Source organism: Allobosea sp. Leaf344 (genome assembly GCF_001426225.1).
In the GTDB taxonomy this organism is placed as follows: domain Bacteria; phylum Pseudomonadota; class Alphaproteobacteria; order Rhizobiales; family Beijerinckiaceae; genus Allobosea.
Genome location: NZ_LMRT01000009.1, coordinates 114,012 through 169,814, shown reverse-complemented (window position 1 = coordinate 169,814; position 55,803 = coordinate 114,012). Strand labels below are relative to the sequence as shown.

General features: G+C 68.9%; 54 protein-coding genes and 1 tRNA gene (2 of these 55 running past the window's edge). 30 read left to right on the top strand and 25 right to left on the bottom strand.

The window, feature by feature from the left end; all coding sequences use genetic code 11:
* On the top strand, nt 1-139 hold the end of the coding sequence (locus ASG72_RS06840; RefSeq protein WP_056710439.1) for a hypothetical protein. The gene continues 881 nt to the left of window position 1, outside the view; 139 of the gene's 1,020 nt are visible here — the last part of the coding sequence; its start codon lies beyond the left edge, outside the window; its stop codon occupies nt 137-139.
* Here ASG72_RS06840 and ASG72_RS06835 read toward each other — a convergent pair.
* The 5 genes from ASG72_RS06835 to ASG72_RS06815 all read right to left on the bottom strand — a co-directional run bounded on the left by ASG72_RS06835 (nt 136) and on the right by ASG72_RS06815 (nt 4,634).
* The gene (locus tag ASG72_RS06835; RefSeq protein WP_056710438.1) at nt 136-516 is read right to left on the bottom strand and encodes a nitrile hydratase accessory protein; all 381 of its coding nucleotides are present in this window, start codon (nt 514-516) and stop codon (nt 136-138) included. The genes ASG72_RS06840 and ASG72_RS06835 overlap by 4 nt on opposite strands.
* Nucleotides 503-1,162: a nitrile hydratase subunit beta gene (gene nthB / locus ASG72_RS06830; RefSeq protein ID WP_056710436.1), complete on the bottom strand. Its 660-nt coding sequence runs from the start codon at nt 1,160-1,162 to the stop codon at nt 503-505. The genes ASG72_RS06835 and nthB overlap by 14 nt, the downstream gene beginning before the upstream one ends.
* On the bottom strand, nt 1,159-1,782 hold the full coding sequence (nthA, locus tag ASG72_RS06825; RefSeq protein ID WP_056710435.1) for a nitrile hydratase subunit alpha: 624 nt from the start codon (nt 1,780-1,782) through the stop codon (nt 1,159-1,161). Before nthA ends, nthB begins: the two co-directional genes overlap by 4 nt.
* Before the next feature lie 61 nt (nt 1,783-1,843).
* Complete coding sequence (locus ASG72_RS06820) at nt 1,844-3,040, bottom strand: amidase (RefSeq protein ID WP_056710434.1); 1,197 nt, start codon at nt 3,038-3,040, stop codon at nt 1,844-1,846.
* Between the two features lie 4 nt (nt 3,041-3,044).
* Nucleotides 3,045-4,634, bottom strand: coding sequence for a gamma-glutamyltransferase (locus ASG72_RS06815; RefSeq protein WP_056710433.1), 1,590 nt, complete (start codon nt 4,632-4,634; stop codon nt 3,045-3,047).
* 158 nt (nt 4,635-4,792) lie between these two features.
* Between ASG72_RS06815 and ASG72_RS06810 the strand changes: the two genes are divergently transcribed.
* Nucleotides 4,793-5,032, top strand: coding sequence for a hypothetical protein (locus ASG72_RS06810; RefSeq protein ID WP_056710431.1), 240 nt, complete (start codon nt 4,793-4,795; stop codon nt 5,030-5,032).
* Between the two features lie 2 nt (nt 5,033-5,034).
* Here the strand turns inward: ASG72_RS06810 and ASG72_RS06805 are convergent, their stop codons facing one another.
* The 3 genes from ASG72_RS06805 to ASG72_RS06795 form a co-directional block, all read right to left on the bottom strand.
* Nucleotides 5,035-5,400: a DUF1850 domain-containing protein gene (locus ASG72_RS06805; protein WP_056710429.1), complete on the bottom strand. Its 366-nt coding sequence runs from the start codon at nt 5,398-5,400 to the stop codon at nt 5,035-5,037.
* The gene (locus tag ASG72_RS06800) at nt 5,397-7,715 is read right to left on the bottom strand and encodes a TRAP transporter permease (RefSeq protein ID WP_082540151.1); all 2,319 of its coding nucleotides are present in this window, start codon (nt 7,713-7,715) and stop codon (nt 5,397-5,399) included. The genes ASG72_RS06805 and ASG72_RS06800 overlap by 4 nt, the downstream gene beginning before the upstream one ends.
* A 162-nt stretch (nt 7,716-7,877) precedes the next feature.
* The gene (locus ASG72_RS06795; RefSeq protein ID WP_056710427.1) at nt 7,878-8,846 is read right to left on the bottom strand and encodes a TAXI family TRAP transporter solute-binding subunit; all 969 of its coding nucleotides are present in this window, start codon (nt 8,844-8,846) and stop codon (nt 7,878-7,880) included.
* A 220-nt stretch (nt 8,847-9,066) separates the two neighbouring features.
* Here ASG72_RS06795 and ASG72_RS06790 point away from each other — a divergent pair, with 220 nt between their 5' ends.
* From ASG72_RS06790 to ASG72_RS06755, 9 genes are all read left to right on the top strand, one after another.
* On the top strand, nt 9,067-10,686 hold the full coding sequence (locus ASG72_RS06790; RefSeq protein ID WP_200939907.1) for a glucan biosynthesis protein D: 1,620 nt from the start codon (nt 9,067-9,069) through the stop codon (nt 10,684-10,686).
* Between the two features lie 98 nt (nt 10,687-10,784).
* Nucleotides 10,785-10,943 (top strand): hypothetical protein, encoded by a 159-nt coding sequence (locus ASG72_RS20640; RefSeq protein ID WP_156395840.1) that lies wholly within the window; start codon nt 10,785-10,787, stop codon nt 10,941-10,943.
* 29 nt (nt 10,944-10,972) lie between these two features.
* The gene (gene aztA / locus ASG72_RS06785) at nt 10,973-11,710 is read left to right on the top strand and encodes a zinc ABC transporter ATP-binding protein AztA (RefSeq protein ID WP_056710421.1); all 738 of its coding nucleotides are present in this window, start codon (nt 10,973-10,975) and stop codon (nt 11,708-11,710) included.
* Between the two features lie 19 nt (nt 11,711-11,729).
* Nucleotides 11,730-12,605: a metal ABC transporter permease gene (locus tag ASG72_RS06780; protein ID WP_056710419.1), complete on the top strand. Its 876-nt coding sequence runs from the start codon at nt 11,730-11,732 to the stop codon at nt 12,603-12,605.
* Nucleotides 12,606-12,640: 35 nt separating this feature from the next.
* On the top strand, nt 12,641-13,576 hold the full coding sequence (locus ASG72_RS06775; RefSeq protein WP_056710417.1) for a metal ABC transporter substrate-binding protein: 936 nt from the start codon (nt 12,641-12,643) through the stop codon (nt 13,574-13,576).
* 129 nt (nt 13,577-13,705) lie between these two features.
* Nucleotides 13,706-14,668: a GTP-binding protein gene (locus ASG72_RS06770; protein WP_056710415.1), complete on the top strand. Its 963-nt coding sequence runs from the start codon at nt 13,706-13,708 to the stop codon at nt 14,666-14,668.
* Between the two features lie 14 nt (nt 14,669-14,682).
* The gene (locus ASG72_RS06765; protein ID WP_056710414.1) at nt 14,683-15,693 is read left to right on the top strand and encodes a hypothetical protein; all 1,011 of its coding nucleotides are present in this window, start codon (nt 14,683-14,685) and stop codon (nt 15,691-15,693) included.
* Nucleotides 15,694-15,695: 2 nt separating this feature from the next.
* Entirely contained in the window at nt 15,696-15,983 is a 288-nt protein-coding gene (locus ASG72_RS06760; RefSeq protein WP_056710412.1) for a hypothetical protein, read from the top strand.
* An 83-nt stretch (nt 15,984-16,066) separates the two neighbouring features.
* Entirely contained in the window at nt 16,067-17,263 is a 1,197-nt protein-coding gene (locus ASG72_RS06755) for a crosslink repair DNA glycosylase YcaQ family protein (protein WP_056710409.1), read from the top strand.
* Between the two features lie 4 nt (nt 17,264-17,267).
* On the opposite strand, the gene ASG72_RS06750 is transcribed toward ASG72_RS06755, so the two are convergent.
* From ASG72_RS06750 to ASG72_RS06730, 5 genes are all read right to left on the bottom strand, one after another.
* Nucleotides 17,268-17,681, bottom strand: coding sequence for a (deoxy)nucleoside triphosphate pyrophosphohydrolase (locus tag ASG72_RS06750; RefSeq protein WP_156395839.1), 414 nt, complete (start codon nt 17,679-17,681; stop codon nt 17,268-17,270).
* Nucleotides 17,678-18,136 (bottom strand): hypothetical protein, encoded by a 459-nt coding sequence (locus ASG72_RS06745; RefSeq protein WP_056710405.1) that lies wholly within the window; start codon nt 18,134-18,136, stop codon nt 17,678-17,680. The genes ASG72_RS06750 and ASG72_RS06745 overlap by 4 nt, the downstream gene beginning before the upstream one ends.
* A gap of 44 nt (nt 18,137-18,180) precedes the next feature.
* Nucleotides 18,181-19,080: a DMT family transporter gene (locus tag ASG72_RS06740; RefSeq protein ID WP_056710404.1), complete on the bottom strand. Its 900-nt coding sequence runs from the start codon at nt 19,078-19,080 to the stop codon at nt 18,181-18,183.
* Between the two features lie 36 nt (nt 19,081-19,116).
* Nucleotides 19,117-20,367, bottom strand: coding sequence for a bifunctional glutamate N-acetyltransferase/amino-acid acetyltransferase ArgJ (gene argJ, locus ASG72_RS06735; RefSeq protein WP_056710403.1), 1,251 nt, complete (start codon nt 20,365-20,367; stop codon nt 19,117-19,119).
* Between the two features lie 132 nt (nt 20,368-20,499).
* Nucleotides 20,500-21,351: a peptidylprolyl isomerase gene (locus ASG72_RS06730; RefSeq protein WP_056710402.1), complete on the bottom strand. Its 852-nt coding sequence runs from the start codon at nt 21,349-21,351 to the stop codon at nt 20,500-20,502.
* A 335-nt stretch (nt 21,352-21,686) separates the two neighbouring features.
* Between ASG72_RS06730 and secA the strand changes: the two genes are divergently transcribed.
* The 4 genes from secA to serA all read left to right on the top strand — a co-directional run bounded on the left by secA (nt 21,687) and on the right by serA (nt 27,479).
* The gene (secA, locus tag ASG72_RS06725; RefSeq protein ID WP_056710401.1) at nt 21,687-24,461 is read left to right on the top strand and encodes a preprotein translocase subunit SecA; all 2,775 of its coding nucleotides are present in this window, start codon (nt 21,687-21,689) and stop codon (nt 24,459-24,461) included.
* Between the two features lie 241 nt (nt 24,462-24,702).
* Nucleotides 24,703-25,680, top strand: coding sequence for an SPFH domain-containing protein (locus tag ASG72_RS06720; RefSeq protein WP_056710400.1), 978 nt, complete (start codon nt 24,703-24,705; stop codon nt 25,678-25,680).
* A 5-nt stretch (nt 25,681-25,685) separates the two neighbouring features.
* Nucleotides 25,686-26,132: an NfeD family protein gene (locus ASG72_RS06715; protein ID WP_056710399.1), complete on the top strand. Its 447-nt coding sequence runs from the start codon at nt 25,686-25,688 to the stop codon at nt 26,130-26,132.
* A gap of 90 nt (nt 26,133-26,222) precedes the next feature.
* Nucleotides 26,223-27,479: a phosphoglycerate dehydrogenase gene (serA, locus tag ASG72_RS06710; RefSeq protein WP_056710397.1), complete on the top strand. Its 1,257-nt coding sequence runs from the start codon at nt 26,223-26,225 to the stop codon at nt 27,477-27,479.
* Nucleotides 27,480-27,492: 13 nt separating this feature from the next.
* Here the strand turns inward: serA and ASG72_RS06705 are convergent, their stop codons facing one another.
* Entirely contained in the window at nt 27,493-28,473 is a 981-nt protein-coding gene (locus ASG72_RS06705) for a KpsF/GutQ family sugar-phosphate isomerase (RefSeq protein WP_056710395.1), read from the bottom strand.
* Nucleotides 28,474-28,624: 151 nt separating this feature from the next.
* Here ASG72_RS06705 and ASG72_RS06700 point away from each other — a divergent pair, with 151 nt between their 5' ends.
* Nucleotides 28,625-30,145, top strand: a complete 1,521-nt coding sequence (locus ASG72_RS06700) for an outer membrane beta-barrel protein (protein WP_056710393.1) — start codon at nt 28,625-28,627, stop codon at nt 30,143-30,145.
* An 85-nt stretch (nt 30,146-30,230) separates the two neighbouring features.
* Here the strand turns inward: ASG72_RS06700 and ASG72_RS06695 are convergent, their stop codons facing one another.
* Nucleotides 30,231-32,087 (bottom strand): M3 family oligoendopeptidase, encoded by a 1,857-nt coding sequence (locus ASG72_RS06695; RefSeq protein WP_082540149.1) that lies wholly within the window; start codon nt 32,085-32,087, stop codon nt 30,231-30,233.
* Nucleotides 32,088-32,304: 217 nt separating this feature from the next.
* Between ASG72_RS06695 and ASG72_RS06690 the strand changes: the two genes are divergently transcribed.
* The 3 genes from ASG72_RS06690 (at nt 32,305) to ASG72_RS06680 (ending at nt 37,744) form a co-directional block, all read left to right on the top strand.
* Nucleotides 32,305-33,789, top strand: a complete 1,485-nt coding sequence (locus tag ASG72_RS06690) for a sigma-54 dependent transcriptional regulator (protein WP_056710388.1) — start codon at nt 32,305-32,307, stop codon at nt 33,787-33,789.
* Nucleotides 33,790-33,891: 102 nt separating this feature from the next.
* Nucleotides 33,892-35,805: a L,D-transpeptidase family protein gene (locus ASG72_RS06685; protein ID WP_056710385.1), complete on the top strand. Its 1,914-nt coding sequence runs from the start codon at nt 33,892-33,894 to the stop codon at nt 35,803-35,805.
* A 205-nt stretch (nt 35,806-36,010) separates the two neighbouring features.
* Nucleotides 36,011-37,744 (top strand): DUF882 domain-containing protein, encoded by a 1,734-nt coding sequence (locus ASG72_RS06680; RefSeq protein WP_056710384.1) that lies wholly within the window; start codon nt 36,011-36,013, stop codon nt 37,742-37,744.
* An 18-nt stretch (nt 37,745-37,762) separates the two neighbouring features.
* Here the strand turns inward: ASG72_RS06680 and ASG72_RS06675 are convergent, their stop codons facing one another.
* From ASG72_RS06675 to ASG72_RS06665, 3 genes are all read right to left on the bottom strand, one after another.
* Nucleotides 37,763-38,371 carry a glutathione S-transferase gene (locus ASG72_RS06675; RefSeq protein ID WP_056710382.1) on the bottom strand — a complete coding sequence of 203 codons (609 nt, stop codon included), beginning with the start codon at nt 38,369-38,371 and terminating at the stop codon, nt 37,763-37,765.
* 109 nt (nt 38,372-38,480) lie between these two features.
* Nucleotides 38,481-38,723 carry a DUF2312 domain-containing protein gene (locus ASG72_RS06670; protein ID WP_056710381.1) on the bottom strand — a complete coding sequence of 81 codons (243 nt, stop codon included), beginning with the start codon at nt 38,721-38,723 and terminating at the stop codon, nt 38,481-38,483.
* A gap of 97 nt (nt 38,724-38,820) precedes the next feature.
* Complete coding sequence (locus ASG72_RS06665; RefSeq protein ID WP_056710999.1) at nt 38,821-39,603, bottom strand: N-formylglutamate amidohydrolase; 783 nt, start codon at nt 39,601-39,603, stop codon at nt 38,821-38,823.
* Between the two features lie 128 nt (nt 39,604-39,731).
* Between ASG72_RS06665 and ASG72_RS06660 the strand changes: the two genes are divergently transcribed.
* From ASG72_RS06660 to pyk, 3 genes are read left to right on the top strand one after another with little or no spacing between them, the layout of a single operon-like run.
* Nucleotides 39,732-41,033: a DUF4147 domain-containing protein gene (locus ASG72_RS06660; RefSeq protein ID WP_244488728.1), complete on the top strand. Its 1,302-nt coding sequence runs from the start codon at nt 39,732-39,734 to the stop codon at nt 41,031-41,033.
* Between the two features lie 8 nt (nt 41,034-41,041).
* A complete protein-coding gene (locus ASG72_RS06655; protein ID WP_082540196.1) occupies nt 41,042-41,470 on the top strand; it encodes a DUF1036 domain-containing protein in 429 nt (142 codons plus the stop codon).
* Nucleotides 41,471-41,480: 10 nt separating this feature from the next.
* Entirely contained in the window at nt 41,481-42,920 is a 1,440-nt protein-coding gene (gene pyk, locus ASG72_RS06650) for a pyruvate kinase (RefSeq protein ID WP_056710374.1), read from the top strand.
* 9 nt (nt 42,921-42,929) lie between these two features.
* Here pyk and ASG72_RS06645 read toward each other — a convergent pair whose 3' ends face one another.
* The 3 genes from ASG72_RS06645 to ykgO all read right to left on the bottom strand — a co-directional run bounded on the left by ASG72_RS06645 (nt 42,930) and on the right by ykgO (nt 44,875).
* Nucleotides 42,930-43,895 carry an alpha/beta hydrolase gene (locus tag ASG72_RS06645; RefSeq protein ID WP_056710372.1) on the bottom strand — a complete coding sequence of 322 codons (966 nt, stop codon included), beginning with the start codon at nt 43,893-43,895 and terminating at the stop codon, nt 42,930-42,932.
* A 54-nt stretch (nt 43,896-43,949) separates the two neighbouring features.
* Nucleotides 43,950-44,609: a tetratricopeptide repeat protein gene (locus ASG72_RS06640; protein WP_056710369.1), complete on the bottom strand. Its 660-nt coding sequence runs from the start codon at nt 44,607-44,609 to the stop codon at nt 43,950-43,952.
* Nucleotides 44,610-44,749: 140 nt separating this feature from the next.
* A complete protein-coding gene (gene ykgO, locus ASG72_RS06635) occupies nt 44,750-44,875 on the bottom strand; it encodes a type B 50S ribosomal protein L36 (RefSeq protein WP_038363015.1) in 126 nt (41 codons plus the stop codon).
* Between the two features lie 249 nt (nt 44,876-45,124).
* On the opposite strand from ykgO, the gene ASG72_RS06630 reads away from it, so the two are divergent.
* Complete coding sequence (locus tag ASG72_RS06630) at nt 45,125-45,337, top strand: hypothetical protein (protein ID WP_056710367.1); 213 nt, start codon at nt 45,125-45,127, stop codon at nt 45,335-45,337.
* Here ASG72_RS06630 and ASG72_RS06625 read toward each other — a convergent pair whose 3' ends face one another.
* Complete coding sequence (locus tag ASG72_RS06625; RefSeq protein WP_056710364.1) at nt 45,338-46,666, bottom strand: FAD-binding oxidoreductase; 1,329 nt, start codon at nt 46,664-46,666, stop codon at nt 45,338-45,340.
* A gap of 319 nt (nt 46,667-46,985) precedes the next feature.
* Here ASG72_RS06625 and ASG72_RS06620 point away from each other — a divergent pair, with 319 nt between their 5' ends.
* The 5 genes from ASG72_RS06620 to ASG72_RS06600 all read left to right on the top strand — a co-directional run bounded on the left by ASG72_RS06620 (nt 46,986) and on the right by ASG72_RS06600 (nt 52,998).
* Nucleotides 46,986-47,843 carry a VOC family protein gene (locus tag ASG72_RS06620; RefSeq protein ID WP_056710363.1) on the top strand — a complete coding sequence of 286 codons (858 nt, stop codon included), beginning with the start codon at nt 46,986-46,988 and terminating at the stop codon, nt 47,841-47,843.
* A gap of 28 nt (nt 47,844-47,871) precedes the next feature.
* Nucleotides 47,872-49,476 carry an ABC transporter substrate-binding protein gene (locus ASG72_RS06615; protein ID WP_056710361.1) on the top strand — a complete coding sequence of 535 codons (1,605 nt, stop codon included), beginning with the start codon at nt 47,872-47,874 and terminating at the stop codon, nt 49,474-49,476.
* 79 nt (nt 49,477-49,555) lie between these two features.
* Entirely contained in the window at nt 49,556-50,533 is a 978-nt protein-coding gene (locus tag ASG72_RS06610; RefSeq protein ID WP_056710359.1) for an ABC transporter permease, read from the top strand.
* A 3-nt stretch (nt 50,534-50,536) separates the two neighbouring features.
* Entirely contained in the window at nt 50,537-51,367 is an 831-nt protein-coding gene (locus ASG72_RS06605) for an ABC transporter permease (RefSeq protein WP_056710357.1), read from the top strand.
* Nucleotides 51,364-52,998, top strand: a complete 1,635-nt coding sequence (locus ASG72_RS06600; RefSeq protein WP_056710355.1) for an ABC transporter ATP-binding protein — start codon at nt 51,364-51,366, stop codon at nt 52,996-52,998. Before ASG72_RS06605 ends, ASG72_RS06600 begins: the two co-directional genes overlap by 4 nt.
* Here ASG72_RS06600 and ASG72_RS21100 read toward each other — a convergent pair.
* The 3 genes from ASG72_RS21100 to ASG72_RS06590 form a co-directional block, all read right to left on the bottom strand.
* Nucleotides 52,995-53,312, bottom strand: coding sequence for a hypothetical protein (locus ASG72_RS21100; protein ID WP_200939905.1), 318 nt, complete (start codon nt 53,310-53,312; stop codon nt 52,995-52,997). The two genes, ASG72_RS06600 and ASG72_RS21100, sit on opposite strands and share 4 nt — an antisense overlap.
* 226 nt (nt 53,313-53,538) lie before the next feature.
* Nucleotides 53,539-53,613, bottom strand: a tRNA-Val gene (locus ASG72_RS06595).
* Nucleotides 53,614-53,754: 141 nt separating this feature from the next.
* Entirely contained in the window at nt 53,755-54,114 is a 360-nt protein-coding gene (locus tag ASG72_RS06590) for a response regulator (RefSeq protein WP_038363805.1), read from the bottom strand.
* 341 nt (nt 54,115-54,455) lie between these two features.
* On the opposite strand from ASG72_RS06590, the gene ASG72_RS06585 reads away from it, so the two are divergent.
* On the top strand, nt 54,456-55,304 hold the full coding sequence (locus ASG72_RS06585) for an N-formylglutamate amidohydrolase (RefSeq protein ID WP_244488741.1): 849 nt from the start codon (nt 54,456-54,458) through the stop codon (nt 55,302-55,304).
* A gap of 323 nt (nt 55,305-55,627) precedes the next feature.
* A protein-coding gene (gene hisN, locus ASG72_RS06580) for a histidinol-phosphatase (protein WP_056710352.1) crosses the window boundary here: on the top strand, nt 55,628-55,803 show its 5' end (the start). Its footprint extends 607 nt past the window's final position; the window shows 176 of its 783 coding nt (coding positions 1-176); its start codon is at nt 55,628-55,630; its stop codon lies beyond the right edge, outside the window.

Below are 55,803 nucleotides of genomic sequence, written 5' to 3'. Positions count from 1 at the left end.
CGCGGCGCTGCGCTGGGCCGGCGGCGGCTCGCTGCGGGCGGTGCGGCTGCTCGCCTGGCTCGAAGTGGCGGCCGCCGCCTTCGTCGCGGTGGTCGGCGCGCTGCTGCTGATCGGGCTCTGGGGCGGCGGCGGAAACTAGCCGCGCAGCGGGTCGTTCTCCAGCCGGATCGGCTGGCCATGCGGGGTCGCCTCCGCCGCCCGTGCCCAGGACGCGGCCAGCGCGTCGACGCCGTCATGCGAGGCCAGGCCCTTGGCGATCAGGAGATGCTCCAGCGCCTCGCACCAGCGCTCGTAATAGTCCGAGCCGTCCCGGCAGCCGCCGGCGGCGACCGCCTCGCGGATTTCCGCGCCGAGCGCCTGCGCCCATTCCGCGGCGGTGAAGACGCCCTGCGCCTGCAAGGCGACGACCAGCGCGAAGGCCTGCGCCTGCCAGGGTTCGGCGAAGACCGGTCCATCCGCGTCGCGGGGGATCGGCGTATCCGCCGCCAGCGCGAGGCCGGGGTCAGGCCGGCTCAAGATAGCTCTCCCAGGCTTCGATGCTGACGCTCGCGCCCGGATCGCCGTCGCGGCCCCAGAGTTCCGGCCCGGTGAACACCACCGTGTAGAGCCATTGCGCCGTTTCCGCCGCGCCATGCGCGCCCGTATCGGGAAAGACATGGCAGCCGCTGACGCGCGCGATCACGCCCTGCTTGCCGCGGGCATAGCGGGGCAGGCGCGTATGGTGGCTCGGATGCATGACGATGGTGCGCACCCTGTCGCCGACCGCGAAACGCGCCGGCGCCGTGGCGGGCCGCTCATAGGGGAAGCCGCGGCGCAGCACGGCCGCCACCTCCTCGCCCTTCAGCACGCGCTTCGGCTGCCTGGGGGCGGTGAGAGCCTCGCCCTGCGCCAATTCGTCAGGGGTGACGAAGCCATGGGCGAGCAGCAGCTTCTGCAGGCCGGCCAGCCAGATCTGGTAGTAGCTGAAGGCGAGATAATCGGCGGGCGGAAGGCTTTCCCGCGCATGGCGGCTCTCGTCGATGCTCCATTGGCCCATCGCGCCGGCCGCGACGTTCAGCGCCAGCACGCGCTTCTCCCAATCGGCGTGGAAGATCGGCTCGTCCGGCCCCGGCCTGACCGGGCCGAACCCCATCTGGCCGCCGAGATCCTGCGCGCCGTTCATCGGGCCTCTCCGACCGCGGGCAGCCCGGTGCCGATCATGCTGTCGCGCGTCACGATGGCGGCGAGCCGGTCTTCCGACCAGCCTTCGGTCCCGGCGGGGCGCATGGGAATGACGATGAAACGGGTCTCGGCGGTGGAATCCCAGACCCGGATGCGCTGCCCTTCCGGCAGGGTCAGCCCGAAATCCGCGAGCACGCCGCGCGGATCGATCACAGCCTTGGAGCGATAGGGCGGGGATTTGTACCAGACCGGCGGCAAACCGAGCACCGGCCAGGGATAGCAGGAGCAGAGGGTGCAGACGATCAGATTGTGCTCTTCCGGCGAATTGAAACAGGCGATGATGTGCTCGCCGCCGCGCCCGCCATAGCCGAGCTCGGCCACGGCCGCCGTGCCGTCCTCCCGCAGCCGCGCGGCGAAAGCCTCGTCCGACCAGGCGCGCGCCACCACGCGGGCGCCGTTGCGCGGGCCGATCCTGGTCTCGTAGCTGTCGATGATCGCATCGAGCGCCGCCGGGTCGACATAGCCCTTGGCGACCATCAGCGATTCCAGCGCCTTCACCCGCGCCTCGATCGGCGCGAGGTGATTGTCGTGGTCGTGATCGTGGTGGTGATGTCCGCTCATCGCAGGCTCCCGGGCATGGCTGGATCGGGCTTTTCCATCCTGAAGCCTCGCGCCCCCGCCATCAAGCGATCCGCGCGCGGGCGGCGCGCTCGAAGCGGATGGCGAAGGCGATCAGCGATTTGTCCGAGCCCTTCGGCCCGATCAGCGACAGGCCGAGCGGCGCGCCCTCGCGCTGCGCCACCGGCATCGTCACCTGCGGAAAGCCGGAAAGCCCGGCGAGGCAGAGCAATCTCAGGGCGCGGTTGCGGAAATCATCGAGCTCCGGCTCCTGCGCCGTGACCAGCGGCGCGATATCGGGCACCGTCGGCAGCAGCAGCACGCCGTCGCTGTCGAGCAGGCGCGCCAGCTTGCTGCGAAACACCTTCCGCACCGCGCCGGCCTTCTCGTATTCCTCGTCCGTCACCGATTTGGAGAATGCGAAGCGTTCCGCCACGCCCGGACCGAGCGGCGGAGCGAAACGCTCGATCAATTCCCCGTCCGAGAGCCAGGCCTCGCGCCCCTGGATCCAGCGGAAGGCCCAATACAGCGAATCGAGATCGCGCGCCGCCTTCACCGTCTCGGGCTGGCCCAGCACCGGCACGGCGCGCTGCACGACATTGCGCAGGATCGTCTCGGCATCCGCCACGGCCTGGGCGAACATGTCGCCGGCCAGCAACATGCGCGGCTTGGCGGGCAGGACGGTGCGATCCTTGCCGAAGAGCACCTCGCCGACGCGGGCCAGGGTCTCGCCGTCGCGGGCGAACCAGCCCGGCGTGTCGAGACTCTCTGAGAGCGGCCAGGTCAGCTTCAGGGGCAGCCGGCCATGGGTCGGTCTGATGCCGAAGATCCCGCCATAGCTCGCCGGAGCCCGCACCGAGCCGCCGGTATCGGAGCCCAGCGCGATATCCGCCAGCCGCCCGGCGACCGCCGCCATCGAGCCGGAGGAGGAGCCGCCGGTGATGCGGTCGGGCGCCGCCGGATTGATCGGCGCGCCGAAATGCGCGTTCTTGCCGTTCAGCGAAAAGGCGAGCTCGTCCGTATGCGTCTTGCCGACGAAGCGGGCGCCGGCCTCGAGCAGGGCCTTCACCACCGGCGCGGTCCTGGTCTTGATGCCCGATTGCGCCAGCACCAGCGGCTGCCCGGCCCCGGTGGGATAGCCCTTGACGTCGAACAGGTCCTTGACCGCGAGCGTCAGCCCGGCGAGCGGGCCGGAGCTCGCCTGTTTCACCGGGACGTCGGGATAGGGAACGAAGCAGCGGAAAGGATCGTCGATAGGCATGGTCTCAGAGCCCTCTCGCATCGCCATCCGAGCGGGGGTCGTGAGCCGCCTCGACCCGCCCCTTCGGATGTTTCACCAGCATACCGGCATGGCCGAACTGATCGGAATAGGCCTCGCTGTACTCTTCCACCGGGTGGCCCGCGGCGGTGAGGCGGGCGAGCAGCATCGGGTCGAAGCGGCTCTCCATCTTCAGCGAGGTCGAGCCGGCGCCCCAGGTCTTGCCGAACAGGAAGCGCGGCGCGTCGACCGCCGCCGCCGGATTCCAGCCGAAGCGGTAGCGGCTGAGAAGCTGGGCCTGGAATTGCGGCTGGCCGTCGCCGCCCATGGCGCCATAGCTCATCACCCGGCCGTCGGCGAAGCGCGCCAGCGCCGGGTTCAGCGTATGGAACGGCTTGCGGCCGGGGGTCAGCGGGTTGGTCGCCTGCGGATCGAGCGAGAAGGACACGCCGCGATTCTGCCAGTTGATCCCGGTCTGCGGCAGGATGATGCCCGCGCCATATTCCCAGTAGATCGACTGAATGTAGGAGACGGCGAGGCCGTCGCCGTCGATGGCGCCCATCCAGATGGTGTCGCCCTTGCCGTCCCGCGGCGGCCAGGGGGCGGCGCGCTTCCTGTCGATCGCCGCCGCCTCGCGGGCGAAGACCGCATCGGTGAGGAAGCCGGCCGGGTCGCTCGTCATGAAGGCGGGGTCGGTGACGTGGCGGTCGCGGATCAGGAAAGCGCGCTTCGTCGCCTCGACCAGCCCATGAATATGCTCGAAACTATCGGCGCGCTGCACGCCGAGCTGCTCGAAGATGCCGAGGATGAGCAGCGAGGCGAGGCCCTGCGTCGGGGGCGGGACATTGTAGACGGTGAGGTCGCCGAGGCGGATCGAGAGCGGCTGGACCAGAGCCGCCCGATAGGCCTGCATGTCCTCGCGGGTGACGGGGGCGCCGAGACGGGCGAGGTCGGCGGCGATCTCGCGGCCGATATCGCCACGGTAGAAATCGTCCAGCCCGGCAGCGGCGAGATGGGCGAAGGTGGCGCCGAGCGCTTCGGGCCGGCGCAAGTCGCCCTCTTTAGGGCGCTCGCCACCGGGCCAGAAGAAGCTGGAGAAGCCCGCCGCCTCGCGGGTCGCCTCCAGATCATTGGGCCAAGTCCGGGCCTCGGAGGCGGAGACGGGGTAGCCCTCGCGGCAATGGCGGATGGCGTCGGAGAGGATGTCGGCCAGCGGCATCCGGCCCCCCAGCGAAGCGGAGAGGCCGAGCGCGGCCTGCCAGCCGCCGATCGCGCCGGCCACCGTCACCGCGGCGTCGGCCCCGCGCGATGGGATGCTGTCATGGCCCTTTTCGCGATAGCGGGCGATGGTGGCGAGGCGGCCGGCGGGGCCGCAGGCCTCGATCGCCTGCACCTTGCCCCCGGGCTGGTGCACCAGCCAGAAGCCGTCGCCGCCGATGGCGTTCATATGCGGGTAGACGACGGCGATCGTCGCGGCCATGGCGACCATCGCCTCGATCGCGTTGCCGCCCTCGGCGAGGACGGCGCGCCCGGCTTCGGAGGCGGAATGATGGGGTGCGGCGACGGCGGCGGAGGCGAAGACAGGCGATTCGATCATCAGGGACTTTTCAAGCGGGGATGCAGGGACCATGTGCCGGAAGGCGCGATTTTGTTGCATGACACGCGAGGCTCCGCTAGAGCGGCGGGCCGGCGTGCCACGCATCGTGTGGGCTCAGGCGGCGGCGAAGGCCGGTTCAGACTGCGAGGATCCGAGACATGGCTGACAAGCGCACCAATTGGCGCAACCTGATCCTGGTCGTCTCGCTCGGCGTCCTCGTCGCGGTCGAGCTGTTCGGCGTGGCTCTGGCCTCGGGCTGGGCCCTGGCCGGGCTGTTCGAACTCGGGCCCGTCATCGGTTATGTGCTGATGGCAGCCTTCGCGATCCTGGCGGCCTATGCGCTGCTCAACCTGATGCGCCGCGTCCTCAAGGTCGAGCGGCTGAGCGAGCGCGGCTGAGCTCATCCGCAGGGCCGCAGCGTCACCGGATCGGCCGCCTCCGGCAGGTAATCCCCCATCGGCCGGCATCGGCCTTCGCTGCAGACCCGCCAATCGGCGGTGGCGCCGGAGCGGCGCATCACGATCTCGGCCTGAACCGGCAGACGCAGGGTCCAGCGCCAGAAGCCGTCGCGCAGCACCGCATCCGGCGGCGGGTCCATGCCGGCGCCGGAGCCCTGGATCCGCGCCTCGACCAGCCTGACGCCACCGGGCTCGGCGCGCCAGACCTCCTCCCACAGCGTCTTCTGCACGGAATGGCGCCAGCTCAGCGTGATCTCGCTGGCGCCGAGCGAGACCAGAAGGGCGCCGGCGGCCAGGCACAGGCTCATGCGGCCTGTCGGGCCGCGGCCCTGCTGCGCCAGACATGCTGCGCGACGAACAGAATCGCGAGGGCGAAGCCGAGCTCGTCGGTCAGCGGCACGGCGGCGACGAGCAGGCCGGCGGCGACGATCGCCAGGGCCCGCTCCCATAAGGCCAGCGGTCGCATGCCCTGGCCGACGAAGGCCGCGCCCCACAGCACCATGGCCAGCGTGGCCTTGGTGACGATATAGGCGACGGCGAGCCAATATCCCGCGCCGTCCAGCCCCGCGACCGGCTGCAGCATCAGGGTCGGGTCATAGACCGCCATATAGGGCACGACGAAGCCCGGCAGCGCGATCTTCACCGCCTGGACGCCGATCTTCATGCCGGATTCCTTGGCCATGGGCGCGGCCGCGAAAGCGGCCAGGGCCACGGGCGGGGTCAGATCCGCCATGATGCCGAAATAGAAGACGAACATGTGGCTGACGATCAGCGGCACGTCGAGCTGCAGCAGGATCGGCGCGGCGAGCGAGGAGGTGATGATGTAGTTGGGAATGGTCGGGATGCCCATTCCCAGGATCAGGCTGAAGATCATGGTCAGCACCAGCGCCAGGAACATGCTCTCCTTGCCGATGCCGATCAGCCAGGACCCGAAGATGGTACCGATGCCGGTCAGGGTCATGGTGCCGATCACGATGCCGACCAGGGCACAGGCGAGACCGACCGGCAGCGCCTGGCGCGCGCCATCGGCCAGAGCCTCGACGCAGGAGGTCAGCACCGCCCTGCCGGAGGCGCCGCGCCACATGTTCCAGACGATCAGTCCCAGCACCACCAGCAGCACGGTCGCCATGCTGATCGACATGGAGAAGGCGCTGACCAGCCCGAACCCGATCCAGAAGGCGATGCGCAGCGCCGGCGTGGCGAGCCCGGCCGAGATGGCCAGCGCCAGGATCAGCGCGACGGTGAGCGCGAGGCCGATGGCGCCCGCGAACAGCGGAGTGAAGCCGGCGAAGAGCAGATAGACCAGCACCAGCAGCGGCGCGATCAGATACCAGTTCTTTTTCAGCTCGGCCCGCGCGCTCGGCAGTTCGGATTTCGGCAGGCCCCGGAGCCCGAGCTTCCCGGCCTCGAGATGCACCGCCCAATAGCAGGCGGCGAAATACAGGAGCGCCGGGATGATCGCCGCCTCGACGATCTTCGAATAGGGCACGTCGATGGTCTCGGCCATGATGAAGGCCACCGCGCCCATCACCGGCGGCATGATCTGCCCGCCCATCGAGGAGGTCGCCTCGACGCCGCCGGCGAAGGCGCCGTTGAAGCCCGAGCGCTTCATCAGCGGGATGGTGAACTGGCCGGAGGCGACGACATTGGCGACGCCCGATCCCGAGACCGTGCCCATCAGCGCCGAGGAGGCGACGCAGACCTTGCCCGGCCCGCCCTGCTTGCCGCCGAACAGGGCCATGGAGATGTCGTTGAAGAAATCGATCACCCCCGCCCGCTCCATGAAGGCACCGAACAGGATGAACAGGAAGATGAAGGTGGCCGAGACCGCCGTCGGGGTGGCGTAGAGCCCTTCCGTGCCGAAGGCCATCTGGTCGATGATCTGGTCGAGCCCGTAACCGCGATGATTGAAGGGCGCCGGCAGGAGATTGCCGAAGAAGCAATAGGCCAGGAAGGCGCCGGCCACGAGCGGCAGGGCGATGCCCATGGCGCGCCAGACCAGGAGGAACAGCACGGCGAGCGCCGCGAGGCCGACGGCCATGTCGAGCTCGGTCAACTCCCCGGCGCGGTTCACCAGCTCGGTATAGTTCCACCAGTGATAGAGGCCGATGGCGAAGCCGAGCACGCCGACCGCCCACCAGAACAGGCGCGCGCCCGCCGAGGTGCCCTCGGCATTGGCGAGCAGGCCGCAGGCGGTCAGGCACAGGAACCCGACATGGACGGTGCGCAGCACCTGATTGGGCAGGGTGCCGGTATAGAGCGAGACGAGTTCGAAGGCGGCGAGCAGCATCAGGAAGCCGAGGGCGGCCTCGCCCATCAGCCGTCCGCGGGCGGCGCCGAGGATGATCCAGACGAACCAGACGGCGAAGGCGGCGCGGATCAGCTGGATCGGCGTCAGCCAGGGCAGGGACTGGACCAGGCGCAGATCGAGCGGAATGCCGAAGGCCGTGACGATCTGGAAGGCCGAGAACGCCACCGCGATCCAGAACAGCAGCCGCCCCTTCCAGCCGAGGCCGAAGGTGGCGGGAAGCCCGTGTTCGGGGTCATAGGGGGCGGGGGCGGCGCCATGCGTCGCGCCGGCGATGTCCGGCACGGCCAGGGGGCGCTCATTGGCTTTGGTCATCGGTCGTTCTCGCGGTCACGGCGTCGGGGCAGGGCTTCGGCTGGTCGGCGCGCCGGCTGCGGGGTCCGCTTAGACCGCCGGCGCGCGACCTGCACCGCCGCAAACAGAACCGCCACCGCGGCGCGGTGACGGTTCATCAGGCTTCACTCGGGCGGGGACGGCTCAGGAGCCGACCTTCAGCCCCTTTTCCTTGAGGTAGCGCGCGGCACCGGGATGCAGCGGGATCGGCATGCCCTCCATCGCGCCTTCCAGCTTGATCGACCGGGCGGCGGCATGGGCGGCGCTGAGGTCACCGAGGTTCTCATAGATCGCCTTGGTCATCTCGTAGACCGTCTCCTCCTTCATGCCCTCATGGGTCACGAGGTAGTTGAGCACCGCCGCGGCCGGCACCGGCGCCGTCTGGCCGGTGTAGGTGTTGGCGGGGATGGTCGCCTTGACGAAGGGCGCGCCGGCCTTGTCGACCACGTCGGCGGGCACTTCGACGACGACGATCTCGACCGAGGTGGCGAGGTCGCGCAGCGAGGCGACGCCGAGGCCGGCCGATTGCAGCGTCGCGTCGAGCTGGCGGTTCTTCATCAGTTCGACCGACTCGGCGAAGGGCAGATACTCGACCTTGCTGAGATCCTTGTAGCTCATGCCGGCGGCGGCGAGCACGGCGCGGGCATTGAGTTCGGTGCCGGATTTCGGGGCGCCGACCGAGAGGCGCTTGCCCTTGAGATCGGCGAGCGTCTTGATGCCGCTATCCTTGGAGGCGACGATCTGGATGTAGTTGGGGTAGATGGCGGTGATGCCGCGCAGCTTCTTCAGCGGTGTCTTGAAGCCGGCTTCCTCATCGCCCTTCCAGGCGGCGGCGAGGGAATCGCCGAGGGTGAAGGCGACCTCGCCCTTGGCCTGCTGCAGCAGCTGCAGGTTCTCGACCGAGGCCTTGGTGGCCTGGACGGTGGGACGGGCGTTCTTGACCTTCTCGCCATAGATCTTCGAGAGCGCGACGCCGAGCGGGTAGTAGACGCCCGAGGTGCCGCCCGTCAGCACGTTGATGAAATCCTGGGCGCGGGCGCTGGCCGGCGCGATGGCGACCATCAGCGCGGCGGCGAGGCCGAGAGCGCGCCTGGCGCCGAAAAACCGTGTCATGGAACCTCCCATAGGTCAGTGCAGCACGGATGGCTGCGTTACCCCCGTTCTAGAGCAGGGATCGCCCGCATGGGAAGCCCTGCGCCGCGCGGGGCAAAAAATCGCCCATGGCTTCGCGTGTTTTGGCCATGATTTTGGTGTGGAGCGAAGCGGCAGATTGCCCTTGCCGAATTGACAGGGTAGCCCTGAGTCATCCTCCGTCGCCGAGAACACCGCCGCCATGTCCTCCAGACCGAAGCCCCCGATCCTCGACCGTCGCATGCTGCTCGCCAGCGCGGGCGCGACCGCGACCCTGGCGGCTCTGGGCTTTTCTCCGGAGGCGCTGGCCCAGCAGGGGCTGAAGCTGTCCGGCGCCGAGGCCTTCGATTTCGCGGCGCTGAAGGCGCGCGCCAAGGCGATGGCCGCCGCGCCCTACACGCCGCCGCCGGCCCCGCGGCCGGATATCCTCGAGCGCATCGACTATGACGCGCATGGCAAGATCAGGTTCAAGCCGGAAATGGCGCTCTGGGCCGAGGGGCCTTCGCCCTGGCCCGTGACCTTCTTCCATCTCGGCCGCTATTTCCAGAAGCCGGTGCGCATGCATGTCCTCGCCGGCGGGCAGGCGCGCGAGATCATCTATGACGAGAGCTATTTCGAGATGCCGGCGGATTCCCCGGCGCATGAGCTGCCTTCCGGGGCGGGCTTCGCCGGCTTCCGCTTCCAGGAGAGCCGTTCCGGCCATCCCGGCCGCAAGGGCGAGCGGCTGGACTGGAAGAAGAACGATTGGGTGGCGTTCCTCGGCGCCTCCTATTTCCGGGCGATCGGCGAGCTCTACCAATACGGGCTCTCGGCGCGCGGGCTGGCGATCGACCCGGCCGTGGCCGGCAAGCCGGAGGAGTTCCCCGATTTCACCCATATCTGGCTGGAGACGCCGGAATCAGCCTCAGAATACGTGATCGTCTATGCGCTGCTCTCGGGGCCGAGCGTCGCGGGCGCCTTCCGATTCCGGATGCACCGCGCCAAGGGCGTGACCATGGAGATCGAGCAGGAGATCCACCTGCGCAACGACGTCGCGCGGCTGGGGATCGCGCCTTTGACCTCGATGTACTGGTACTCCGAGACGGTGAAGCCGACCGGGATCGACTGGCGCCCGGAGGTCCATGATTCCGACGGGCTGGCGCTGTGGACCGGCACGGGCGAGCGGGCCTGGCGGCCGCTGAACAACCCGGCGCGCACCGTCGCCTCCGCCTTCATGGACGAGAATCCGCGCGGCTTCGGCCTGATGCAGCGCGACCGCGAGATCGGGCATTATCTCGACGGCGTCTTCTATGAGCGCCGGCCGAGCCTCTGGGTCGAGACGGTCGGGAATTGGGGCAGGGGGGCGGTCCAGCTGATCGAGATCCCCACCGATGACGAGATCCACGACAACATCGTGGCGATGTGGGTGCCCGACGGCCCGGCGAAGGCCGGCGCCTCCTATGCCTTCCGCTACAAGCTGCATTGGCTGGCGGACGAGCCCTTTCCGAGCCCGCTCGGCCGGGTGGTCGGGACGCGGCTGGGCAATGGCGGGCAGCCGGGGACGCCGCGGCCGCGGGGGGTGCGCAAATTCCTGGTCGAGTTCAAGGGCCCGGGGCTGGAATCGATCCCGTTCGGCGTGAAGCCCGAGGTCGTGCTCTCGGCCTCCCGCGGCAGCTTCTCCTATGTCTTCTCGGAAGCCGTGCCCAATGACGTGCCCGGCGATTGGCGGGCGCAGTTCGACCTGACGGCCGAGGGCGCCGAGCCGGTGGAGCTGCGCTGCTTCCTGCGGCTCGGGGAAAGGATCCTGACCGAGACCTGGCTGTATCAGTACCAGCCCTTCTGAGCCGGTCCGGCGGCGGGGAGAGCGCCGGCTGGTTTCATCCACCGTGTCGTCGCGCGGCCGACTTGCCGGCGGCCCGATGTAACACTATATCATAGCCGATGAGCCAGCCGCACGCCCATACCCATGCCCCTGCTCACCGCGCCGTGGCGGTGGAACCGGGCTGGTCGCTGCTGCGGCTCTCGGCCGGGCAGCGTCTCGCCATCGCCGGCGCGATCGCCGGGCTGGTCTGGGCGGCGACGCTGCTGGTGATCTGGTAATCCGCCCGTTTCGGCAGAAAGAATTATTCGTGTCCGCAGCCATCCGCCTCGACGATCTGACGCTCGGCTATGATCGCCACCCGGCGGTGCATCATCTCTCGGGCGAGATCGCCGCTGGCAGCCTGACCGCCATCGTCGGTCCCAACGGCGCCGGGAAATCGACCCTGCTCAAGGGCATCGCGGGAGCGCTCTCCCCGCTCGGCGGCGCGCTGACGCTGGCGCGCGGCAAGCGGCTGGCCTATCTGCCGCAATCGGCCGATCTCGACCGCTCCTTCCCGATCCATGTCTATGATCTCGTCGCGATGGGGCTCTGGGGCTCGGCCGGGATTTTCGGCCGCATCGGCCCGGGAGCGCGGGCCAAGGTCGAGGCCGCCATCGCTGCGGTCGGGCTCACCGGCTTCGAGCGCCGGCCGATCGGCGCCCTGTCGGGCGGGCAGATGCAGCGCGTGCTGTTCGCGCGGCTGCTGCTGCAGGACGCCGACATCATCCTGCTGGACGAGCCCTTCACCGCGATCGATGCCCGCACCACGGCCGATCTGCTGGCGCTGGTGCAGCGCTGGCATGGCGAGGCGCGCACGGTGGTCGCCGTGCTGCACGATATCGAAACCGTGCGCCGCGCCTTCCCGCAGACGCTGCTGCTGGCGCGCGAGACGGTGGCCTGGGGCGCTACGGCGGAGGTTCTGACCCCCGCCAATCTGCTCGCGGCGCGGCGCATGGTCGAGGCTTTCGACAGCCATGCCGGCGCCTGCGAACGCAGCGCCGCCTGACGGGCTCCCGTCCCCGCCGATGCTGTACGATCTGTTCATCGGCCCTTTCGCCGAATTCGAATTCATGCGCCGGGCCCTGGTCGGGATCCTGGCGCTGGCCGTGTCGGGGGCGCCCATAGGCGTCTTCCTGATGCTGCGCCGGATGAGCCTGACGGGCGACGCCATGGCGCATGCGATCCTGCCCGGCGCGGCGATCGGCTATCTCGTGGCGGGCCTCTCGCTGCCGGCGATGACCCTGGGCGGGCTCGTCGCGGGCTTCGCGGTCGCGCTCGCGGCCGGGGCGGTGGCGCGGCTGACGGTGATGAAGGAGGATGCCTCGCTGGCGGCCTTCTACCTGATCTCGCTCGCGCTCGGCGTCACCATCGTCTCGCTGCGCGGCTCGGCCATCGACCTGTTCCACGTATTGTTCGGCAATGTCCTGGCGCTGGACGACGAGGTGCTCCTGCTGCTCGCCAGCGTGGCCAGCGTCACCCTGCTGACGCTCGCCGCGATGTACCGGCCGCTGGTGCTGGAATGCGTCGATCCCGGCTTCCTGCGCTCCGTCAGCCGCTCTGGCGGCTTCGTGCATCTCGGCTTTCTCGGGCTGGTCGTGCTCAACCTCGTCGCGGGCTTCCACGCGCTGGGGACCTTGCTGGCGGTGGGGCTGATGATGCTGCCGGCGGCCGCGGCCCGGTTCTGGACGGCCGACATCACCAGGCTGCTGCTGCTGGCGAGCGGTCTCGGCATGGTCGCCGGCTATGCCGGGCTGGTCCTGTCCTATGCCGGGGGAAGCAGCCTGCCGGCGGGTCCCGCCATCATCCTCTGCGCGGGATGTCTCTATCTCGGCTCGCTGCTGTTCGGCTCGCAGGGCGGCCTCGCGAGACAGCTCTTGCGCAGGCCGCATCTTCAACGGTAGTGATGTTATATCGTTTCATCTCTGCGAGAGCTTCCATGATCGATCGTCGCATTTTTCTGGCCGGAGCCGTCTCCGGCCTGGTCCTGGCCTGGTCGCCGCTCGCCTTCGCGCAGGAGCCGCTCCGGGTGGTCGCCAGCTTTTCCATCCTCGGCGATTTCGTGAAGCAGGTCGGTGGCGAGCGGGTCTCGGTGACGACGCTGGTCGGTGCCGATGGCGACGCCCATGTCTATTCGCCGACCCCGGCCGATGCGAAGGCCATGGCCGGCGCCGGGCTGATCATCATCAACGGGCTGAAATTCGAGGGCTGGATGACCCGGCTCGTCAAATCCTCCGGGGCGAAGGCGCCGGTCGTGGTGGCGACCAAGGGCATCACGCCGCAGACGCTCGCCGAAGACGGCCACGACAAGGACGGCAAGCACGGCCATGACCATGGCCACGAGGATCCGCATGCCTGGCAGAGCGTCGCCAATGCCAGGATCTACGTCGCCAATATCCGGGACGCGCTCAGCCAGGCCGAGCCGGCGAGCCAGGCGCTGTTCACCGCCAATGCCACCGCCTATCTGGCGAAGCTCGATGCGCTGGAGGCCGAGGTCAAGGCGGCGGTGGCGCGGATTCCGGCCGAGCGGCGCAAGGCCATCACCTCGCATGACGCTTTCGGCTATTTCGTGAAGGCCTATGGCGTCGCCTTCATCGCGCCGCAGGGCGTCTCCACCGAGGCCGAGGCCTCGGCAAAGGATGTCGGCCGCATCATCCGCCAGATCAAGGCGCAGAAGATCCCGGCCGTCTTCCTGGAGAACGTCACCAATCCGCGCCTCGTGGAGCAGATCGCCCGCGAGAGCGGCGCCAGGATTGGGGGGCGGCTCTATTCCGACGCGCTCTCCGCCGCCGACGGCCCGGCCGGGACTTACATCGCGATGATGAAACACAATATAAGCCAGATCGAAAAGGCGCTCGGCGCCGGCCCGGCCTGACGCGGCCCGTCGGAACCAACAGCTCCGTCACCGGCGCAGCCCTGGGCTGCTCCGGCTGGCGGAGACGTTGCGTTCCGGCGCCGATCGCGAGACTGCCGGCCGCCGGCCCCTCACCAACCAGGTCGCACCATGCCCGAAAAGATCCCCGTCACCGTGCTCACCGGCTATCTCGGCGCCGGCAAGACCACCCTGCTGAACCGCATCCTCACCGAGGATCACGGCAAGAAATTCGCCGTCATCGTCAATGAGTTCGGCGAGGTCGGCATCGACAACGAACTCGTCGTCGGCGCCGACGAGGAAGTCTTCGAGATGAATAATGGCTGCATCTGCTGCACGGTCCGCGGCGATCTCATCCGCATCCTCGACGGGCTGATGAAGCGCAAGGGCAAGTTCGACGCGATCATCGTCGAGACCACGGGGCTGGCCGATCCCGCTCCGGTGGCGCAGACCTTCTTCGTCGACCAGGATGTCGGCGACGCGACCAAGCTCGACGCCGTGGTCACGGTCACCGACGCAAAATGGCTGCGCGAGCGGCTGAAGGATGCGCCGGAGGCGAAGAACCAGATCGCCTTCGCCGACGTCATCATCCTCAACAAGACCGATCTGGTGACGCCGGAGGAGCTGGCGGAGGTCGAGGCCGCGATCCGCGCCATCAACCCCTATGCCAAGCTGCACAGGACGCAGCGCTGCGACGTGCCGATCTCGGCGCTGCTCGACCGGAACGCCTTCGATCTCGACCGGATCCTCGACATCGAGCCGGACTTCCTGGAGTCAGGGCATCACCACCATCATTCCGATGCCGTCCGCTCGATGTCCTTCACCATCCCGGGGGATGTCGATCCCGAGAAGTTCATGCCCTGGATCAACGACATCAGCCAGGCGCAGGGCCCCAACATCCTGCGCTCCAAGGGCATTCTCGCCTTCAAGGGCGAGCCGCGGCGCTTCGTCTTCCAGGGCGTGCACATGATCCTCGACGGCGATCTGCAGCGCGACTGGCTGCCGGACGAGCAGCGCCAGTCGCGGCTGGTCTTCATCGGGCGCGATCTCGACGAGGCGGAGCTGCGCAAGGGCTTCCTGGCCTGCGCCGCCTGAGCTAGACCGGGCCGATGGACACACCGAGCAAACCCGTCTCGCTGCGCGAGCACGTCACCGCCATCGCGGCCGAAGCCCATGTCGTAGCAGCCCATTGGCTGAAGCAGGGCCTCGTGCTGGCTTTGGCCGATGGCCGGCTGCTGAGCTGGCAGGATGGCGAGACCGGAGAGGTCGCCATGCATGGCGGCGGCCTGCTCTGCGCCTGCAGCGACGGCGCCTCCATCGTGACCGGCGGCGATGACGGCCGCGTCATGTCCTGGTCGGGCAGCGGCGAGCCTCAGGAGATCGCGCGGGATCCGAAGCGGCGCTGGGTGGACAGCGTCACGCTCTCGGCCTCGGGCAGCCTGGCCTGGAACACCGGCCGCAGCGTGCATGCGCGCGACGACAAGGGGCGGGTGAAGTCTCTCGACGTCGCCACCACGCCGCAAGGCCTGGCCTTCGCGCCCAAGGGCTATCGCCTCGCCATCGCCCAGCTCAACCGCGTGGCGCTGTGGTATCCCAACACCGAGGCCAAGCCGGAGCTGCTGGATTGGGCCGGTTCGCATCTCGACGTGGTCTGGTCGCCGGATGGGCGCTTCGTCGTCTCCTCGATGCAGGAGAACGCGCTGCATGGCTGGCGGCTCGGCGACAAGCCGACGCATATGCGGATGACCGGCTATCCGGCGAAGCCGCGGTCGCTGTCCTGGTCGCATGACGGGCTGTGGCTCGCCTCGAGCGGGGCCGATGCGGCGATCGTCTGGCCCTTCCAGGGAGAGGGGCCGAGCGGCAAGGCGCCGCGGGAATGCGGGGCCCGCCATGCCAAGGTGACGCGGGTCGCCTTCCATCCCAAGGCGCTGGTGCTCGCGGTCGGCTTCGACGATGGCTGCATCCTGCTGATCCGGCTGACCGACGCCTCCGAATTGCTGGTGCGGCCGGCGCAGCGCGGCAGCGGCATCACCGCCTTCGCATGGGACCGGCTCGGCAAGCGCCTCGCCTTCGGCTGCGAGGATGGCGCGGCCGGCGTGCTGACCGTGCCGGCCGGCTGAGCATGCGCCTCGGCCTGTTCGGCAAGGGCGGCGGGGCGGAGCGGAAAGCCGCCGCCTCCGCCGATGCGAGCCGGATCAAGGCCGAGGTTCGCGCCCGGCTCGGGCTGCCGGACGAGGCCGCCATCGCCGTCAACGAGATCCTCTGCGCCGACCCCTCCTGTCCCGGGACGGAGACCGTCATCCTGGTGATGAACCCGGGCGCGAAGACGCGCGCCTACAAGGCGCAGATGCCGATGGCCGAGCTCGGCGGGGAGGCCCTGCTGGCGGTGCTGGCGGCGGAACCGAGCTGAGGCGGCGAACTCCCGCCATCCCCTGTCAGCGGTGCCGGCGATCGCAGCTTCCGGCACGCGCCGCCGCGGGCTAGCCTCGGGACATGGCCTCATCCCCCCGCAAGCCGCCGATCCTTTCGCTCCCGCAGGCCCGCCGGATCTGGCTGCGCGCGCAGCGGCTCGATACGGCGGCGCCGTTCGGGTCAGGGGCCGCCGCCGTCGCGGCCGCGATCGCCCATCTCGGCTATGTCCAGATCGACACGATCAACGTCATCGAGCGCTGCCACCACCATATTCTCTACAGCCGCATCCCGGACTATGCCCGCGCCGATCTGCAGCAGGCGCAGTCGCTGGACAAAAGCGTCTTCGAATACTGGACGCATGCGCTCTCCTATGTCGCGATTGACGACATCCGCTATTTCATGGGGGCGATGAAGGCGCATCGGCTGGAGCCAAGGCGCTGGTCGGCGGTCGGCAGCCGCGAGGAGACGCGCAAGCTCCTCGCCCGGATCCGCAGGAACGGCGCGCTCACCATCCGCGACATCGACGATGACGTGCTGACCGAAAAGGCGCATCTCTGGGCCAGCAAGAAACCCTCCAAAGGCCTGCTGGAGCGCGCCTTCTACGATGGCGAGCTGGTGATCTCGGCGCGCTCCGGCATGCTCAAGACCTATGAGCTGATGGACCGGCATTTCGGCTGGGAGAGGCGGCCGGCGCCGGCGAGCGACCGGCAGGTCGTGGCCTATAAGCTCGATCGGGCCCTGCGGGCGCAGGGCGTGGTCAGCCTGGATTCGATCTGCCATCTCGACGCGCCGGCCAAGAAGGCGGTGGCCGAGCTGATCGCGAGACGGGTCAAGCAACGGCTCCTGCGCCAGGTGGCGATCGCGGGGTCGGAGAAGCCGCATTGGGCGAGGCTAGAGACGCTGGACGAAGCCGCCGGCGCTACGTCCCCGGCCGAGACCGGCCTCGTCCATATCCTCTCGCCCTTCGATCCGCTGATCATCCAGCGCCGGCGGCTGAAGCTGTTCTTCGGCTATGATCACGTCTTCGAGGCGTATCTGCCGCGGGAGAAGCGGGTCTTCGGCTATTTCGGCTTGCCGGTCCTGATCGGGGACGAGGTCGTCGCGGTGCTCGACCTCAAGGCCGACCGCGCCGCGGGTCGGCTCCTGATCCAGCAATGGACATGGCTGGAGGGGCAAGACAGGCCGGAGGCGAAGCGGCTGATCGAGGCGGAGCTGGAGCGCTTCGCGCGTTTCCAGCTCGCAGGCGAGGCCGGGCCGGCCGCGGTACCGCCCGGCTGAGCGCTCAGGCGCCGAGCAGATCGATCAGATGCGGGATCAGCGGCTCGTCGGCCGGCGGCATGGCGAGATCGCGCAGCTTCCCGGGACGGAGCCATTTCAGCGCCTGGTTCTCGCGGGCCGTGACCGCGCCCTCCCAGCGCCGGCAGATATAGAGGGGCATCAGCAGGTGGAAGTCCGGATAGGGGAAGCTGGCGAAGGTCAACGGCGCCAGGCAGGCCTCCTTCACCGTGATGCCGAGCTCTTCGCCGAGCTCGCGGATCAGCGCCGGCTCCGGTCGCTCATCCGGCTCGAGCTTGCCGCCCGGGAATTCCCACAGCCCCGCCATCGGCTTGCCCTCCGGCCGCTGCGCCACCAGCACGCGGTTGTCCGGGTCGATCAGGGCGCAGGCGACGACGATCAGCAGCTTCACGGGGGTCAATATCCGGAGAGGATGAGATGGACGGGCTCCGTCTCCTTGCCCGTCACGTCGACCGTGTCATAGACCAGCCCGCCCTCGCGAAACAATGCGTCCTCGTCGCCCCAGACGATCTGCGTGGTGACGATATAGGCGCCCGGCGCGACGTTCCGGAAAACGAACCGCCCATTGGCCTCGGCCCTGGTGGTGCGGGTATGCTCGCCATAGGCGGGATCGGGGTCGTCCTCGCGCGGATAATGCGAATGCGGGAGATAGAAGCCGCTGCCGAACAGCGCTCTGAAGCGCTCGCGGGCGAAGCCGGTGGCGGGGATCAGCCGGACCACCTGGCCGGCGGCATTGACCACGACGCCGCTCGCCTTGGTGCGGAAGGCGTGGCCGGTGATGATGCCGGTCCCGTTCTTCTTGATATAGGCCGCCTCTTCCGCCGAGAAAGGGATGGTCGCGGCTGGTCTGTCCACACAACTACCAAGACATAACGCGAATAAAGCGACCGCCGTAACCTTCATCTCGGGCTCGTTTTGCTGACAGACACCATGAAGACGCCGATCAGGATGATGCATCCGCCGATGATCTGCCGCAACTCCAGAGTTTCCTTGAGGATCAGCACGCCGAGCAGGACGGCGACGGTCGGCACGAGATAGCCGGTCATCGCCGCGCGGGTCGGGCCCGCGGCGCGGATCAGCCGCATGAACAGCGCCATCGGCAGCGCCGTCGCCAGCAGGCCGAGCGCCAGCATCGCCGGAAGATGGTCCTGCACGGGGGCGAGAGCGGCGATCCCCGAGACGGCGAGCGTCAGGGACAGCGCCACGATGCCCGACACCGCCTGCTGCCCCAGGGCCAACCGCGCGGGGTCGCCGGAGGCGGCCGGCACGCTCCGGGCATAGAGATTGCCGATGGTGTAGCCGAGCATGACGCCGACCATGGCGAGGACACCGAGCGCCGTGCCGCCGCCCTCGACCAGGCGCTCGCCGATCAGCAGCGCGACCCCGACCATGCCGAGCAGGATGCCGGCGAGCCGGCGCCCGGTCAGCCGCTCCTCCGCGAAGAGCAGATGCGCGAACAGCGCGGTGAGCAGCGGGCCTGCGGCCTGGATCATCGCCGCCGGGCCCGTGGCGAGATGGACCAGCGCGTAGGCGACGAGGATGTTGGGCACCCAGCCATTGGTGGTGCCGAGCACGAGCCAGTGCCTGATCTCCGCTCGGCTGGGGAGCGGGCTCTGGCGCTTGAGCATCACCCAGATCGCCAGGGTGACGGCCGCGATGCAGCCGCGCCCCGCCGCGACCGCCAGGGGCGCGATCTCGCCGTTCATCAGCTTGATGAACAGGAAGCTGCAGCCCCAGAAGCTCGATGCGAGCAGGAGATGGCCGAGCACGAAGGCCCGGCTGGGGGAGGATGGCGTCATGGCGCGCCGAAGGCCGGCAGTGCGCCCGACCCGGCCTCAGGACCGGTAATCGCCATTGATCTCGACATAGGCCTTGGTGAGGTCGCAGGTCCAGACGGTGGATTGGCCCCGGCCCAGCCCGAGATCGGCGGTGATGACGATGTGCTCGCCCTTCATGTAGTCGGAGACCGCCGCCTCGTCATAGGAGGGGGCGCGGGCGCCCTGGCTGGCCACCGTGATCTCGCCGAAGGAAATGTCGAGCTGGTCGCGATCGGCCGGCTCGCCGGCCTTGCCGACGGCCATGACGATGCGGCCCCAATTGGCGTCCTCGCCGGCGATGGCGGTCTTGACCAGCGGCGAATTCGCGATCGACAGCGCGACGCGCTTGGCGGAGCGCGAGGAGGCCGCGCCTTTGACCCGCACCTCGACGAATTTCCGGGCACCTTCGCCATCCTTGCAGACGAGATGGGCGAGTTCGAGCAGCAGGCTGTTGAGCGCCCGCTTGAAGCCCGAGAGCCGGTTGTCCCCGGGCTCGGTGATGGCGGGGGCGCCGCGCTCGGCCGCCTTGCCGGTGGCGAACAGCATCAGCGTGTCCGAGGTCGAGGTGTCGCTGTCGACGGTGACGGCGTTGAAGGACCCCTTCACCCCCTTGGACAGCAGCGCCTGCAGCACGGGTGCGGCGATCGGTGCGTCGGTGAAGACGAAGGACAGCATCGTCGCCATGTCGGGTGCGATCATCCCCGCGCCCTTGGCGATGCCGGCCAGGACGACCTCGTGCCCGTCGATCTTCGCCTTGCGCGACAGCGCCTTGGGAAAGGTGTCGGTGGTCATGATCGCTTTGGCCGCGTCGAGCCAGGGGCCGTCCGCGGCGCGGGCAGCGCAATCATCGAGCACGCCCTTGAACTTGCCGGCGTCGAGCGGCTCGCCGATCACCCCGGTCGAGGCGATGAAGACCTCCTGCGGCTTGCATCCTGCAGCTGCGGCGGCGATCTCTGCCGTCAGTTTGACGGAGTCGCGGCCCTTCTGGCCGGTGAAGGCGTTGGCGTTTCCGGAATTGACGACGACGGCGCGGGCCGAACCCTGGCCCAGGTTCTCGCGGCACCAGTCGACCGGGGCGGAGGGGCATTTCGAGCGGGTGAAGACGCCGGCGGCCTGGGTGCCCTGGTCGAGCAGCATCAGCACGACGTCGGTGCGGCCCTTGTAGCGGATGCCGGCCTCGGCGGTGGCGAAGCGAACGCCCGGCACCGGCGGCACCTTCGGCTGGCGCTTGGGCGCGAGCGGGGAAACGGGAACATCCTTGCCAGCCATGTCAGCCTCTCCTGTCGGGGAGGCTGATGTGCCGCAGGCTGATGACGAAGACAAGAAGCGGGGCGGCGCGACCGTAGCGAAGGCGATGTGCGGAAGGCCCCGCCGCCGCGGCTTTGCGGCGGGGCTTCGCGGTCAGGGCTTCTTCGGCTCGGCCGGCTTGGCCGGCGCGGGCGTGGCGGCGGGCTGGTCGAGACGCTCGACCTTGGCGTTGCCGCGCAGTGCGAGGATGATGTCCTGCTGCGCCTTGCGCTCGAGATACTGGTCGATCTGCGGCTTCACCGCCTCGAATTCCGGCTGCGGCTTGGTGCGGCGGTCCTCCAGGCGGATGACGTGCCAGCCGAACTGGCTCTTCACCGGCTCGGAGACCTGGCCCTTGTCGAGCTTGAAGGCGGCCTCGGCGAATTCCGGCACCATGCGGTCCTTGCTGAACCAGCCGAGCGAGCCGCCCTCCTTGCCGGAACCCGGATCCTTGGACAGCTCGGTGGCGACCTTGGCGAAATCCTCGCCCTTCTTCAGCCGCTCGACCACCGCCTTCGCCTGGGCCTCCTCCTCCACCAGAATGTGGCGGGCATTGACCTCTTCCTCGGGCGGCAGGGATTTCAGCGTCTCGTCATAGAGCTTGCGGGCGGCTTCCGGCGTCGCCGATTTCTTGGCCTCGCGGTTGATGTAGTCCTCGAGCATCACCTTGTCGCGGAGATAGGCGAGGCGCGCGGCGAATTCCGCACCTTCGCCGATCTTGGCGTCGGCGGCGGCCTTGGCGCCGAGCTTGAGGTCGACGAGGTAGTTGATCATCTCGTCGCGGCGGCGGGCTTCCGGCACCTGCGCCAGGCGCTCGCCGAGGTCCTCGGCGGCGTAGCCGAGGTCACGCTCGGTGATGGCGATGCCGTTCACCCGCGCCACGACCTTGTCGGCCTGTGCGAGTGCGGCCGGCGAGACGGCGAGCAGGAAGCCGAGGGACAGCCAGGCGAGACGGGAGGATTTCATCGGTTAAGCCCTTCGCAATGAACCGAAAGCGATTGCGCGCTGCACTGCCAGTTGAACGCGGCAAAGGCAAGGCGCAGAGGCGCCGGTTTCAGGCCCGATCACGCAGGCTTGTGCGGGGCTGAACGCTGCGGCGGCCCGATCACTTGGAACCGGCGGCCGCAAACCCCACATCCGCTCTCGAAAAACCGGCCCACGCCGCCGCGCGCCTGCGCAAGCGATGCTGGACCGCGCCTTCGCGCGCGTCTAAACACGCGTCGCAATCGAATGAAAACGGGTCTGCGCGTGCCGGTTCGCCGGTCGAGCGCCGCCTGCCCTTACGAATCGGAAGGCCAGACATGCTTGGCGCACTCGCAAAGAAACTCTTCGGCTCGTCGAACGACCGCCGCGTCAAGGGCTACGGCCCCCGCGTTGCGGCGATCAACGCGCTGGAAAAAGAGGTCAGTGCGCTGAGCGACGAGGCCCTGCAGGCCCGCACGGCGGAGTTCAGGGCGCAGCTCGCCAATGGCGCCACGCTCGACGATCTTCTGGTCCCCGCCTTCGCCACGGTGCGCGAGGCCGCCAAGCGCGTGCTCGGCCAGCGCCCCTATGATGTCCAGCTGATCGGCGGCATGGTGCTGCATGAAGGCGCCATTGCCGAGATGAAGACCGGCGAAGGCAAGACCCTGGTCGCGACGCTGCCGACCTATCTCAACGCGCTCGAAGGCAAGGGCGTGCATGTCGTCACCGTCAACGACTATCTCGCCCGGCGCGACGCGCAATGGATGGGCCGGCTCTATAATTTCCTCGGCCTCTCCGTCGGCATCATCGTACACGGCATCGAGGACGAGGACCGGCAGGCCGCCTATGCCTGCGACATCACCTACGGCACCAATAACGAATTCGGCTTCGACTACCTCCGCGACAACATGAAATACGAGGTCGCGCAGATGTCCCAGCGCGGCCACCATTTCGCGATCGTGGACGAGGTCGACTCGATCCTGGTCGACGAGGCGCGCACGCCGCTGATCATCTCCGGCCCGCTCGACGACAAATCCGACCTCTACCTCGCCATCGACAAGGTGCTGCCGGGGCTGGTCAAGGGCGATTACGAGGTCGACGAGAAGCAGCGCACCGTCTCGCTCACCGAAGCCGGCAACGAGCATATGGAGCAGCTGCTGCGCGAGGCGGGGCTGCTCAAGGAGGGCGACCTCTACGACGCGGTCAACGTCACCATCGTCCACCATGTCAACCAGGCGCTGCGCGCCCATGCGCTGTTCCAGCGCGACAAGGACTACATCGTCCGCAATGACGAGGTCGTCATCATCGACGAGTTCACCGGCCGCATGATGCCGGGGCGGCGCTATTCCGAAGGGCTGCACCAGGCGCTGGAGGCCAAGGAACGCGTCACCGTCCAGCCCGAGAACGCGACGCTGGCCTCGATCACCTTCCAGAACTATTTCCGGCTTTATGCGAAGCTCGCCGGGATGACCGGCACCGCCGCGACCGAGGCCGACGAATTCTTCCAGATCTACAAGCTCGAGGTCGTCGAGATCCCGACCAATGTCCCCGTCGCCCGCAAGGACGAGGATGACGAGGTCTACAGGACCTTCGAGGAAAAGGTGCGCGGCGTCATCCGCGAGATCACGGCGGCGCAGGAGAGCGGCCAGCCGCTGCTGGTCGGAACCACCTCGATCGAGCGCTCGGAACTGGTCGCGGAGATGCTGGTCAAGGAAGGCTTCCAGCAGCTCGACTTCAGCGATCCCAAGGCGCTGGAGCCGGTCTATGCCGCGGCCCGCGCCGGCAAGCCGTCCCGCGCCTTCGCCGTGCTGAACGCCCGCTTCCACGAGCAGGAGGCCTATATCGTCGCCCAGGCCGGCGTGCCCGGCGCGATCACCGTGGCGACGAACATGGCCGGGCGCGGCACAGACATCCAGCTCGGCGGCAATGCGGACATGCGCATCGCGCATGATCTGGCGGGTGTCGAGGAGGGGCCGGAGCGCGAGCGCCTCGCCGCCGAAATCCGGGCCGAGGTCGCCGATTTCAAGCAGCGCGTGCTGAAGGCCGGCGGGCTCTACATCGTCGGCACCGAGCGCCATGAGAGTCGCCGCATCGACAACCAGCTGCGCGGCCGCGCCGGCCGGCAGGGCGATCCCGGCCGCTCGAAATTCTTCCTGTCACTGCAGGATGATCTGATGCGCATTTTCGGCTCCGACCGGATGGACGGGATGCTGCAGAAGCTCGGCCTCAAGGAGGACGAGGCGATCGTCCATCCCTGGATCAACAAGGCGGTGGAGAAGGCGCAGGGCAAGGTCGAGGCGCGCAACTTCGACATCCGCAAGAACATCCTGAAATACGACGACGTCATGAACGACCAGCGCAAGGTGGTGTTCGAGCAGCGACGCGACTTCATGCGCCAGGCGACGGTGCGCGAGACGATCGACGACATGCGCCATGGCGTCTGCGAGGATCTGGTCGCCCGCCATATCCCGGAAGAGGCCTATCCCGAGCAATGGGATACCGCCGCGCTGAAGGAAGGGGTGATGCAATTCCTCAATCTCGATCTGCCGATCGAGGAATGGGCGAAGGAGGAAGGCATCGCCGATGCGGAGCTGCGCGAGCGCATCCGTAGCCTCGCGGATGAGGATTACGCCGCGCGCATCACCCGCAACACCGAAGAGGTGATGACCTATGTCGAGAAGCAGGTGCTGCTGCAGACGCTGGATCATCTCTGGCGCGAGCATCTCGTTACGCTCGATCATCTGCGCCAGGTCGTCGGCTGGCGCGGCTATGCGCAGCGCGACCCGCTGAACGAGTACAAGCAGGAGGCTTTCGAGCTGTTCGACAGCCTTATCGGCCGTCTGCGCGAGCAGGTCACCGGCAATCTGATGCGGATCGAGGTCCGCTTCGACGCGCCCGAGGAGACGGCGCCGCCGCCCCAGGAGGGCGGCGGCCAGGGCTTCGGGGCGGATTACGGCGGCTCCAGCCTGCAATATGCCGCGGTCGAGGGCGATCTCGCCGTGGTCGAGCGCGACCCGGCCGATCCTTCGACCTGGGGCAAGGTCGGCCGCAACGAGGCCTGCCCCTGCGGCTCCGGCAAGAAATACAAGCATTGCCACGGCCAATATGTCTGAGCCACGCTGCGCGGTGGGCTCCGGCCGCAGCTGAGGCGCTCCCGCGCCTCGAGCCTCATATCCGGGCGGTCGCGACGCGGCCGCCGCCAGGACGATCCGAAGGCGCCCCGTGACCGGCTGATCCTGCCCGGACGCGGCGCTTCGGGTGAGATCACGCGCTTTCGCTGCCCGCTTGCATCAGGCTGTCGCAATCGTCAGGTTGCCATAGGCCCGAGATCGACGCGGCAGGGGATTCGAGGCGATGCAGTTCCAGGGTTTCGATATCGTGGTCGTCGCCGTGGTGGCGCTGGTCATCCTGACCATCGCGCTCGGCGTCCGCACCATCCCGCAGGGCTATAATTACACCGTCGAGCGTTTCGGCCGCTACTCCCGGACGCTGGGGGCGGGGCTCGGGCTGATCATCCCCTATATCGAGCGGGTCGGCCACAAGGTGAACGTGATGGAGCAGCTGCTCGACGTTCCGAGCCAGGAGGCGATCACCAAGGACAATGCCGGCGTCCGCATCGACGCCGCCGCCTTCTACCAGGTGCTCGATGCGGCGCGGGCCTGCTACGAGGTGGCGTCGCTCGATCAGGCGCTGATCACCCTGACCATGACCAATATCCGGACCGTCGTCGGCTCGATGGATCTCGACCAGCTCCTGTCGCATCGCGACGAGATCAACGAGCGGCTGCTGCGGGTGATGGATGCCGCGGCCTCGCCCTGGGGCGTGAAGGTGACGCGCATCGAGATCAGGGACATTCTGCCGCCGGCCGACATCGCCGGGGCGATGAACCGGCAGATGAAGGCCGAGCGCGAGAAGCGCGCCGCCGTGCTCGAGGCCGAGGGCCTGCGCCAGGCCGAGATCCTCAAGGCGGAAGGCCAGAAGCAATCGCAGATCCTGGCCGCCGAGGGCCGCAAGGAAGCCGCCTTCCGCGATGCCGAGGCGCGCGAGCGCTCCGCCCAGGCCGAGGCGGCGGCAACCGCGATGGTCTCGGAAGCGATCGGCAAGGGCGATATCCAGGCCGCGAATTTCCTCATCGCCGAGCGCTATACCGACGCGCTGAGGGCGATCGCCAGCGCCCATAACAGCAAGGTGGTGATCGTGCCGATCGAGGCCGCGGCGCTGGCGGGGACGGTCGGCGGCATCGCCCAGCTGACGCGGGCGGTGTTCGGCGACGAGGCTGTCGAGGCGCGGCGCGGCGGATCGGTGCCCGCGACAGGCCGGACGGGCGGCTGACGGCGATGCTGGCGTGGTTGGCATCGCTGGGCGGCTGGAGCTGGGTCGTGCTCGGGCTGGTGCTGGTCGCGGCCGAGATGGCGGCGCCCGGCATTTTCCTGATCTGGCTCGGGCTGGCGGCGCTGGCGACCGGCCTGGTCGTCGGCTTCGCCGAACTGTCCTGGCAGGGGGCGGCGCTGGTCTTCGCCGGGTTCTGCGTCGTCAGCGTCGCGATCGGGCGGATGCTGACGCGCCGGAGGCAGGATGAGCCGGATCCGGCGACAGGGCTGAACGCCCGCGGCCGCCAGTTGATCGGCCGGGTCTTCACGCTGGAGACGACGATGACCGGCGGCGAAGGCCGCATCCGCATCGACGACAGCTCCTGGCGCGTGAAGGGCCCGGAGCTGCTGGCGGGGGCGACGGTGCGGGTCGTGGCGGTCGACGGCGCGACGCTCCTGGTGGAGAAGGCGTGAGCGCGGCTCAGGGCCGCAAGGCGAATTTGCGGCTTGTCCCTAACGTCAGCGGGGCTATAGCCATGGCTCCCCCGTTCGAGCAATCCCATCATGTCGAAGCCAGACGCGCGCCTGTCCCTGTCGAAGGACCGCATCAAGGTCCTGCTGCTGGAAGGCATCAATGATTCCGCCGCCGACCTGCTGGTCCAGGCCGGCTATACCAACATGGAGCGCCTGCCCAAGGCGCTGAGCGACGAGGCGCTGCTCAGGGCGGTGGCGGATGTCCATGTGCTCGGCATCCGCTCGCGCACCCAGCTGACGGAGGCGGTGTTCGCCGAGGCCAGCCGGCTGTTCGCGGTCGGCTGCTTCTCCGTCGGCACCAACCAGGTCGATCTGCAGGCGGCGCGCGGCCGCGGCGTCCCCGTCTTCAACGCGCCCTTCTCCAACACCCGCAGCGTGGCGGAGCTGACGATCGGCGAGATCGTGATGCTGCTGAGGCGAATCACCGACCGCTCGCGCGCCGCCCATGCCGGCGGCTGGGACAAATCCGCCAACGGCTCCTTCGAGGTGCGCGGCAAGATCCTCGGCATCGTCGGCTATGGCAATATCGGCAGCCAGCTGTCGACCCTGGCCGAGGCGATGGGCATGCGGGTGATCTACTATGATCAGACCGACCGTCTGCGCCATGGCAATACCGAGCCGGTCGACAGCCTCGGCGAGCTTCTGTCCTCGGCCGATATCGTCTCGCTGCACGTGCCGGAGACGCCGCAGACGGCGGGGATGATCGGGGCAGGCGAACTCGCGCTGATGCGGCGCGGCAGCTACCTCATCAATAACTCCCGCGGCACGGTGGTCGATCTCGACGCGCTGGCGGCGGCGCTGCGCAGCGGTCATCTCGCGGGAGCGGCGGTCGATGTCTTCCCGGTCGAGCCCGCCTCAAACAGCGAGCGCTTCGTCTCGCCGCTGCAGGGGCTGGAGAACGTCATTCTGACCCCGCATGTCGGCGGATCGACCGAGGAGGCGCAGGAGCGCATCGGCGCCGAGGTGGCGCGCAAGCTGGTGGATTATTCCGATATCGGCTCTACCGTCGGCGCCGTGAACTTCCCGCAGGTGCAGCTGACGCCGCGGCCGGAGGGGACGCGATTCATCCATGTGCAGCGCAACGTGCCGGGGATGCTGCGCCGGCTGAACGACGTCTTCGCCAGTCGCCAGGTCAATATCTCGGCGCAGAATTACCAGACCGACGGCGAGATCGGCTATGTCGTGATGGAGGCCGACAGCATCGGCGCCGCGGCCAAGGACATCCTCAGGGAGATCCGCGCGCTGGACGGCACGATCCGGGCGCGGCTGCTGTATCAGCGGGGCTGACGCCGGTTCAGGCTCAGGCGACGCCGAGCCTGAGCAGATCGTGGACATGCACCAGCCCGACCGGCCGGCGCTCGGCATCGGCGACGATCAGCGCGGTGATGCGCAGGCGGTTGACCATCTCCAGCGCCTCGACCGCCAGCGTGTCGGGGGGGACGTGACGCGGCGAGGGCGTCATCACCTCCCGCGCCCGTCTCAGAGTGGCGGCGGCGCCGGAGGCCGAGAGCGCGCGGCGCAGATCGCCATCGGTGACCACACCGGCGAGCCTGCCCTCGGCATCGACCAGGATGGCGCAGCCGAAGCCCTTTTCGGTGATCAGGGCGATGACGTCGCCGAGCGCGGCGTCGAGCCCCGCCAGCGGCAGAGCGGCGCCCTTGTGCATCAGGCTGTCGACGGTCTTGAGCTGCGCGCCGAGCTTGCCGCCGGGGTGGTAGACGAAGAAATCCTGCCGCGAGAAGCCCCGCGCCTCAAGCAGCGCGACCGCCAGCGCATCGCCCAGAGCGAGCTGCATGGTGGTGGAGGTGGTCGGCGCGAGCCCGTTGGGGCAGGCCTCGGTCGCCTTCGGCAGCACCAGCGCGATATCAGCCTCGCGCCCGAGCGCGCTGTCGGCATTGGAGGTCAGCGCGATCAGTCCGACGCGGAAGCGGCGGGTATGGGCGACGATGGCGGCGAGCTCCGCCGTCTCGCCGGACCAGGACAGGGCGACGACGACATCGTCGGGCTGGACCATGCCGAGATCGCCATGGCTGGCCTCGGCGGGGTGGACGAAATGCGCCGGCGTGCCGGTCGAGGCCAAAGTGGCGGCGATCTTGCGGCCGACATGGCCGGATTTCCCCATGCCGGTGACGACGACGCGGCCGGTGGCGCCGCGGATGCGCTCCACGGCGGCGGAGAACGCTGCGCCCATGCCGTTGGCCAGCGCCTCGTGGAGCGTATCGAGCCCGGCGCGCTCGGTGGCGATGGTGCGGAGCGCCGAGGCGCGGATATCTGCGGTCATGGCCGGCGCTTTAGCACGGCGGCGCGCGACATGGCCACTGGAGCGGCCCGGTGCCGCGACGGCATTGACGGCTCGTTAACCGCCTTCGTTCTAGATCCGTTAACCATGCGCGCCATCCGGCCGCGCGGTCCTTCTGGAGCAGAGCCAGCGCGTGACCCGCCGCGTCGCCATCCTGTTGCTGTCCGGCGTCGCCCTGGCGGCGTCCGGGAGCGGGCTGTCCGTGGCGCAGACGCAGGCGCCGCCGGCGCGCGCCCCGCAGCTGAGGACGGCGACGCCGGTCTATGTCGCGCAGCCGCGCCCCGGTCCCGAGGCTGCGACCGGCCTGGCGACGCCGGCCGATCCGGGCGCCGCCGCGGAGGGGCAAGTCGGCCTGTCGCCGCGCCAGCCGCCGCGCGCCAGCCGCCCGGTCCAGGCTCCGGCGACGCGCGGCGTCACGCAAAGACAGTTCCGGGCGCCGCAGCCCGTCGTCACCGGCCTGCCCTCGGTCGCGGAACCGGCGCCGCCTCTGCGCCGCCGCGCCGCGGCGGAGGAGGATCCCTATGCCGCGCTCGGCCTGCGGGTCGGCAGCATCACGCTCCGGCCCGCGATCACCAACGGCGTCGGCTACGACACCAACCCGCAGCGGGTGAGCGGCGCCGATCGTAAAGGCTCGCCCTTCAGCCGCCATGAGGGCGAGCTCGGCATCCAGTCGGATTGGAACGTGCATGAGCTCAGCGGCCAGCTGCGCGGCGGCTATTCCCATTATGTCAGGGACAAGGACGCCTCGCGCCCCGATGCCGACGGCACGCTCTCGCTGCGGCTCGACGCGACGCGCGACACGCGCATCCTGCTGGAATCGCGGCTGCGGCTGGATACGCAGCGCCCCGGCTCGCCCGATCTCGACGCCGCCGTCACGGGCCGGCCGCAGATCTACCAATATGGCGGCTCGGCCGGCATCAGCCACGACATCAACCGGCTGCAGCTGACGCTGCGCGGCTCGGTCGATCGCAGCGATTACGAGGATGCCAGCCTCAGCAACGGCACCAAGCTGAGCCAGAAAGACCGCAACCAGACCCAATATGGCGTGCGCCTGCGGGCCTCCTACGAGCTGACACCGGGGCTTCGGCCCTTCATCCAGGGCGAGGCCGACACGCGGCAATTCGATCAGGCGCGTGATTCCAGCGGTTATGCCCGCTCCTCGACCGGGCTGACGGGGCGGGTCGGCTCGACCTTCGAATTGTCGCGGCTCGTCACCGGCGAGATCTCGGTCGGCTACCAGGACCGGGCCTATGACGACAACAGGCTGAAGAATCTGCGCGGCTTCGTCGGCGACGCCGCGGTGATCTGGCAGCCCACGCCGCTGACCACGGTGACCCTGCGCGGCACCTCCGAACTCGGCGACACGACCATCGCCGGGTCGTCGGGAACCACGGCGCGGCGCGCGACGCTGGAGATCGCCCATGCGCTGCGGCGCAACCTCATCGTCACCGGCTTCGGCAGCCTCGGGCGCACCGAATATGACGGGCAGGGGCTGCGTGAGGACCTCGCCACCTATGGGGTGAGGCTCGACTATAAATTCACCCGCAGCGTCTCGGTGCGTGCCAGCTTCACCCAGGAGCGGCTGAACTCGACGGCGCCGGGCTCGGATTATACCGCGAATATCGCGCAGGTCGGGCTCAGGTTGCAGTTTTAGGGGGGGCAGAGGGCAGTAGGCAGTCGGAAGAGGCCGATTTCTTCTCCCGACTGCCTACTGCCCACTGCCCACTGCCTATTCCCCCCTACTCCATCCCTTCCAGCTCCACGATCATCCCCTCGATCATCGTCAGGCCGATCTGCCAGAAGGCGGGGTCGCGTGCGTCGAGGCCGAAGGGCGCCAGCAATTCGGAATGGTGCTTGGTGCCGCCGGCCGCCAGCAGGGCGAAATAGCGATCCTGGAAGCCTTCGGAGGAGTTCTGGTAGACGCCGTAGAGCGAATTCACCAGGCAGTCCCCGAAGGCGTAGGCATAGACGTAGAAGGGCGAATGGATGAAGTGCGGGATGTAGCACCAGAAGGGCTCATAGCCGGGTCCGAGCCTGATCGCCGGGCCGAGACTCTCCTCCTGGACGCTCATCCACAGCTCGCAGAGATGCTCGGCCGTCAGCTCGCCGCTCTTGCGTGCCTCATGGACCTTGCGCTCGAAGCTGTAGAAGGCGATCTGCCGGACGACCGTGTTGATCATGTCCTCGACCTTGGCGGCCAGCATCGCCTTGCGCTGCTTCGGATCCTGCGTCCAATCCAGAAGGCGACGGAAGGTCAGCATCTCGCCGAAGACGCTGGCGGTTTCGGCCAGGGTCAGCGGGGTCGGCGCCATCAGCGCGCCATTGGGCGCCGCCAGAACCTGGTGGACGCCATGGCCCAGCTCATGGGCGAGTGTCATCACGTCGCGCGGCTTGCCCTGGTAGTTGACCAGCACATAGGGATGGGCCGAGGGCACGGTCGGATGGGCGAAGGCGCCGGGCGCCTTGCCCGGCCGGGCCGGGGCGTCGATCCAGTGCTCGTCGAAGAAGCGCCGGGCGATGCCGGCCATTTTCGGGGAGAAGGCGCCATAGGCATCGAGCACCGTGTCCCGGGCCTCCGCCCAAGGGATGGTACGCTGCTCGACCTTGGGCAAAGGCGCGTTGCGGTCCCAGAAATCGAGCTGGTCGCGGCCGAACCATTTCGCCTTGAGCCTGTAATAGCGGTGGGAGAGCCGCGGATAGGCCTCGCGCACCGCCAGGACCAGCGCGTCGACCACCTCGCGCTCGACGCGGTTGGCGAGGTGGCGGGAATCCGCGACATCCTCGAATTTGCGCCAGCGGTCGGAGATCTCCTTGTCCTTGGCCAAGGTGTTGGTGATCAGGGCGAAGGTGCGCAGATTGGTGCGGAAGACCTCGCTCAGCGCATCGGCCGCGGCCTTGCGCACGGCGCCGTCGCTGTCCTGCAGCTTGTTGAGCGTGAGTTCGAGCGTCAGCTCCTCGCCTTCGGGCTTGAAGCGCAGCGAGGCGATGGTCTCGTCGAAGAGCCGGTTCCAGGCAGCGCGGCCGGTGACCGATTTCTCGTGGAACAGCTCCTCGATCTTGTCGTCGAGCTGGTGCGGCTTGTCCTTGGCGAGATCGTCGAGCCAGGGTTTCCAATGCGCGAGCGGCGGATGGGCGGTGATCCGCGCCATGGTGGCGAGATCGATGCGGTTGAGCTCGAGCCCGAAGAACAGCAGCTCGGTCGAGGCCGCGGTCATCCGGTCCTGGGTGTCGCCGTAGAATTTGGCGCGCTGCGGGTCGGTCGTATCGCCGGAATAGACGAGGCCGGCATAGGACATGATGCGGCCGATCAGATCGTCGAGCTGCTCGAACTCGGCGATCGCCTGCCCGAGCATGGAGGGCGCATCCTCGCGTTCCGCCAGCGCCGCGAGCTTGCCGCGATACAGCGCGGCGAAGCGCTGCGATTCGGTGAGCGCCCGGGCGAGATCGGCGGTGAAGGCCGCGGAATCCATGCCGGGATAGAGATGGCTCAGATCCCATTCCGGCAGCGGGCCCAGCGCCGCGGCGCTGCGGGCGGCGCTTTCGCTTGCGGCAGCGCGCGCCCGGCGCCCGTTCCTTCGCGTGTCGGCCATCGTCATCTCGCGCGCTTCCTCTCGGATGCCCCTGCGTTGCCCGGGCTGCAAGGCTTCGTGATCTCATATGCGCGGCGCCGCTCCGCGGATCAATCGCGGCGGGGGTGGGCGCAGGCGCTTTGCGCCGGGCTGTTGCGCTTAAGCGCCGCTTAACTGTTCTGACCAAGGATGCACCAGAACGGAACACTGATTCCGCGAAACCTGGCCTGCCTCCCGAGGATTCATGACCGCAACCGTCCTGGTCGTCGACGACGATCCTGTCCAGCGCCGCCTGCTCGACGCCATGCTGAAGCGCAGCGGCTACGATGTCAGGACTGCAGAGAGCGGCGCGGACGCGCTGCGGGCGATGGAGGATGGACAGCCCTGCGACGCCATCATCCTCGACCTCGTCATGCCCGAGCTGGACGGCATGGGCGTCCTGGCGGCGCTGCGGGAGCGGGGGGTGGAGACGCCCGTCATCGTGCAGACCGCGAACGGCTCGATCGAGACCGTCGTCGCGGCGATGCGGGCGGGTGCGGTCGATTTCGTGGTGAAGCCGGTCGGCGCCGAGCGCCTGCAGATCTCGCTGAAGAACGCGCTGAAGCTCGGCGCCCTCGAGCACGAGCTGCGGCACATCAAGCGCCGGGCGGCCGGGCAGCTCGGCTTCCGCGACCTCGCCACCAAGAGCCCCGACATGGCGCGGGTGGTGCGGCTGGCGGAGCGCGCGGCGAAATCCAACATCCCGATCCTGGTCGAGGGCGAATCGGGCGTCGGCAAGGAGGTGCTGGCCCGCGCCATCCAGGGCTCCAGCGATCGGAAGGGACGGCCCTTCGTCACGGTGAATTGCGGGGCGATCCCGCACAACCTCGTGGAATCCATCCTGTTCGGCCATGAGAAGGGCGCCTTCACCGGCGCCACCGAACGCCATGTCGGCAAATTCGTCGAGGCGCATGGCGGCACGCTCTTCCTGGACGAGATCGGCGAATTGCCGCTCGACGCGCAGGTCAAGCTGCTGCGCGCGATCCAGGAGGGCGAGGTCGATCCGGTCGGCGGCAAGAAATCCGTCCGCGTCGACATCCGCATCATCTCCGCGACGAATCGCAGCCTGCTCGACCAGGTCAAGGCCGGCGGCTTCCGCGAGGATCTCTATTACCGGCTCAACGTCTTCCCGATCACGCTGCCCTCGCTGCGGCAGAGGCGCGAGGATATTCCCGACCTCGCCCGCGGCTTCCTCGCCCGGTTCGCGGCGGAGGAGGGCAAGAAGATCCGCGGCATCGCGGCCGAGGCGCTGAGCCTGATCGGCTCCTATGATTGGCCCGGCAATGTGCGCCAGCTCGAGAATGCGATGTTCCGCGCCGTGGTGCTCGCCGATGGCGACGAGCTGACGGTCGCCGAATTCCCGCAGATCGCGGCGCAGATGGAGGGGTATGACGTGCGGATCCCGCCCGCTCCCGCCGCATCCGTGCGGCTGGAGCCGCGCGAGGACAGCCCGCGCATCATCCAGATGCCGGTGCGCGACCCCAATGCGCTCGACCTGATCGCCGGATCCGACATGCGCACGCTCGACGAGCTGGAGCGCGAGATCATCAAATTCGCGCTGGCGCATTATCGCGGCCACATGTCGGAGGTGTCGCGCAAGCTCGGGATCGGGCGCTCGACGCTCTATCGCAAGCTCAAGGATTACGGGCTGATCGAGGCCGGTGCCGCCGATGAGGGAGACGCGGCCTGAAGCCGCGACAGTGAATTGCGGCCGCTGTTGCGCCGCCGCATCTTGCCGAAACACGTCGATGCGCGCAGTTCTCCTGCCATCGGCCTAGTCTGGGGAATCCGCATGAGTCCGCGCCACAGGGCGAGCCTGCTCTCCGCTTCCATCCTGGCGCTCGCCTTGGGACAGGGGCTCGCTCAGGCCCAGCCCCTGCCTGCGCCGGAGCTGCCCGGGCTGGTGCTGCCGGAGCCGCCGGAGCTGCTGATCCTCGACAGCGACGTCGTGGCGCGGGGCCAGGGCGCCCCGATCGGCGGCGAGATCGTCACCGGGACGGTTGCGCCGACGCAGCAGCCCGAGACCGGGCTCTCGGCGCTGGAAATCAAGCCGGCCGCCACGCAGGGTGTCGACGACAGCCCGGCGGTCGAGGCCCGCGCGCAGCCTGTGCAGAGCCTCGACATTCCGGCGGTCGAGATGCCCGACGCCGATCCCGAACTCAGCCCGCTGCCGGCCGCGCCGCCCCCGGCGCCGCAGCGCGCAGCCCTGCCGGTGGAGATCCTGCTGCCGCCGCCGGAGCTGCCGGCGGTGGTGGTGGAGCTGCCGGCCGCCACCGATCTCGCCGATGCCATTACAGAGCGCCAGGACGAGGCGCTGTCGCTGGCGCGGCTCTCGGAGCGGGAGCGCGCCGATATCCGCGCCGCCTATGAGGCCAACGGCAACAAGCCGTTCTGGATCGACGGCAAGGGCTGGAGCGCCGCGGCGCTGAAGCTGGTGGGCCAGCTCGGCCGCGCCGGCGATGACGGGCTGCGGCCGTCCGACTATCCGCTGCCGGTCTTCGAGGCGAGCGACCGCGGCAGCCTGGCCGAGGCCGATGTCAGGCTCTCGGCGCTCGCTGTGCTCTATGCGAGGGATGCGCGCGGCGCGCGGATCGAGCCGCGCCGGCTCTCCATGCTGCTGACGCCGACCCTGTCGCTGCCCTCGGCTACCGAAGTCCTGTCCGAACTGACCGCCGCCGCCGATCCGGGCGCGGCGCTCGCCGCCTATAATCCGCCGCATGAGGGCTATCGGCGGCTCAAGGCCAAGCTCGCGGAGCTGCGCGAGCATCAGGACGACACGCCGCTGGTGCGCATTCCCGGCGGGCCGGCGCTGAAGCTCGGCATGCGCGATGCGCGGGTGCCGCTCGTGCGCGCCCGGCTCGGTCTCGGACCCTCGGAGGAGCCGGTCTTCGACCGCTCCACCGCGATCGCTCTGCTCGACTTCCAGAAGCGGGCCGGGCTGCCGGCCAATGGCGTGCTCGGGGAGCGGACGCTCGCCGCGCTGGGCATGCCTGCCAGCAGCAATGCCGAGCGGGACATCGTCGCGCAGATGGAGCGCTGGCGCTGGCTGCCGAGCGATCTCGGCGCGACCCATGTCATGGTCAACGTGCCGGAATTCCAGCTGCGCGTGCTGCGCGACGGCGCGGCGATCCACCAGACCCGCGTCATCGTCGGCAAGGCCGAGACGCCGACGCCGATCTTCTCGCACCGGATGGACCATGTCATCGTCAATCCGTCCTGGTATGTGCCGCCCTCGATCCTGAAGAAGGAATTCCTGCCCGGGCTGGCGGCCGATCCGGATTACGCGGCCAAGCGCGGCTATGTCGTCACCCGCCGCGGCAATGCGATCTCGGTGCGCCAGCCGCCGGGCGAACGCAACGCGCTGGGCTGGATCAAGTTCATGTTCCCGAACGAGCACGCCGTCTATCTCCACGACACGCCCAATCGCCGGCTGTTCGCGAATGAGCGGCGGGCCTTCAGCCATGGCTGCGTGCGGGTCAACGAGCCCTTCATGCTAGCCGACCAGGTGCTGGGACCGGAATGGACGACGGCGCGGCTGAAGAAGATGATCGGCTCGGGCGAGCGGATGATCAAGCTGCAGACGCCATTGCCGATCCACCTCGTCTACAACACCCATGTCGTGCAGGATGACGGCTCGCTCCGGACTTATGAGGATCTCTACGGTTTCCACCGGCTGGTGAAGCAGGCGCTGGCGCAGCGCGACTAGCCGCGCCGGCCAGCAAGGTTTCGCCACCATGTGCCGCTAGCGAGCGCTGGCGGTTGCGCGCGGGGGCATCGGATTGCCGGCTTGCTAACGATGCATTAACTCTTCTCCGCAACTGTTCGTTCACGTTTACAGCACCGCTTCGGGCGGCCACCGCGACGGGTCAGGCAGATTGGGCAGAACAGACGCCAGGGCTTCGAGACGGCACGTGCCCACGCTGACGGCCGGTCTGCGCCGGGGTCTCGCCTGCATGCTCGGCTGCGGCGTCGTCCTGCTCGGGGCGCGCGGCACCCAGGATGCCGTCGCCAATGGCGACACGCGCAGCATCACCATCCGGCACATGCACACCAAGGAAGAGACGAGCGTCACCTTCCGGCGCGATGGCCGCTATGTCTCGGAGGGGCTGGAGAAGCTGAACTGGGCGCTGCGCGACTGGCGCACCGACGAGCCGATCCGCATGGATCCGCGCCTGTTCGACCTGGCCTGGGAGGTGCATCGCAAGGTCGGCTCCGAACAGGCCTTCCACGTCGTCTCGGCCTATCGTTCGCCCGGCACCAATTCGATGCTGCGCCGGCGCTCGCGCGGGGTCGCCAAGCACAGCCAGCACATGCTCGGCAAGGCGATGGATTTCTATCTGCCCGACACGCCGACGGCGCGGATCCGCGAGGCCGGCATGGTGCTGCAGCGCGGCGGGGTCGGCTTCTATCCCGGCGCGCATACGCCCTTCGTGCATCTCGACGCCGGCACGGTGCGCTCCTGGCCGCGCATGACCCGCGACCAGCTGGTGCGGCTGTTCCCCGACGAGAAGACCGTGCATCTGCCGGCGGACGGCCAGCCTCTCGGCAATTACGAACTCGCCAAGGCCGAGATCCTGTCGCGCGGCGGCGCCGTGGCCGGCTATGCCGCGGCCGATCTCGATGAGGGGGCGATCATCTCCTCCGGGCGCAAGAGCCTGTGGGCCGCCCTGTTCGGCGGCGACGAGGAAGAGGCCGATGCCAGGCCGGTCCGGGGCGGGCGCCGCGCGGCGCCGCGGCCGGCGCCGACCGTCATGGCCTATGCTCCCCATAGCGGCAGTTCCGACGATGCCGACCGTTTCGCCACGGTGCGCGAGCCGGTGGCGCCGGTCGAGCAGGTTCTGGTCCGCGAGCGCACCCAGCGCCTGGCGCCGCGGGTGGCCGCGCCCGAGACACAGATCGCGGCCGCTGCCGCGAGCGCCCCGCCGCCGCAGCCGGCGCCGCCGGCCGTCGAGGACCGGCGCCCGCGCCTGATCGACGCGCCCATCCCGCTCGCAAGGCCGCGCGGCCTCGGCACCCCCGCCACCGAGCCGCCGACGACGCAGATCGCGGCCCTGCCCGGACCCGCCGGCGCCCTGGCCTTCCAGGCCGCGACGGCGAGCGATGGCAAGCTGGTGCCTGCCGCCCTGCCGCCGCGGCGGCCGGACGCCATCGGCGCGTTGGTCGAGACCGTGATCGCGGGCACGCCGACGCAGGCGCCGGCCCCGCCGCTCCGGCCCGCCGCGCTCGCCAGCCTCTACAGCCAGCCCGAGAAGCCGCCGGCCCAGCCCGAGGGCCGGCTGGTGACGGTGAACCACCCGCTGCCGCCGGTCCGCGAGCGCAGCGAGGCGGCTTTCGCTCTCGCCTCGGTTCCCGCGAGCCGGCCCGCGGCGGCTGCGGCGCATACGCCGATCGTCGCCGCCTATGATGCCGATCGCTCCGGGCTGAACTCGCTCTTCGCCGCGGCGAGCCGGCCTGAGAGCGAGGCCAAGCCGGTCAAGGTGGCGACCACGCGGGCCAAGGCCACCTCCGCCCATCACGCGGCGATCCAGTCTCCGGGGCCCGCCGCGGCGCTCGGCTTCAGCCATGCCGATCCGAGCGACGCCAAGCCCGGCTCGTTCAGTGGCCCGGCGGTCAAGCCGCTCCCGACGAATTTCGTCCAGAACTGAGCCGAGGCCGGCGCCGCCTCATTCGCGGTCGATCGGCCATTGCGCGAAGATGTCGAGCGCCTCGCAGGCCTGGGCCTGGGCCGCCAGCGCCGGCCAGCGATTTCGCGGCGCATGATCCGGAATCACGAACTGGCAGAAGCCCCAGGCGATGGCGGCGGCGATATCGGCCGGGCGCAGCACCGGCCCGGCGGCGAGCTCGCCCTTGGCCGCAGCCGCGTCGAGCAGGTCGAGCGCGGTGTGGAGCTGCTCCTGGATGCGCTCCTGCCAGGGCGCGTAGCGATGCGCCTCCGGCCGCTTGCGCTCATATTCGACGGAGACCGCCTTGTCGGCGGCGACGATGCCGATCCCGGTCAAGGAGAGGTCGCGGCTGCGGGCCGCCGGCTCGGCCGGGCGCAGCGAGCGTCCCGCGAGATCCTCCATATGCTGGATGATCAGGTTGGAATCGCTGATGACCAGCCCGTCATCGGTGACCAGGGTCGGCGCCTTGATCAGCGGGTTGATCGCGCGGAAGGCGTCCATGTGCCGGAAGACCGAGACCGAGCGATGCTCGAAGGCGAGGCCGAGCAGGGTGCCGGTGATCGCGGCGCGGCGGACATAGGGGCTGTCGAGCATTCCGACGAGCAGCATGGCGGTCTCCGGGGCTGGTTTGACCGGAGACTGCCGCGAAGCGCCGCCGAAGCCACGCGAATTCGCGTGATTTCAGGCATCACGCGCCGTGATGAGCGGCAGCGCCGGCTCAGGCGGACTCGCCCACGGCCTGCAGATAGAGGTCGAGGATCGCCTCCTCTTCCTTGCGCTCGTTGAGGTCGCGCTTGCGGATAGCGATGACCTTGCGCAGCACCTTGACGTCGTAGCCATTGGCCTTCGCCTCGCCATAGACCTCCTTGATGTCGTCGGCGATGGTCTTCTTCTCCTCCTCGAGCCGCTCGATGCGCTGCACGATGCTCTTGAGCTGGTCGCCCTGAACCGGTTCGTCCATCTTGATGTCCTTCGAAGTGGGGAGGGGAATTTGGCCGGAGGGTTCGCACCGGCCGGGGGCTCGCGTCAAGCCGCTGCGGGTCAGGGAATGGCAGTGCTCAACAGCTGCGCGCCGGCAAGGCGCGGAGGCAGCCCGGCAGCAGCGCGGCCAGCCGCTCGCCCCAGTGGCGCGCCTGCGCCGGCGTCGCGATCAGATCCTGCCGGAGCTCGATCAGGCTGTCATGCAGGCCGCGCGCATGGGCATGGCGGTCGATCGTGTCCCCGGGCAGGCCGCCGGCATAGGGCTCGTTGTCGCCGATGATCAGGCCGGGATCCTCCCGCAGCGCCGCCAGCAGCAGCTTCGACAGGGTCCCTTCGCCGTCCCACAGCACGCCGACATGCCAGGGCCTCGCCGCACCCTTCCAGACCGGCGTGAACGAGTGCAGCGAGACGATCGCCGGCGGGTGGCCCGCCGCGACGGCCGTGGCGATGGCGGCGTCGATCGCCGCGTCATAGGGCCGGTAATATCGCGCCACGCGCCGCTCTATCTCCGCCGCATCGATATGGCGGTTGCCGGGGATCAGCGCGCCGTCCGAGATCCGCATCACCAGAGTTGGGTCGTCGAGGCCGCGATTGGGGTCGATCAGCAGCCGCGAGAAATGGCTGAGCACCGCGGGGCAGCCGAGCCGTGCCGCCATGGCGCGGGTCATCGCGGCCGCGCCGATATCATAGGCGATGTGGCGTTCGAGCTCGGCCGGGGGCAGGCCGAGCCCCGCCAATTCGGCCGGGATGGCATTGCTGGCATGGTCGCAGAGCAGCAGCAGCCCGGTCGCGGGGTCGCCCGCGATGAACTCGACCTCACCCGGCGTGCGCGGCGCTGCTGGCAGTTCCGTCGACGTCACGCGCACGACCTCTGAAAAGTATGATTACATAATCGAATGGCTGGTGACGCCAGCGCCGGCGCGACTTAAAAGAATCAGCAACGAAAGTCGAATGAATCCGACTTCTGGCGCGATCGGGGGGCAGGCTGGTGACGGAGGAGGGCCGAACTGAACGCCTGCGGGGCCTCGCCCGGCAGATCTTCGACGCCGCCGTCTCACGCGCCCATCCCGCGGGCTGCCTCCCCGCGCATCTGCCGCCGCCGCCCGAAAAAGGCCGGCTGATCCTGCTCGCGGCGGGCAAGGCCGCGGGCAGCATGACCGCGCTGGCCGAGGCGCATTATCTCGACGCCGGCCTGCCGCCGGCCCGCCTGGTCGGCCATGCGGTGGCGCGGCATGGCTACGAAACACGCACCCGGCACATTCCGATGGTCGCGGCCGGGCATCCCGTTCCCGATCAGGGCAGCATCGACAGCGCGCTGACGGCCCTCGCGCTCGCCAAATCGGCCGGTGCGGATGATCTCGTGCTGGTGCTGCTCTCCGGCGGCGGCTCGGCCAATTGGGTGGCGCCCGCCGGCGCGCTGACCCTCGCTGAGAAACAGGCGGTCAACAAGGCGCTGCTGCGCTCTGGCGCGCCGATCGGCGAGATGAACATCGTCCGCAAGCGGCTGTCGCGGATCAAGGGCGGCCGGCTGGCGCTGGCTGCGGCACCGGCCAGGCTGCTGACGCTGGCGATCTCGGATGTGCCGGGAGACGAGCCGACCGCCATCGCCTCGGGGCCGACCGTGCCGGATCCGACGACGCTGGCGCAGGCCCGCGAGATCGTGGCCCGCTACGGGCTGGCGCTGCCGCCGGCGGCGGTCACGCTGCTCGCGGACGAGGCGAGCGAGACGCCGAAGCCGGGACATCCCGCCTTCGCCGACACGGAGTTCCGGATCATCGCCCGGCCCTCGGACGCGCTGGCGGCGGCGCGGGCGGCCGCCGAACAGGCGGGCTTCGCGGTGCATGATCTCGGAGCCGATCTCGAGGGCGAGGCGCGCGACGTCGCTGCCGCCCATGCCGCGCTGGCGATCGCGCTGAAGCGCGAGGGCCGGCGCGCCGCGATCCTGTCCGGCGGCGAGCTGACCGTGACCCTGCGCGGGCAGGGGGCCGGCGGACCCAATCAGGAATATGCGCTGGCGCTCGCCATCGCGCTCGGCGGGGAGCCCGGCATCGTCGCGCTGTCGGGCGATACGGACGGGACCGATGGCGGCGGCGGCGAGGCGACCGACCCCGCCGGCGCGCTGATCGACCCCGGCACCTTGGCACGCGCCGAACAGCTCGGCCTCGTTCCCGCCCAATCTCTTGCGGACAACGATTCGACCGGGTTCTTCTCGGCGCTGGGCGACCTTCTGCGGACGGGACCGACCCTGACCAACGTCAATGACTGCCGCGTGATCCTGATCGAGCCATGATGATGCCGATGAGCCGCCTGTCCCGTTCCGTCCTGCTGGGGGCCCTGCTGGCGCTGGCCCCGGGGGCTGCGCTCGCCGATCTCAGGATGTGCAACACCACCGGCAGCCGCGTCGGCGTGGCCATCGGCTATCGCGACGGGCAGGGCTGGATCACCGAAGGCTGGTGGAATCTGGCGCCCCGGGCCTGCGAGACGCTGCTGCGGGGCACGCTGGCGGCGCGGTTCTACTATGTGCACGCCGTCGACTACGACAAGGGCGGGGAGTGGACCGGCAAATCGGTGATGTGCACCCGCAACAAGGAATTCACCATCCGCGGCATCGAGGATTGCCTGGCGCGCGGCTATGAGCGGGCCGGCTTCTTCGAAGTCGATACCGGCGAACAGAAGAGCTGGACGATCCAGCTGACCGACAACACCGGCGCCGCGCCGCGGCCGTGAGGGAGCAGAGATGAAGCGCGAACGCCGGATCAAGATCATCGCCACGCTCGGCCCCGCCTCCGCCACGGTCGAAATGTGCGAGAAGCTGTTCGCCGCCGGCGTCGACGTGTTCCGCATCAATATGAGCCACACCCAGCGCGAGACGCTGCCCGAGCGGGTCGCGATGCTGCGCTCGCTGGAAACGCGCTTCAAGCGCCCGGTCGGCATCCTCGCCGATCTGCAGGGGCCGAAGCTGCGGGTCGGCCAGTTCGGCGGCGAGGGCTTCGTCAGCCTCGAGAACGGCGCCCGTTTCGTGCTCGATTCCGATCCGGCTCCCGGCGATGCCAGGCGGGTCCATCTGCCCCATCCCGAAATCCTGATGGCGCTGGAGCCCGGGCACAGCCTGATCCTCGACGACGGCAAGATCCGCCTCGTCGTCGAGACGGCGAGCCCGGAGCAGGCGGTGACGAAGGTGACGGTGGGCGGCAAGCTGTCGTCGCGCAAGGGCGTCAGCCTGCCCGACACCACCATTCCCGTCTCGGCGATGACCGACAAGGACCGGTCCGATGCAGAGGCCGCGGCCGAGGCGGGGGTCGACTGGATCGCCCTGTCCTTCGTGCAGCGCCCGGAGGACATGGCCGATCTGCGCAAGATCGTCCGCGGCCGCGCTCTGGCGCTCGCCAAGATCGAGAAGCCTCAGGCGGTGATCCGGCTGGAGGAGATCATCGACGCCTCCGACGCGATCATGGTGGCGCGCGGCGATCTCGGCGTGGAGATGCCGATCGAGAAGGTGCCGGGCACGCAGAAGCGCATCACCCGCATGGCCCGGCGCAAGGGCAAGCCGGTGGTGATCGCGACGCAGATGTTGGAGAGCATGATCACCGCGCCGGTGCCGACGCGGGCCGAGGTGTCGGATGTCGCGACGGCGGTGTTCGAGGGCGCCGATGCGGTGATGCTCTCGGCCGAGAGCGCCGCCGGCGAATATCCGATCGAGGCGGTGACGATGATGAACCGCATCGCCGAGGAGGTCGAAAGCGAGCTGGTCTATCGCTCGATCCTCGAGGCCCAGCGGGCCGAGCCGGAAGCCACCGGGGCCGACGCCATCGCCAAGGCGGCGCATGAGATCGCCGATGCGCTCAAGCTCAGGGCGATCGCGGCCTGGACCTCGTCGGGCTCGACCGCCTTCCGCATCGCGCGCGAGCGGCCCAATGCCACCGTCATCGCGCTGACCCCCAATCGCAGCACGGCCCGGCAGCTCACGCTGGTCTGGGGCGTGCACGCGGTGGTGACGAAGGATGCCTCCGATATCGACGACATGGCGGCGCGGGCCTGCAAATTCGCGGTCCGCGAAAAATTCGCCGAACTCGGGGACCGGATCATCGTCGTCGCCGGCGTCCCCTTCGGCACGCCGGGCGCGACCAACATGGTGCGCATCGCCTTCGTCCAGAAAGAGCATGTCGAACAGGCGTGAAGCGCGCGCCTAGTTGCGCGCCAGGCCGGAGCGCGGACCCGCCATCTGGTCGATCGCCTCGATGACGATCTCCGGCGCGGCGTGGTGCGGCATGTGGCCGACGCCGGGCAAGAGCACGAAGCGCCCCTCCGGCGCCTGCCGCGCGATGGTGGCGGAATGGATGGTCGGCGAGACGACGCTGTCGCTGTCGCCGGTGATCGCCACCACCGGGACCCGAAGCCCATCATAGCGCTTCGCCTGCTCCGTGACGAAATCCAGCGTCGCCTTGATGTCCTGCGAATTCGCGCGGAACACGGCCGGGCGGAGCAGCAGGCGGATATCGCCCTCCTCGACATAGCCCTGCGTCATCGGCCGCGGCGCGAACACGCTGCGCGCCCCGTCCTCCAGCAGGTAGCTCGCCGCCGGCAAAGCGACGAGGCGGGTGAAGAGCGGGCCGATCAGCGGCCAGGAGGTGACGTGATGATACCAGGCGATGCCGCCCGGCCAGGGATGGGTGACGGCGCCGAGCAGCACCAGCCCCTGCAGGCGGTCGGCCCTGTCCAGCGCGATCCGGGTGGAGAGCGCGCCGGCGAGTGAATGCGCCACCAGCACGAAGCGCTCCGGCGCGAGCTGGTCCAGCGCCTGCATCAGCGCCGCCGCCTGGCGTGCGGGATCGGCCATCGCATCGCCCTGCAGCCTGTCGCTCCAGCCATGGCCCGGCCGATCGACGGCGATGATCCTGTAATGGCCGAGCTCGGGGCCGAGCGTCGCCAGGAGATCGGCGTGGTTCGAGGAGGCGCCATGGACGAGCACCACGGTGCCGCGCGACTCGCCGGACGGCGCGCGCTCGACATAATGGATGCGGCCGCCGGGGACGGAGGCGAAGCGACCTTCCGGCGGATGGGCGCGCGCGACCTCCCGACCGATCCATTCGCTGCGCAGGATCAGCGCGGCGGCGGCCAGGAGGATGAGGACGAGGGTGATACGGATCAGCATGCAGGCTTTACGAGGAAAACCCCGCGCCGGTTTCGTCGCGGGGCCGCGATGCGCTCACGCGTCGCGGCCGTCGACCTCGACCTTCAGCGATTCCACCGCATCCTTGATCGCCTCGAGCTGCGGGTAGATTTCGAGGGCGCGGCGGAAGGCGACCATCGCCCGCTTGTCGTCGCCCTGCTGCCGCAGGATGGTGCCGAGCCCCATCATCGCCCCGTAATGCCGCGGCTCCCGCTTCAGCGCCTCGCCGATGTCGAGCAGCGAGCGGATCGGGTCGCCCGCCAGGAAGAGTGCGTTGGCGCGCTGGTTCCAGGCCTCGGCCCAGCCCGGCTCCAGGCTGATGACGCGATCGAGGAGTTCGATGGCGAGCTCGGTCTGCTTGCCGCGCAGGGCGGTCTGCGCCCGCGTCATCAGCAGATCGGCCGTGTCCGAGCCCGATCTGGCCCAGCGCCGCTGGATCAGATTGGCGATGCCTTTGGCCTCCGCCTCGTCCTTGGCCGCGGCGAGCCGCTCGAACAACCGGTCCAGCGTGGCGGCAGGGCCGCGCTGCGGTCCCGGCGGGCGGGCGGCCGAGGGGTTGTCGTCGCGGTCGATGGGCGGCGGAACGACCGGGGCGGGCGTCGCATTCTGGGCGCGCGCTCCGGCCGCGCCGAGCGCGAGGGAGAGGAACGCGATCAGCAGGATGGAAGCCTGCGAAGTCGGGCGCGATGAGGTCATGGCGGGCAGTGTATCGGCAGGATGGCCGCCGTCAATTCACAGCGATGCGAGGCCGCCACGACGAAAAGGCGGGATACGCCGCAAGGCGCCCCGCCAACCCGTTCAATCCGTCGCGATGCAGCCCGAAGGCCGCGGCGCACTCAGCCCTGGCGCGCCTTGAAGCGCTTCTGGACCTTGTTGATGATGTAGACGCGGCCCTTGCGGCGCACGAGCTGGTTGTCGCGATGGCGCGCGCGCAGCGACTTCAGCGAATTGCGGATCTTCATCGGTCTCAACTCCGTCGATCCGCCTACGCCAGCGAATCGGGCAAAAACTAAACCGCGCGACGCGAACCGGCGAACCGGCCCTCATCGCCCACGCGAATGGTGCGGCTGATGCGATGGGCGCTGTATACGGATTTCTGCAAGGATCGCAAGCGAAAAGCGGCCCCGTCATGGCGTCGCCCGCGCCGTCTCCGCCGGAACAAGCGCGGGGGCGCGGCGTTCACGCAGCACCTTCACCGAGAGCCGCATCCCATGACCAGCAAGCTTCCCACCTTCGTCCTCCTCGCGACTGCCGCTCTGGCACTCGGCGCCTGCAACACGGTCGAACAGCGGGTCGGGGGTGCTGCGGTCGGCGCTGGAACCGGAGCCGTCGTCGCCGGACCCGTGGGAGCCGTTGTGGGCGGCGCAGCCGGCGCGATCACCGCGCCGACCGTCGTGCGCAGCACGCGCCGCGCCACGCGCTGATCAGATCTCGGCGGCGTCCAGCCGCCGATAAAGCGGTAGCGCCAGCGGCGCGATCCGCCTGACCAGACCGCGCAGCGGCTGCGGCCTCGGCTCCGAGAGCGGCAGGCCCAACGTCTCGATGGCGGCGCCCTGCGTGGCGCGCGCCAATTCGCGACCGAGCGAGACGGACAGGGCCACGGCCCTGCCATTGCAGCCGACCCAGCCATAGGCGTCCGGCCCCAGCCGGTGGATCCGGGGATAGCCCGGCACCTGCGGCTGCAGGAGATTATCCGGCGTCATGCCGATATAGCCCGACCAGACATAGTCGAAGCCGATCTCGCCGAGCTGCGGCCAGAGCCGCTTGAGACGCTCGGCGACGGCGGGGCGCAGATTGGCGCCGCCCGCTCCCGGAAACACCGCGGCGCCGCCGGTGACCAGGCGGTTGCGGGCGTCCCAGCGGGCGAAATACAGCTCGCGATGCGTATCGGACATAGCCTGGCGGCCGGGAATGATCGTCTTGGCGATATTGTCGCTGATCGGCTGCGTCGCCATCTGCCAGGACAGGACCGGGATGACCTCGCTGGCCACCTCCGGCGCCAGGCCCGGCTCGAATTCCCCGGTATAGGCATTGGTCGCGAGCACCAGCGCGCGGGCCGTCACCCGGCCGGCCGGCGTCTTCACGTTCCAGCGGCCGTTTTCATGCGTCATCGAGCGTGCCGGGGAGCGTGCATAGATCGCGGCGCCGAGCCCGAGCGCGGTCTTCGCCAGCCCGCGCGTCAAAGCGAGCGGGTTGATATGGCCGCCGGTCCGGTTCCAGAAGCCGCCGAACCAGGCTTCGCTGCCCAGCATCTGCGCCGTCGCCTGGCGGTCGAGCAGCTCGACCGGGGCACCGATCGCCGACCATTCGCGCACACGCTTCTCCGCCAGCCTGAACCGCCCCGGCGAATGCACCGGCTGGACCCAGCCCGCCTGCTCGGCCTCCGCGGCGATGTCGTATTTGCGGATCGTCTCGAAGAGATATTGGGCGGAATCGCGCAGCAACGCGTTGAAGCGTTCGCCTGCCTCGCCATGCCGCTTCACCATCGCCGAGGGATCATGGCCGGCCAGCGTCGGGATGACCTGGCCGTTATTGCGACCCGAGGCGCCCCAGCCGGGCTCGGCCGCCTCGATCACCACCACCTCGCTGCCCGCTTCGCGCAGGTGGATGGCGGTGGACAGGCCGGTGAAGCCGCCGCCGATGACCACGACATCGGCCTGGACGTCGCCGGACAGGCTCGGCAGCTCCGGGCCCGGGGGCGCGGTCGCAGCCCAGAGGGAGGGCGGCCAGGTGACGCTGGACGGGTCGCTCATCGGTGAAGGCCTCGACGGTCTCGGACAGGCCACGCGGCAGGCTGTGGCCGATGATTTGCATCGTGCATCGGAGGCCGGCCGGTTGACAAGCGACAGATTGCGCCAGATCGCGATGAAGGGAGTGATTGTTACTCATTCTGGAGCCTGCGGCAGCAAAATATTCTGATATACGAGAGATGCCGCCATTCTCTTGAAATCATTTTCTCAGCGTGCTTGCTTGGCGGCCGCAATTTCCAGGCGGTTGTCTCCGCCGGGAGATCGCTTAGCCTGAGGCACCGGCCCCGAAGCGGAGCCGGATCGCCCCGATGAGGGAACCGCCATGCCGCTCAAACATGTCCTCGGCGTCGATCATGTGATGGTCACGGTGCGCGATCTCGACGCCTCCGCCGAGACCTGGCGCCGGCTCGGCTTCACCGTTTCGCCTCGCGGCACGCATTCGCCGCATCTCGGCTCCGGCAATTACACGATCATGTTCGGCGAGGATTATGTGGAGCTGCTCGGCATCCTCGCCGAGACGGAGCACAACAAGCCGATGCGCGATTTCCTGCGCCAGCGCGAGGGGGTGGAGCGCATCGCCTTCACCACCGACGATGCGGCCGCCGGCGCCAAGGAGGTGCAGGCACAGGGCTTCGACGCGGATGGGCCGGTGCATTTCGGGCGCCCCGTCGATCTGCCGGGCGGCGCCGTCGGCGAAGCGCGCTTCAACGTCTTCCGCTGGCCGCTGGACCAGGCGCCGGGCGGCATCCGCATCTTCGCCTGCGAGCATCTGACCCGCGACGCGGTCTGGGTGCCCGCCTGGCAGAGGCATGCCAACGGCACGCAGCGCATCCTGCGCATCGAGGTGCTGACCGGCGATCCCGCGGCGGCGGCGGCGCAGCTCGGCCGGCTGATCGACCGGCCTGCCATGGCCGAAGGCGACGCGCATCGCGTCGCATCGGGCGGCACCCGCGCCGATTTCCTGTTCTACGACGCAGCCGGCTTCGCCAGGCGCTATCCCGACGCGGTGCGCCAGGGCGCGGCGCCGGAGGGGGCGGTGGCTCTGGTGCTGGCGACCTCGGACATCGCGGCCGCCGGCCGGGCCCTGGCCGCGACCGGCGTGTCGCATGGCGCGGCCGTCAGCGCCCCGGCCCATGCGGCCAACGGCATCATCGTCAGCTTCATTCCCCAGACCGCCTGAGCCAGCGCGACCCAGCAAGGAGACTGCCATGGACATGACCCGCCGCGCCGCGCTGCTGACCAGCGCCGCCATCGCCTCCAACGTCCTCTTCCCCCAGCGCTCCTTCGCGCAGGAGACGCCGCGCAAGGGCGGCGTCTTCACCGTGCATTACGGGGCGGAGCAGCGCCAGCTGAACCCGAGCCTGCAGGCCTCGACCGGCGTCTACATCATCGGCGGCAAGATCCAGGAGCAGCTCGTCGATCTCGCTTCCGCCGGCAACACCGTCGGCGTGCTGGCGGAAAGCTGGGAGGCGACGCCGGACGGCAAGACCGTCACCTTCAAGCTGCGCAAGGGCGTGACCTGGCATGACGGCAAGGACTTCACCTCGGCCGATGTGCAGTTCACCGCGATGGAGATGTGGAAGAAGATCCTGAACTACGGATCGACCCTGCAGCTCTTCCTCACCGCGGTCGATACGCCCGACCCGCACACCGCGATCTTCCGCTATGAGCGGCCGATGCCGCTGCCCCTGCTGCTGCGCGCCCTGCCGGATCTCGGCTACATCTCGCCGCGCCATCTCTACGAGGGCAAGGGCGATATCCGGCAGAACCCGGTCAATCTGGCGCCGGTCGGGACGGGCCCGTTCAAATTCGTGCAATATGAGCGCGGCCAATACGTCATCGCCGACCGCAACACCAATTACTGGCGGCCGAACGCGCCCTATCTCGACCGGATCGTCTGGCGGGTGGTGACCGACCGCTCGGCCGCCGCCGCGCAGATGGAGGCCGGGCAGATCCATTACAGCCCGTTCTCGGGGCTGACGATCTCCGACCTCGCGCGGCTCGGCAAGGATCCGCGCTTCATCGTCTCGACCAAGGGCAATGAAGGCAATGCCCGCACCAACACGATCGAGTTCAACTTCCGGCGCAAGGAGCTCGCGGATATCAGGGTGCGCCGCGCCATCGCGCATGCGCTCAACATCCCCTTCTTCATCGAGAATTTCCTCGGCGATTTCGCCAAGCGCGGCACCGGGCCGATCCCTTCGGTCTCGACCGATTTCTATCCCGCCGACAACGGCCCGCAATATCCCTATGACAAGGCGGTGGCGATCAAGCTGCTGGACGAGGCCGGGTTCAAGCCCGGCGCCGGCGGCACGCGCTTCACCCTGCGGCTCCTGCCGGCGCCCTGGGGCGAGGATATCTCGCTCTTCGCCACCTTCATCCAGCAATCGCTCGCCGAAGTCGGGATCAGGATCGAGATCGTCCGCAATGATGGCGGCGGCTTCCTGAAGTCGGTCTATGCCGATCATAATTTCGACCTGGCCTCGGGCTGGCACCAGTATCGCAACGATCCGGCCGTCTCGACCACGGTCTGGTACCGGTCCGGCCAGCCGGTGGGCGCGCCCTGGACCAATCAATGGGGCTGGACCGACGAGACGATGGACAAGATCATCGACGATGCCGCGACCGAGGTCGATGCCGCCAAGCGCAAGGCGCTCTATGGCGACTTCGTGCGGCGGGCGAACAGCGAATTGCCGATCTGGACGCCGATCGAGCAGATCTTCCTCACCGCGATCAGCGCCAAGGCCCGCAATCACTCGAACACGCCGCGCTGGGGCTCCGCCTCCTGGCACGATCTGTGGTTGGCCGAATGAGCGGGGAGGCGGCCGCGGCTCGTGACAAGGCAGGACGAAATCTCGTGACGATGTCTTCACCCGTGCGGCCGGCTCTGCGATGCGCGTCCTAGCCCTGGCGGGGCGGCGGCTCGCCGCCTCGATCCCGACCCTGTTCCTGATCCTGATCGGGGTGTTCCTGCTGCTCCAGCTCGCGCCGGGCGACACGGTCGACGCGATGATGGCGCAGATGGGCGGCGGCGATGCCGCGACCGCGAAACAGCTGCGCGAATTCTACGGGCTCGACCTCTCGGTCGGGGCGCAGCTCGCCAATTATCTCTGGCGGCTGGTGCGCTTCGACCTCGGCTTCTCCGCGATCTACGGCAAGCCGGTCGCGACCGTGATCCTGGAGCGGCTGCCGGCCACGATCCTGCTGATGACGGCCTCGCTCTCCTTCGCCTTCTTCTTCGGCATCGTCTTCGGCGTGCTGGCGGCGCGCCGGGTCAATCGCTGGCAGGATACGCTGATCTCGACGCTCGGACTGATCTTCTATGCGATGCCGACCTTCTGGTTCGGGCTGATGGCGATCGTCGTCTTCGCGATCAGGCTGCAATGGCTGCCGGCGGGCGGCTTCGAGGACATCACGGTGAGCCGCAGCGGGCTGAGCCGGACGCTCGACATCGCCCGGCATCTGCTGCTGCCGACGCTGACGCTCGGCCTGTTCTACCTCGCGATCTATCTCAGGATCATGCGCGGCTCGATGCTGGAGGTGCTGAACCTGGATTTCGTGCGCACGGCGCGCGCCAAGGGGCTCGACGAGACGCGGGTGGTGGTCAAGCACGTGCTGCGCAACGCGCTGCTGCCGATGGTGACGCTGATCGGCCTGCAGGCCGGGACGATGCTGGGCGGATCGGTGGTGGTGGAGAGCGTGTTCTCGCTGCCGGGGCTCGGCCGCCTCGCCTATGAATCGGTGGTGCAGCGCGATCTCAACACGCTGCTCGGCATCGTCTTCATGTCGGCGCTGCTGGTCATCATCGTCAATTTCATCGTCGACCTGCTCTATGCGCGGCTCGATCCGCGCATCACCACGGGGAGCTGAGCGATGCAGGTGCTGAGGCTCTATCTGCGCAGCCCATCCGCGGTGATCGGCCTGCTGCTGCTGCTCCTGGTCCTGGCCGCGGCGATCAGCGCCGGCTGGCTCTATCCGCGCGATCCGCTGGCGCTGGCGGGGCGGCCGCTGCTCTGGCCGCTCGAGAACCCGCGCTTTCCGCTCGGAACCGACAATTCCGGCCGCGACATCGCCGCGCAGATCTTCCACGGAGCCCGCATCTCGCTGCTGATCGGCCTGGTGGCGACGACCATCTCGATCCTGATCGGCATCACGGTCGGGGCGTTGGCGGGCTATTATGGCGGCTGGGTCGACACGCTGCTGATGCGCGTGACCGAGGCCTTCCAGACGCTGCCGAACTTCCTGCTGCTCCTGGTGCTGGTGGCGGTGTTCGGCTCGACGCTGGCGACGGTGACGGTCGCGATCGGGATCGTCTCCTGGCCGGCTTCCGCGCGGCTGACCCGGGCCGAGTTCCTGAGCCTGCGCAGCCGCGAATTCGTCCAGGCCGGGCGTACGCTCGGGCTGCGCGACGCGAAGCTGATCTTCGGCGAGATCCTGCCCAATGCGCTGCCGCCGGTCATCGTCTATGCCAGCGTCGTGATGGCCATCGCCATCCTGCTGGAGAGCGCGCTGGCCTTCCTGAAGCTGTCGGACCCGAATGTCGCATCCTGGGGCAATCTGATCGGCATCGGCCGGGATGTGCTGCGGGTGCAATGGTATGTCTCGGCGATCCCCGGCGTGGCGATCCTGATCACCGTGCTCGCCGTCTCGCTCGTCGGGCAGGGGCTGAACGACGCGCTCAATCCGAGGCTGAAGGGCCGATGAAGCCGATCCTCACCCTCGAGAGCGTCAGCGTCAGCCTGCCCGAAGGCGCCGACCGGCCCCATGCGATGGAGGAGGTCTCGCTGTCGGTCGCGGCCGGGGAGATCCTCTGCGTCGTCGGCGAATCCGGCTCCGGCAAATCGATGACCGCCAATGCGATCATGCGGCTGCTGCCGCAGGGCGTGACGATCGCGGCGGGGCGCATCCTGTTCGAGGGCCGCGATCTCGCCGGGATCAGCGAGGCGGAGATGCGCAAGGTGCGCGGCGCCGGCATCGCGATGATCTTCCAGGAGCCGATGACGGCGCTGAACCCGCTGCGCAGCATCGGCGACCAGATCGGCGAGATGTTCGAGACCCATACCCGGCTCTCGCGCGCGGAGATCGGCGCGCGGGTGCTGGCGCTGCTCGCCGAGGTGAACATCCCCGAGCCGGAGAAGGCGGCCAAGGCCTATCCGCACGAGCTCTCGGGCGGGCAGCGCCAGCGCGCGATGATCGCCATGGCGCTGGCCCTGGACCCGCGCCTGCTGATCGCCGACGAGCCGACGACGGCGCTCGACGTCACGACGCAGGCGCAGATCCTGACGCTGATCCGCGATCTGCAGCGGCGCAAGGGAACGGCCGTGCTGTTCATCACCCATGATTTCGGCGTGGTGGCGGAGATCGCCGACCGGGTCGCGGTGATGAGCCAGGGCCGGGTGGTGGAGACGGGCAGCGCCGATGCGGTGCTGAACGCGCCGCAGCACGCCTATACGCGGCAGCTCATCGCCGCCGTGCCGCCGCTGAAGGCGCCGCCGCCGCGGCCGCTGGCGAGCGAGCCGATCCTGACGATGGCGCATGTCTCCAAGACTTATCGCACAGGCGGTTTTCTGGGCCGCGGCCAGCGCGTCACCCATGCGGTGAAGGATGTCTCGCTGGTGCTGCCGCGCGGCGCGACGCTCGGCATCGTCGGCGAATCCGGCTCCGGAAAATCGACGCTGGCCCGCTGCCTGGTGCGGCTGATCGACCCCGATGGCGGCGAGATCCGCCTGAACGGCCGCGATCTCGCGGGGCTGACGCGGGCCGAAATGCGCGCCGAGACCCGGAATATCCAGATGGTCTTCCAGGACCCCTTCGCCTCGCTCAACCCGCGGCGCAAGGCGGGCGAGCTGGTCGCCCAGGGGCTGATCGTGCATGGCATGGCCCGCAGCCAGGCGCTGGCGCGGGCGGCGGAGCTGTTCGCCCTGGTCGGGCTCGATCCCGCCGCGACCGATCGCTACCCGCACGAATTTTCCGGCGGGCAGCGCCAGCGCATCGGCCTGGCCCGGGCCCTGGCGCTGGAGCCCGATGTGCTGGTGGCGGACGAGCCGGTGTCGGCGCTCGACGTCTCGGTGCAGGCGCAGGTGCTCGCGCTGCTCGCCGAGCTGCGCCAACGGCTGGGAATCTCGATCGTCTTCATCACCCATGATCTGCGCGTCGCGGCGCAGGTCTGCGATCTCGTGGCTGTGATGAAGAATGGCGAGGTGGTCGAGACCGGGCCGATCGGCCAGGTTTTCGGCCAGCCGCAGCATCCCTATACGAAGGCGCTGCTCGCCTCGATCCCGGGGCAGGGTTTCGGGCTGAGCCGGGACCTCGCCGCGGCCGCCGGCCAGGCCTAAAGCGACGCGGGAGCCGCGAGGCAGAACGGCGTTGCATCTTGGATGGGCCGTCGGGCGAGCAGGCCCTGAGCCGGCATGCTGGCCTGCCATCGCGGCTCGGCCCGAGCCGATCGGGCTGCCACGCCCATTGCCGCGCCAGGACCCTGAACGACTCGGCACGTGCTGTAGAGCGCCATATGGCTGATGCCGAGTTTTGCGGCGATCCCGACGATGGTGATTTTGGGCAACCCCAGCGCGATGCCCGCATTGGCGATGCGTTCGCGGGTGATCGTGCGCGGACGCCCGCGTGGAAGCGCCGGTCGCTTGGTCTCCATGGCGGTCTTTCCGTCTCGGCGGTCACCCCGACCAGGCCCGGAACGTACGGGCGGGCGGCGGGGTGGGGAATCGAGCCAAAGCCATAGCTCAGGACTGGAGGAGTTCCATCATACTCTCCGCGTAACGGCACGCCGCGTCGCCGTCGGGCGGCGGAGCCGGTCTATGCGGGTTCAGTCCAAATGCGAAAGGCCCCGCAGCTCGGCGAGCTGCGGGGCCTTTCAAAAATGGTGGGCGCGACAGGGATCGAACCTGTGACCCCTACGATGTCAACGTAGTGCTCTCCCGCTGAGCTACGCGCCCGGTGCCACCGCTTGCGCTGCGGCCGACGGAAACATGGCCGGGCTTTGCGGCCCATTCATGTTGCGAGGTGAGGGGCTATAGCCGCTTGGGCTCCGGCTTGCAAGGCGCTTCGCCATCAAAATACGGAGCCGGAGAACAGCCTCAGGCGGCGAGGAGTTTCTCGACCTCATTGACCAGTTCGCGCAGGTGGAACGGCTTGGAGAGCACCTTCGCATCCTTCGGCGTCTGGGAATCCGGGTTCAGGGCCACCGCCGCGAAGCCGGTGATGAACATCACCTTGATGTCCGGATCGAGCTCGGTGGCGCGGCGCGCCAGCTCGATGCCATCCATCTCCGGCATGACGATGTCGGTGAGCAGCAGCTCGAAGGGCTCCTCGCGCAGCCGGTTATAGGCGGAGAGCCCATTATCGAAGGATGCGACGTCATAGCCCGCATTCTGCAGGGCCTTGACCAGGAAGCGGCGCATGTCGTTGTCGTCTTCGGCGAGCAAAATCTTCGTCATGGCCTGCTTGTATCCGTCCCCGTAAGGCCTGTCATGCGCCGGTCGGCGCTGAAACAAGCGCTCCCGGCGTGGCGGTCGTCTGGCATATCAGCCCTGATCCAGGCCGGCATGGGCACGGTTATCCGGCCATGCGGGCGGTTGGAACCTCGTCGTTCTATAAGGCATGCACATGGTAAACAACGCGTGAATCCCGGTTCCGTTCTGGAAAGCGCGGACGTGCTTAACCCCGGCCCGATAGTGTGCTTCAGTCGAAGCCGATGAACGAGCAGCCCAGCCCCCATCCGCCCGACGCGTCCCACGGCCAGGAAACGGTCGTCGCCGCGATCGAACGGCCCTTCACCCTGTATCAGCCGGCGCTGCACATCGTCCCCGTCCTGGTCGATGTCCCGCATGCCGGGCGCCGCTATCCCAGCCGCTTCGTCGAGGAATCCCGCCTGAACCTGCGCTCGCTGCGCCGTTCCGAGGATGCCTTCGTCGACCGGCTGTTCGCCCGCACCGTCGAGCTCGGCGCGCCGATGCTGGTCGCGGAATTTCCGCGGGCCTATCTCGACGTCAATCGCGAGCCCTATGAGCTCGATCCGCGGATGTTCGACGGGCGCCTGCCGGCTTTCGCCAATACGCGCTCGATGCGCGTCGCGGGAGGGCTCGGCACCATCCCGCGCATCGTCGGCGACGCGCATGAGATCTATGTCGGCCGGATGAAGGTGGAGGAGGCGCTCGGCCGGATCGACGGGCTCTACCGGCCCTATCACGGCGCGTTGCGCAGCCTGATCCAGCGCACCCAGAGCAGCTTCGGCACCTGCATCCTGGTCGATGCCCATTCCATGCCCTCGACCGGGCTGGACCGGGACGGGCTGGCGAAGCCCGACATCATTCTGGGAGACCGGTTCGGCACCAGCGCCGCCGGCTACATCACCGACATCGCCGAGGAGGCCTTCCGCAAGCTCGGCCTCAGCGTCACCCGCAACCGCCCCTATGCCGGCGGCTTCATCACCGAGCATTACGGCGTGCCGGCCTCGGGGGTGCACGCGCTGCAGATCGAGATCAACCGGGCGCTGTACATGGACGAGGCGACGCTGACCCCGCATCAGGGCTTCGCCGCGTTGGAGCAGCTGATCGCCAAGGCGATGGCCGATTGCTTCGCGCGCTGGAGCGGCTGGCTCGACGAATGGCGCCAGGCCGCGGAATAGGAGCGCCGGACGGTCCGGACAAAAAAAAGGGCCGCACACTGTCGTGGCGGCCCAAGTCTAGGGAGGAAACGCCCAAGGAGGGCAACGAAGGCTTGAGGTGATCGCCCCTTCGCAATGCAACATAAGACGCTGCATCGCAAAATGACAAGAGCCTTTTCAGAAAAACGTGGTAGCCATGCCTGCAATGCATGACGCAGGGAAAGACCCGCCCGGTCTCTTGTGTTCGGCGCGCCGTCTCTGCATGAGTGCCGCCCGGCGACCGAGCTGCGGGCGCCCCGGCACACGAGCCGGATCGACGGCGTGATCGAAGCAGAGGGTGGCTCATGAGTGCGATCGATTTCGGAGCCTTCGTCGCCGATCTGGCCACGCAATCCGGCCGCGCCATCCTGCCCTTCTTCCGCGCCCATCATGCGGCCGAGGACAAGTCCCAGGGCGGCGCCTACGACCCCGTGACCGAAGCGGACCGCGCCGGCGAATCGGTGATGCGGCACCTGATCAA

Coding starts and splice junctions, on each gene's coding strand:
- ASG72_RS06645 (WP_056710372.1), bottom strand. CDS start 43,895: ATGCTGATCCGTATCACCCTCGTCCTCATCCTCCTGGCCGCCGCCGCG.
- ASG72_RS06670 (WP_056710381.1), bottom strand. CDS start 38,723: ATGGACGAACCGGTTCAGGGCGACCAGCTCAAGAGCATCGTGCAGCGC.
- ASG72_RS06625 (WP_056710364.1), bottom strand. CDS start 46,666: ATGAGCGACCCGTCCAGCGTCACCTGGCCGCCCTCCCTCTGGGCTGCG.
- ASG72_RS06775 (WP_056710417.1), top strand. CDS start 12,641: ATGATCGATCGTCGCATTTTTCTGGCCGGAGCCGTCTCCGGCCTGGTC.
- ASG72_RS06690 (WP_056710388.1), top strand. CDS start 32,305: ATGACCGCAACCGTCCTGGTCGTCGACGACGATCCTGTCCAGCGCCGC.
- ASG72_RS06760 (WP_056710412.1), top strand. CDS start 15,696: ATGCGCCTCGGCCTGTTCGGCAAGGGCGGCGGGGCGGAGCGGAAAGCC.
- nthB (WP_056710436.1), bottom strand. CDS start 1,162: ATGAACGGCGCGCAGGATCTCGGCGGCCAGATGGGGTTCGGCCCGGTC.
- ASG72_RS06755 (WP_056710409.1), top strand. CDS start 16,067: ATGGCCTCATCCCCCCGCAAGCCGCCGATCCTTTCGCTCCCGCAGGCC.
- nthA (WP_056710435.1), bottom strand. CDS start 1,782: ATGAGCGGACATCACCACCACGATCACGACCACGACAATCACCTCGCG.
- ASG72_RS06600 (WP_056710355.1), top strand. CDS start 51,364: ATGAAGCCGATCCTCACCCTCGAGAGCGTCAGCGTCAGCCTGCCCGAA.
- ASG72_RS06715 (WP_056710399.1), top strand. CDS start 25,686: ATGCTGGCGTGGTTGGCATCGCTGGGCGGCTGGAGCTGGGTCGTGCTC.
- ASG72_RS06620 (WP_056710363.1), top strand. CDS start 46,986: ATGCCGCTCAAACATGTCCTCGGCGTCGATCATGTGATGGTCACGGTG.
- ASG72_RS06705 (WP_056710395.1), bottom strand. CDS start 28,473: ATGACCGCAGATATCCGCGCCTCGGCGCTCCGCACCATCGCCACCGAG.
- ASG72_RS06770 (WP_056710415.1), top strand. CDS start 13,706: ATGCCCGAAAAGATCCCCGTCACCGTGCTCACCGGCTATCTCGGCGCC.
- ASG72_RS06695 (WP_082540149.1), bottom strand. CDS start 32,087: ATGACGATGGCCGACACGCGAAGGAACGGGCGCCGGGCGCGCGCTGCC.
- ASG72_RS06780 (WP_056710419.1), top strand. CDS start 11,730: ATGCTGTACGATCTGTTCATCGGCCCTTTCGCCGAATTCGAATTCATG.
- ASG72_RS06685 (WP_056710385.1), top strand. CDS start 33,892: ATGAGTCCGCGCCACAGGGCGAGCCTGCTCTCCGCTTCCATCCTGGCG.
- ASG72_RS06795 (WP_056710427.1), bottom strand. CDS start 8,846: ATGACACGGTTTTTCGGCGCCAGGCGCGCTCTCGGCCTCGCCGCCGCG.
- ASG72_RS06630 (WP_056710367.1), top strand. CDS start 45,125: ATGACCAGCAAGCTTCCCACCTTCGTCCTCCTCGCGACTGCCGCTCTG.
- ASG72_RS06800 (WP_082540151.1), bottom strand. CDS start 7,715: ATGACCAAAGCCAATGAGCGCCCCCTGGCCGTGCCGGACATCGCCGGC.
- ASG72_RS21100 (WP_200939905.1), bottom strand. CDS start 53,312: ATGGAGACCAAGCGACCGGCGCTTCCACGCGGGCGTCCGCGCACGATC.
- ykgO (WP_038363015.1), bottom strand. CDS start 44,875: ATGAAGATCCGCAATTCGCTGAAGTCGCTGCGCGCGCGCCATCGCGAC.
- ASG72_RS06730 (WP_056710402.1), bottom strand. CDS start 21,351: ATGAAATCCTCCCGTCTCGCCTGGCTGTCCCTCGGCTTCCTGCTCGCC.
- ASG72_RS06675 (WP_056710382.1), bottom strand. CDS start 38,371: ATGCTGCTCGTCGGAATGCTCGACAGCCCCTATGTCCGCCGCGCCGCG.
- ASG72_RS06615 (WP_056710361.1), top strand. CDS start 47,872: ATGGACATGACCCGCCGCGCCGCGCTGCTGACCAGCGCCGCCATCGCC.
- ASG72_RS06820 (WP_056710434.1), bottom strand. CDS start 3,040: ATGCCTATCGACGATCCTTTCCGCTGCTTCGTTCCCTATCCCGACGTC.
- ASG72_RS06605 (WP_056710357.1), top strand. CDS start 50,537: ATGCAGGTGCTGAGGCTCTATCTGCGCAGCCCATCCGCGGTGATCGGC.
- ASG72_RS06590 (WP_038363805.1), bottom strand. CDS start 54,114: ATGACGAAGATTTTGCTCGCCGAAGACGACAACGACATGCGCCGCTTC.
- ASG72_RS06810 (WP_056710431.1), top strand. CDS start 4,793: ATGGCTGACAAGCGCACCAATTGGCGCAACCTGATCCTGGTCGTCTCG.
- ASG72_RS06765 (WP_056710414.1), top strand. CDS start 14,683: ATGGACACACCGAGCAAACCCGTCTCGCTGCGCGAGCACGTCACCGCC.
- pyk (WP_056710374.1), top strand. CDS start 41,481: ATGAAGCGCGAACGCCGGATCAAGATCATCGCCACGCTCGGCCCCGCC.
- argJ (WP_056710403.1), bottom strand. CDS start 20,367: ATGGCTGGCAAGGATGTTCCCGTTTCCCCGCTCGCGCCCAAGCGCCAG.
- serA (WP_056710397.1), top strand. CDS start 26,223: ATGTCGAAGCCAGACGCGCGCCTGTCCCTGTCGAAGGACCGCATCAAG.
- ASG72_RS06805 (WP_056710429.1), bottom strand. CDS start 5,400: ATGAGCCTGTGCCTGGCCGCCGGCGCCCTTCTGGTCTCGCTCGGCGCC.
- ASG72_RS06815 (WP_056710433.1), bottom strand. CDS start 4,634: ATGATCGAATCGCCTGTCTTCGCCTCCGCCGCCGTCGCCGCACCCCAT.
- secA (WP_056710401.1), top strand. CDS start 21,687: ATGCTTGGCGCACTCGCAAAGAAACTCTTCGGCTCGTCGAACGACCGC.
- ASG72_RS06740 (WP_056710404.1), bottom strand. CDS start 19,080: ATGACGCCATCCTCCCCCAGCCGGGCCTTCGTGCTCGGCCATCTCCTG.
- ASG72_RS06610 (WP_056710359.1), top strand. CDS start 49,556: ATGCGCGTCCTAGCCCTGGCGGGGCGGCGGCTCGCCGCCTCGATCCCG.
- ASG72_RS06790 (WP_200939907.1), top strand. CDS start 9,067: ATGTCCTCCAGACCGAAGCCCCCGATCCTCGACCGTCGCATGCTGCTC.
- ASG72_RS06720 (WP_056710400.1), top strand. CDS start 24,703: ATGCAGTTCCAGGGTTTCGATATCGTGGTCGTCGCCGTGGTGGCGCTG.
- ASG72_RS06640 (WP_056710369.1), bottom strand. CDS start 44,609: ATGACCTCATCGCGCCCGACTTCGCAGGCTTCCATCCTGCTGATCGCG.
- ASG72_RS20640 (WP_156395840.1), top strand. CDS start 10,785: ATGAGCCAGCCGCACGCCCATACCCATGCCCCTGCTCACCGCGCCGTG.
- ASG72_RS06655 (WP_082540196.1), top strand. CDS start 41,042: ATGAGCCGCCTGTCCCGTTCCGTCCTGCTGGGGGCCCTGCTGGCGCTG.